At 71.2% G+C, this 54,451-nt stretch carries 59 protein-coding genes (2 of these 59 only partly in view); 24 read left to right on the forward strand and 35 right to left on the reverse strand.

Features of this window, described 5'->3' with window-relative positions:
* Window positions 1-567, forward strand: partial view of a flagellar biosynthesis protein FlhA gene (locus QNO26_RS14080; RefSeq protein ID WP_306824470.1) — the 3' portion only. The gene continues 1,434 nt to the left of window position 1, outside the view; the window shows 567 of its 2,001 coding nt (coding positions 1,435-2,001); its start codon lies beyond the left edge, outside the window; its stop codon occupies window positions 565-567.
* A gap of 18 nt (window positions 568-585) precedes the next feature.
* Entirely contained in the window at window positions 586-867 is a 282-nt protein-coding gene (gene csrA, locus QNO26_RS14085) for a carbon storage regulator CsrA (RefSeq protein ID WP_257533854.1), read from the forward strand.
* Between the two features lie 16 nt (window positions 868-883).
* Here the strand turns inward: csrA and QNO26_RS14090 are convergent, their stop codons facing one another.
* The 4 genes from QNO26_RS14090 to QNO26_RS14105 all read right to left on the reverse strand — a co-directional run bounded on the left by QNO26_RS14090 (window position 884) and on the right by QNO26_RS14105 (window position 5,635).
* On the reverse strand, window positions 884-2,230 hold the full coding sequence (locus QNO26_RS14090) for a dihydrolipoamide acetyltransferase family protein (RefSeq protein ID WP_257638549.1): 1,347 nt from the start codon (window positions 2,228-2,230) through the stop codon (window positions 884-886).
* Window positions 2,231-2,260: 30 nt separating this feature from the next.
* A complete protein-coding gene (locus QNO26_RS14095; RefSeq protein WP_374679387.1) occupies window positions 2,261-3,226 on the reverse strand; it encodes an alpha-ketoacid dehydrogenase subunit beta in 966 nt (321 codons plus the stop codon).
* A 56-nt stretch (window positions 3,227-3,282) separates the two neighbouring features.
* A complete protein-coding gene (locus QNO26_RS14100; protein ID WP_257533857.1) occupies window positions 3,283-4,410 on the reverse strand; it encodes a thiamine pyrophosphate-dependent dehydrogenase E1 component subunit alpha in 1,128 nt (375 codons plus the stop codon).
* 115 nt (window positions 4,411-4,525) lie between these two features.
* Window positions 4,526-5,635, reverse strand: coding sequence for a histidinol-phosphate transaminase (locus QNO26_RS14105; protein WP_257533858.1), 1,110 nt, complete (start codon window positions 5,633-5,635; stop codon window positions 4,526-4,528).
* A gap of 86 nt (window positions 5,636-5,721) precedes the next feature.
* Between QNO26_RS14105 and QNO26_RS14110 the strand changes: the two genes are divergently transcribed.
* Window positions 5,722-6,117 carry a phage holin family protein gene (locus QNO26_RS14110; protein WP_257533859.1) on the forward strand — a complete coding sequence of 132 codons (396 nt, stop codon included), beginning with the start codon at window positions 5,722-5,724 and terminating at the stop codon, window positions 6,115-6,117.
* On the opposite strand, the gene QNO26_RS14115 is transcribed toward QNO26_RS14110, so the two are convergent.
* Window positions 6,086-7,420 carry an alpha/beta hydrolase family protein gene (locus tag QNO26_RS14115; RefSeq protein WP_257638550.1) on the reverse strand — a complete coding sequence of 445 codons (1,335 nt, stop codon included), beginning with the start codon at window positions 7,418-7,420 and terminating at the stop codon, window positions 6,086-6,088. The genes QNO26_RS14110 and QNO26_RS14115 overlap by 32 nt on opposite strands.
* Complete coding sequence (locus QNO26_RS14120) at window positions 7,417-7,689, reverse strand: hypothetical protein (RefSeq protein WP_257533861.1); 273 nt, start codon at window positions 7,687-7,689, stop codon at window positions 7,417-7,419. Before QNO26_RS14120 ends, QNO26_RS14115 begins: the two co-directional genes overlap by 4 nt.
* A gap of 114 nt (window positions 7,690-7,803) precedes the next feature.
* Between QNO26_RS14120 and QNO26_RS14125 the strand changes: the two genes are divergently transcribed.
* Both QNO26_RS14125 and purB read left to right on the forward strand, forming a co-directional pair.
* Entirely contained in the window at window positions 7,804-8,310 is a 507-nt protein-coding gene (locus QNO26_RS14125) for a low molecular weight protein-tyrosine-phosphatase (protein ID WP_257533862.1), read from the forward strand.
* Window positions 8,311-8,345: 35 nt separating this feature from the next.
* Window positions 8,346-9,737: an adenylosuccinate lyase gene (gene purB / locus QNO26_RS14130; RefSeq protein ID WP_257638551.1), complete on the forward strand. Its 1,392-nt coding sequence runs from the start codon at window positions 8,346-8,348 to the stop codon at window positions 9,735-9,737.
* A 67-nt stretch (window positions 9,738-9,804) separates the two neighbouring features.
* On the opposite strand, the gene QNO26_RS14135 is transcribed toward purB, so the two are convergent.
* Window positions 9,805-10,140 carry an amino acid transporter gene (locus QNO26_RS14135; RefSeq protein WP_257533864.1) on the reverse strand — a complete coding sequence of 112 codons (336 nt, stop codon included), beginning with the start codon at window positions 10,138-10,140 and terminating at the stop codon, window positions 9,805-9,807.
* Window positions 10,137-10,808, reverse strand: coding sequence for an acyl-CoA synthetase (locus QNO26_RS14140; protein WP_257533865.1), 672 nt, complete (start codon window positions 10,806-10,808; stop codon window positions 10,137-10,139). Before QNO26_RS14140 ends, QNO26_RS14135 begins: the two co-directional genes overlap by 4 nt.
* 196 nt (window positions 10,809-11,004) lie before the next feature.
* On the opposite strand from QNO26_RS14140, the gene QNO26_RS14145 reads away from it, so the two are divergent.
* The 6 genes from QNO26_RS14145 (at window position 11,005) to QNO26_RS14170 (ending at window position 16,392) form a co-directional block, all read left to right on the forward strand.
* Complete coding sequence (locus tag QNO26_RS14145; RefSeq protein WP_257533866.1) at window positions 11,005-11,670, forward strand: IclR family transcriptional regulator; 666 nt, start codon at window positions 11,005-11,007, stop codon at window positions 11,668-11,670.
* Window positions 11,671-11,751: 81 nt separating this feature from the next.
* Window positions 11,752-12,738 (forward strand): ABC transporter substrate-binding protein, encoded by a 987-nt coding sequence (locus tag QNO26_RS14150; protein ID WP_257533867.1) that lies wholly within the window; start codon window positions 11,752-11,754, stop codon window positions 12,736-12,738.
* The gene (locus tag QNO26_RS14155) at window positions 12,738-13,601 is read left to right on the forward strand and encodes an ABC transporter permease (RefSeq protein ID WP_257533868.1); all 864 of its coding nucleotides are present in this window, start codon (window positions 12,738-12,740) and stop codon (window positions 13,599-13,601) included. The genes QNO26_RS14150 and QNO26_RS14155 overlap by 1 nt, the downstream gene beginning before the upstream one ends.
* Entirely contained in the window at window positions 13,598-14,389 is a 792-nt protein-coding gene (locus tag QNO26_RS14160; RefSeq protein ID WP_257533869.1) for an ABC transporter permease, read from the forward strand. The genes QNO26_RS14155 and QNO26_RS14160 overlap by 4 nt, the downstream gene beginning before the upstream one ends.
* Window positions 14,390-14,408: 19 nt before the next feature.
* Entirely contained in the window at window positions 14,409-15,191 is a 783-nt protein-coding gene (locus tag QNO26_RS14165) for an ABC transporter ATP-binding protein (RefSeq protein ID WP_257533870.1), read from the forward strand.
* A gap of 46 nt (window positions 15,192-15,237) precedes the next feature.
* Window positions 15,238-16,392 (forward strand): PQQ-dependent sugar dehydrogenase, encoded by a 1,155-nt coding sequence (locus QNO26_RS14170; protein ID WP_257533871.1) that lies wholly within the window; start codon window positions 15,238-15,240, stop codon window positions 16,390-16,392.
* Between the two features lie 42 nt (window positions 16,393-16,434).
* Here the strand turns inward: QNO26_RS14170 and QNO26_RS14175 are convergent, their stop codons facing one another.
* The 3 genes from QNO26_RS14175 to QNO26_RS14185 all read right to left on the reverse strand — a co-directional run bounded on the left by QNO26_RS14175 (window position 16,435) and on the right by QNO26_RS14185 (window position 19,567).
* Entirely contained in the window at window positions 16,435-17,331 is an 897-nt protein-coding gene (locus tag QNO26_RS14175; protein ID WP_257638552.1) for a VOC family protein, read from the reverse strand.
* Between the two features lie 103 nt (window positions 17,332-17,434).
* On the reverse strand, window positions 17,435-17,887 hold the full coding sequence (locus QNO26_RS14180) for an iron chaperone (RefSeq protein WP_257533873.1): 453 nt from the start codon (window positions 17,885-17,887) through the stop codon (window positions 17,435-17,437).
* 159 nt (window positions 17,888-18,046) lie between these two features.
* The gene (locus QNO26_RS14185; protein WP_257638553.1) at window positions 18,047-19,567 is read right to left on the reverse strand and encodes an MATE family efflux transporter; all 1,521 of its coding nucleotides are present in this window, start codon (window positions 19,565-19,567) and stop codon (window positions 18,047-18,049) included.
* Between the two features lie 209 nt (window positions 19,568-19,776).
* On the opposite strand from QNO26_RS14185, the gene QNO26_RS14190 reads away from it, so the two are divergent.
* The 3 genes from QNO26_RS14190 to QNO26_RS14200 all read left to right on the forward strand — a co-directional run bounded on the left by QNO26_RS14190 (window position 19,777) and on the right by QNO26_RS14200 (window position 22,588).
* Window positions 19,777-20,802 (forward strand): zinc-dependent alcohol dehydrogenase family protein, encoded by a 1,026-nt coding sequence (locus QNO26_RS14190; protein WP_257638554.1) that lies wholly within the window; start codon window positions 19,777-19,779, stop codon window positions 20,800-20,802.
* 93 nt (window positions 20,803-20,895) lie between these two features.
* A complete protein-coding gene (locus tag QNO26_RS14195; protein WP_257533876.1) occupies window positions 20,896-21,678 on the forward strand; it encodes an SDR family oxidoreductase in 783 nt (260 codons plus the stop codon).
* A gap of 58 nt (window positions 21,679-21,736) precedes the next feature.
* Window positions 21,737-22,588, forward strand: a complete 852-nt coding sequence (locus QNO26_RS14200) for an SDR family NAD(P)-dependent oxidoreductase (RefSeq protein WP_257638555.1) — start codon at window positions 21,737-21,739, stop codon at window positions 22,586-22,588.
* 142 nt (window positions 22,589-22,730) lie between these two features.
* Here the strand turns inward: QNO26_RS14200 and QNO26_RS14205 are convergent, their stop codons facing one another.
* Window positions 22,731-23,696, reverse strand: coding sequence for a capsular polysaccharide synthesis protein (locus QNO26_RS14205; protein WP_257533878.1), 966 nt, complete (start codon window positions 23,694-23,696; stop codon window positions 22,731-22,733).
* A 199-nt stretch (window positions 23,697-23,895) separates the two neighbouring features.
* On the opposite strand from QNO26_RS14205, the gene QNO26_RS14210 reads away from it, so the two are divergent.
* Entirely contained in the window at window positions 23,896-25,611 is a 1,716-nt protein-coding gene (locus QNO26_RS14210) for a long-chain-fatty-acid--CoA ligase (protein ID WP_257638556.1), read from the forward strand.
* Window positions 25,612-25,833: 222 nt separating this feature from the next.
* Here the strand turns inward: QNO26_RS14210 and QNO26_RS14215 are convergent, their stop codons facing one another.
* Window positions 25,834-26,106, reverse strand: a complete 273-nt coding sequence (locus QNO26_RS14215) for a DUF2255 family protein (RefSeq protein ID WP_257638557.1) — start codon at window positions 26,104-26,106, stop codon at window positions 25,834-25,836.
* 258 nt (window positions 26,107-26,364) lie between these two features.
* On the opposite strand from QNO26_RS14215, the gene QNO26_RS14220 reads away from it, so the two are divergent.
* From QNO26_RS14220 to QNO26_RS14230, 3 genes are all read left to right on the forward strand, one after another.
* Complete coding sequence (locus tag QNO26_RS14220; RefSeq protein WP_257533881.1) at window positions 26,365-26,703, forward strand: TfoX/Sxy family protein; 339 nt, start codon at window positions 26,365-26,367, stop codon at window positions 26,701-26,703.
* Window positions 26,704-26,818: 115 nt separating this feature from the next.
* On the forward strand, window positions 26,819-27,658 hold the full coding sequence (locus QNO26_RS14225; protein ID WP_257533882.1) for a DMT family transporter: 840 nt from the start codon (window positions 26,819-26,821) through the stop codon (window positions 27,656-27,658).
* A gap of 83 nt (window positions 27,659-27,741) precedes the next feature.
* Window positions 27,742-28,566, forward strand: coding sequence for an MBL fold metallo-hydrolase (locus tag QNO26_RS14230; RefSeq protein WP_257533883.1), 825 nt, complete (start codon window positions 27,742-27,744; stop codon window positions 28,564-28,566).
* A 20-nt stretch (window positions 28,567-28,586) separates the two neighbouring features.
* Here the strand turns inward: QNO26_RS14230 and QNO26_RS14235 are convergent, their stop codons facing one another.
* From QNO26_RS14235 to QNO26_RS14250, 4 genes are all read right to left on the reverse strand, one after another.
* On the reverse strand, window positions 28,587-29,081 hold the full coding sequence (locus QNO26_RS14235; RefSeq protein ID WP_257533884.1) for an aromatic ring-opening dioxygenase LigA: 495 nt from the start codon (window positions 29,079-29,081) through the stop codon (window positions 28,587-28,589).
* Window positions 29,082-29,181: 100 nt separating this feature from the next.
* A complete protein-coding gene (locus QNO26_RS14240; protein ID WP_257533885.1) occupies window positions 29,182-30,054 on the reverse strand; it encodes a class II glutamine amidotransferase in 873 nt (290 codons plus the stop codon).
* Between the two features lie 53 nt (window positions 30,055-30,107).
* Entirely contained in the window at window positions 30,108-30,446 is a 339-nt protein-coding gene (locus QNO26_RS14245) for an SOUL family heme-binding protein (protein ID WP_306816797.1), read from the reverse strand.
* A 129-nt stretch (window positions 30,447-30,575) separates the two neighbouring features.
* Entirely contained in the window at window positions 30,576-31,526 is a 951-nt protein-coding gene (locus QNO26_RS14250) for a manganese catalase family protein (protein WP_257533886.1), read from the reverse strand.
* A gap of 158 nt (window positions 31,527-31,684) precedes the next feature.
* On the opposite strand from QNO26_RS14250, the gene QNO26_RS14255 reads away from it, so the two are divergent.
* A complete protein-coding gene (locus tag QNO26_RS14255; RefSeq protein WP_257533887.1) occupies window positions 31,685-33,547 on the forward strand; it encodes an FUSC family protein in 1,863 nt (620 codons plus the stop codon).
* Window positions 33,548-33,560: 13 nt separating this feature from the next.
* Here QNO26_RS14255 and QNO26_RS14260 read toward each other — a convergent pair whose 3' ends face one another.
* Both QNO26_RS14260 and QNO26_RS14265 read right to left on the reverse strand, forming a co-directional pair.
* A complete protein-coding gene (locus QNO26_RS14260; protein WP_257533888.1) occupies window positions 33,561-34,124 on the reverse strand; it encodes a dihydrofolate reductase family protein in 564 nt (187 codons plus the stop codon).
* Window positions 34,125-34,269: 145 nt separating this feature from the next.
* Window positions 34,270-34,926 (reverse strand): hypothetical protein, encoded by a 657-nt coding sequence (locus QNO26_RS14265; RefSeq protein WP_257533889.1) that lies wholly within the window; start codon window positions 34,924-34,926, stop codon window positions 34,270-34,272.
* A gap of 126 nt (window positions 34,927-35,052) precedes the next feature.
* On the opposite strand from QNO26_RS14265, the gene QNO26_RS14270 reads away from it, so the two are divergent.
* Complete coding sequence (locus tag QNO26_RS14270) at window positions 35,053-35,943, forward strand: aldo/keto reductase (RefSeq protein WP_257533890.1); 891 nt, start codon at window positions 35,053-35,055, stop codon at window positions 35,941-35,943.
* A gap of 37 nt (window positions 35,944-35,980) precedes the next feature.
* On the opposite strand, the gene QNO26_RS14275 is transcribed toward QNO26_RS14270, so the two are convergent.
* The 3 genes from QNO26_RS14275 to QNO26_RS14285 are packed head-to-tail and all read right to left on the reverse strand — an operon-like array spanning window position 35,981 to window position 37,166.
* Window positions 35,981-36,475, reverse strand: coding sequence for a GNAT family N-acetyltransferase (locus tag QNO26_RS14275; RefSeq protein ID WP_257638558.1), 495 nt, complete (start codon window positions 36,473-36,475; stop codon window positions 35,981-35,983).
* Window positions 36,476-36,524: 49 nt separating this feature from the next.
* Window positions 36,525-36,926, reverse strand: a complete 402-nt coding sequence (locus QNO26_RS14280; protein WP_257638559.1) for a DUF5684 domain-containing protein — start codon at window positions 36,924-36,926, stop codon at window positions 36,525-36,527.
* 54 nt (window positions 36,927-36,980) lie between these two features.
* On the reverse strand, window positions 36,981-37,166 hold the full coding sequence (locus QNO26_RS14285) for a hypothetical protein (protein WP_257638560.1): 186 nt from the start codon (window positions 37,164-37,166) through the stop codon (window positions 36,981-36,983).
* Window positions 37,167-37,267: 101 nt separating this feature from the next.
* Here QNO26_RS14285 and QNO26_RS14290 point away from each other — a divergent pair, with 101 nt between their 5' ends.
* On the forward strand, window positions 37,268-37,684 hold the full coding sequence (locus tag QNO26_RS14290; protein ID WP_257638561.1) for a hypothetical protein: 417 nt from the start codon (window positions 37,268-37,270) through the stop codon (window positions 37,682-37,684).
* 190 nt (window positions 37,685-37,874) lie between these two features.
* Here QNO26_RS14290 and QNO26_RS14295 read toward each other — a convergent pair whose 3' ends face one another.
* From QNO26_RS14295 to rpsF, 8 genes are all read right to left on the reverse strand, one after another.
* Window positions 37,875-38,978 (reverse strand): IS110 family RNA-guided transposase, encoded by a 1,104-nt coding sequence (locus tag QNO26_RS14295; RefSeq protein WP_135062884.1) that lies wholly within the window; start codon window positions 38,976-38,978, stop codon window positions 37,875-37,877.
* A gap of 129 nt (window positions 38,979-39,107) precedes the next feature.
* On the reverse strand, window positions 39,108-39,737 hold the full coding sequence (locus QNO26_RS14300) for a putative immunity protein (protein ID WP_306824460.1): 630 nt from the start codon (window positions 39,735-39,737) through the stop codon (window positions 39,108-39,110).
* 33 nt (window positions 39,738-39,770) lie between these two features.
* Window positions 39,771-40,574 (reverse strand): tyrosine-protein phosphatase, encoded by an 804-nt coding sequence (locus QNO26_RS14305; RefSeq protein ID WP_257638562.1) that lies wholly within the window; start codon window positions 40,572-40,574, stop codon window positions 39,771-39,773.
* A gap of 114 nt (window positions 40,575-40,688) precedes the next feature.
* The gene (gene dnaB, locus QNO26_RS14310) at window positions 40,689-42,050 is read right to left on the reverse strand and encodes a replicative DNA helicase (RefSeq protein WP_257532420.1); all 1,362 of its coding nucleotides are present in this window, start codon (window positions 42,048-42,050) and stop codon (window positions 40,689-40,691) included.
* Between the two features lie 380 nt (window positions 42,051-42,430).
* The gene (gene rplI, locus QNO26_RS14315; RefSeq protein ID WP_257532422.1) at window positions 42,431-42,883 is read right to left on the reverse strand and encodes a 50S ribosomal protein L9; all 453 of its coding nucleotides are present in this window, start codon (window positions 42,881-42,883) and stop codon (window positions 42,431-42,433) included.
* Between the two features lie 11 nt (window positions 42,884-42,894).
* Window positions 42,895-43,149, reverse strand: a complete 255-nt coding sequence (gene rpsR / locus QNO26_RS14320; protein ID WP_133541417.1) for a 30S ribosomal protein S18 — start codon at window positions 43,147-43,149, stop codon at window positions 42,895-42,897.
* 36 nt (window positions 43,150-43,185) lie between these two features.
* Complete coding sequence (locus tag QNO26_RS14325; RefSeq protein ID WP_257532423.1) at window positions 43,186-43,698, reverse strand: single-stranded DNA-binding protein; 513 nt, start codon at window positions 43,696-43,698, stop codon at window positions 43,186-43,188.
* A 5-nt stretch (window positions 43,699-43,703) separates the two neighbouring features.
* Window positions 43,704-44,087, reverse strand: a complete 384-nt coding sequence (gene rpsF, locus QNO26_RS14330; protein ID WP_257532426.1) for a 30S ribosomal protein S6 — start codon at window positions 44,085-44,087, stop codon at window positions 43,704-43,706.
* A gap of 211 nt (window positions 44,088-44,298) precedes the next feature.
* Between rpsF and QNO26_RS14335 the strand changes: the two genes are divergently transcribed.
* Both QNO26_RS14335 and QNO26_RS14340 read left to right on the forward strand, forming a co-directional pair.
* Window positions 44,299-45,477, forward strand: a complete 1,179-nt coding sequence (locus tag QNO26_RS14335) for a hypothetical protein (RefSeq protein ID WP_257532428.1) — start codon at window positions 44,299-44,301, stop codon at window positions 45,475-45,477.
* Between the two features lie 16 nt (window positions 45,478-45,493).
* The gene (locus QNO26_RS14340; protein WP_257638563.1) at window positions 45,494-46,621 is read left to right on the forward strand and encodes a hypothetical protein; all 1,128 of its coding nucleotides are present in this window, start codon (window positions 45,494-45,496) and stop codon (window positions 46,619-46,621) included.
* A gap of 134 nt (window positions 46,622-46,755) precedes the next feature.
* On the opposite strand, the gene QNO26_RS14345 is transcribed toward QNO26_RS14340, so the two are convergent.
* From QNO26_RS14345 to QNO26_RS14365, 5 genes are all read right to left on the reverse strand, one after another.
* Entirely contained in the window at window positions 46,756-47,145 is a 390-nt protein-coding gene (locus QNO26_RS14345; protein ID WP_257532432.1) for a DUF779 domain-containing protein, read from the reverse strand.
* 1 nt (window position 47,146) lies between these two features.
* On the reverse strand, window positions 47,147-48,697 hold the full coding sequence (exaC, locus tag QNO26_RS14350; RefSeq protein WP_257638564.1) for an acetaldehyde dehydrogenase ExaC: 1,551 nt from the start codon (window positions 48,695-48,697) through the stop codon (window positions 47,147-47,149).
* A 105-nt stretch (window positions 48,698-48,802) separates the two neighbouring features.
* On the reverse strand, window positions 48,803-50,113 hold the full coding sequence (locus QNO26_RS14355; protein WP_257532436.1) for a helix-turn-helix domain-containing protein: 1,311 nt from the start codon (window positions 50,111-50,113) through the stop codon (window positions 48,803-48,805).
* 257 nt (window positions 50,114-50,370) lie between these two features.
* A complete protein-coding gene (locus QNO26_RS14360; RefSeq protein ID WP_257532438.1) occupies window positions 50,371-51,798 on the reverse strand; it encodes a CCA tRNA nucleotidyltransferase in 1,428 nt (475 codons plus the stop codon).
* 47 nt (window positions 51,799-51,845) lie between these two features.
* On the reverse strand, window positions 51,846-53,363 hold the full coding sequence (locus tag QNO26_RS14365; protein WP_257638565.1) for a DUF7059 domain-containing protein: 1,518 nt from the start codon (window positions 53,361-53,363) through the stop codon (window positions 51,846-51,848).
* 117 nt (window positions 53,364-53,480) lie between these two features.
* On the opposite strand from QNO26_RS14365, the gene QNO26_RS14370 reads away from it, so the two are divergent.
* Window positions 53,481-54,451 carry the 5' end (the start) of a DUF6049 family protein gene (locus QNO26_RS14370; protein WP_257638566.1) on the forward strand. 1,351 nt of this gene lie beyond the right edge of the window, so the window shows 971 of its 2,322 coding nt (coding positions 1-971); its start codon is at window positions 53,481-53,483; its stop codon lies beyond the right edge, outside the window.

Here is a 54,451-nt window from a genome sequence, read left to right on the forward strand (position 1 = left end):
ATCAGCCCCGCCGCGGTGGAAGAGCTCACCCCTGCGCTGCTCTCCCTCGCCGAGGTGCAGCGCGTGCTGCAGGGGCTGCTGTCGGAACGGGTGGCCATCAACGACCTCGCACGCATCTACGAGGCGCTGGCGCTGCGCGCCAAGACCTCCACCGAGCCGGAGGGCCTCATCGAGGCCGCCCGCGCCGCACTGGGGCCGGCGGTGGCCGCCCGCTTCGCGGAGAACGGCCGGCTGCGCATCATCATGATCAATCCGCTGCTGGAGCAGGCGATGCTCGAGGCCCTGCGCCCGGGCGAGGACGGCCCGCAGATCGCGTTCGACCCGCAGCGCCTGGAGGCGGTCATCGAATCCACCCGTGCCGCAGCGGCGGCGGCCGGCCCGGGGGGCGAGCCGGTGCTGGTGTGCGCGCCGTCACTGCGCTCGGCCGTGCGGCGGCTCATCTCCGCGCAGGCCGACGGCCTGCCGGTGCTGTCGTACACCGAGGCCACTTCGGGCGGCCTCACGATCGACACGGTGGGGGTCGTCCGCGACACCGCGAACCACGCCCAGGCCATCGAACCGGCGTGACGGAAGTAGGGTGAACGAATGCTGGTGTTGACGAGGCGGATCGGTGAGCGGGTGATCATCGGCGACGACATCGAGGTGACGGTGCTCGACGTCAAGGGCGACAGCGTGCGCATCGGCATCCAGGCGCCGCGGGAGACCCGCATTCAGCGGGCCGAGATCGTGGCCGCCGTCGCCTCCGAGAACGCCGCGGCCGCAGCCGCGACTGCAGACCCTGCGGCCCTGCTCGGCGCGCTGGCCCGCCGCCGTGACCCCGCGGCCGAGACGTCTCCCGCCGTGGCATCCACCGACCCCGTCGCCTGAGCGGCGCCGCCGGGGGTCAGTCCAGCAGCAGCGCGGGCTCCTCGAGCACGGATGCCACGTCGGCGATGAACCGGCTCATCGCGTCGCCGTCGATCACGCGATGGTCGAACGAGCCCGAGACGGTGGTGACCCACCGGGGGCGCACCTCGCCGTCGACGACCCACGGCTTCTGACGGATCGCGCCCATCGCGACGATGCCCGACTCCCCCGGGTTGATCGTGGGAGTGCCGGCATCCATGCCGAAGACGCCGATGTTGGTGATCGTGATCGTGCCGCCCTGCTGGTCGGCCGGGGCGGTGCGCCCCTCGCGCGCCGTCACCGTGAGACGCTCCAGCGCCCGCGCGAGCTCGCGCATGCTCAGGTCCTGCGCGTCCTTGATGTTCGGCACGAGCAGGCCCCGCGGGGTGGCCGCCGCGATGCCGAGGTTCACGTAGTTGCGCACCCGGATCTCCGCGCCGTCGTCGGTGTCGATCCAGGCGGCGTTGATCATCGGCGTCCGCCGCACCGCCCAGATGACGGCGCGGGCCATGATCAGCAGCGGAGACACCTTGATGTCGGCGAAGTCGGGCGACGTCTTCAGCCGCTTGACCAGCTCCATCGTGCGGCTGGCGTCGACGTCGGTCCAGACCGACACGTGCGGCGCGGTGTAGGCCGAGCGCACCATCGCCGAAGCGGTGGCCTTGCGCACGCCCTTCACCGGGATCGTCTCCTCGCGGCCGTCGTCCGCGGCGGGCGCGGGCGATGCGGCGGGCGCGGCGACCGGGATGGTCTGCTCCCGCTCCTCGGGCCGGTCGGGGGTCTGCAGGTTGCGGAAGACGCTGGCCTGCGACGCCTGCGCGAGCACGTCCTCCCGCGTCACCGCCCCCGCCGGGCCGGTCGGGGTCACCGTGGAGAGCTCGACACCCAGGTCTCGCGCGAGCTTGCGGATCGGCGGCTTCGCGATCACGCCGGCCGAGGCGCGCACCTGCTGCTGCGGGCTGTGACTGCGCGCCGGGCGGCGCCGTGACGCGACGGCGCCGGGAGTGCCGTATCCCACCAGCACCGAGCCGCCGCCCTCGTCGGATGCCGCCGGCTCGCCGTGCTCGGAATGCCCGACCACCGCGGGCTCCGCGACCTGGGCCGCGGCGGCGGCGATCGTGATGATCGGGGCGCCCACGGCGACCGTGGCGCCCTCTGCGGCCAGCAGCTCGCCCACCGTGCCGGCGAACGGCGACGGCAGCTCGACGAGGGACTTGGCCGTCTCGATCTCGACGATGACGTCGTTCACGGCGACGGCATCGCCGGGCGCCACGCGCCACTGCACGATCTCGGCCTCGGTCAGTCCCTCACCGACGTCGGGCAGGACGAAGGTCTGCGTGCTCATGCGTGGTCCTTTCGCAGCGGCCCTGCGGCCTCAATGGGCGAGAACGCGATCGACGGCCTCGAGGATGCGATCGGCATCCGGAAGGTAGACGCCCTCCAGCTTCGCGGGCGGGAACGGCACATCGAAGCCCGACACCCGCAGCACCGGGGCCTCGAGGGCGTAGAAGGCGCGCTCCATGACGGTGGCGGCCACCTCCGACCCCACCGACGTGAAGCCGGGCGCCTCCTGCGCGTAGACCATGCGGCCGGTGCGACGCACCGAGTCGAGGATCGGGGCGTAGTCGACGGGCGACAGCGAGCGCAGGTCGATCACCTCGCACGAGGTGCCCTCGCCTTCGGCGAGCGCGGCGGCCTGCAGCAGGGTGGTGACCATGGCGCCGTGACCGACCAGGGTGACATCCGTGCCGCGGCGCACGACGCGGGAGGCGTGCAACGGCACGGCACGCGCCGTGGTGTCGACCTCGCCCTTGGCCCAGTACCTGGCCTTCGGCTCGAGGAAGATCACCGGGTCGGGCGAGGCGATGGCATCCTGGATCATCCAGTAGGCGTCGTTCGCGGTCGACGGCGACACGACCCGCAGGCCCGCGGTGTGCGTGAAGTACGCCTCCGGGCTCTCCTGGTGGTGCTCGACGGCGCCGATGTGCCCGCCGTAGGGGATGCGGATGACGACCGGCATCTGCAGCCGGCCCTCGGAGCGGTTGGTGAGCTTGGCCAGCTGGGTGGTGATCTGGTCGAACCCGGGAAAGACGAAGCCGTCGAACTGGATCTCGACGACCGGGCGGAACCCCGCCATGGCCAGCCCGATCGCGGTGCCGATGATGCCCGATTCCGCGAGCGGGGTGTCGAGCACGCGCTGCTCGCCGAACTCGGCCTGCAGCCCTTCGGTCACGCGGAACACGCCGCCCAGGCGGCCGATGTCCTCGCCCATCAGCAGCACGTGGTCGTCGGCGGCCATGGCCGCGCGGAGCCCGGCGTTCAGCGCGCGGCCCAGCGGCATGCTGGTCACCGCGGCGGTGGTCGCCGCCGTCGTCGCGGCCGTCGTCGTCGGAGCGGTCATGATGCCTCCTCCGTGAACGCCGCCTCATAGTCGGCCAGCCACTGTCGCTGCTCGTCGATGAGCGGATGCGCCTCGCTGTAGACATGGGCGAACATCGACTCGGCGGGGATCGTCCCGAGCGCGTTGGTGCGGGTGCGCACGTCGTCGGCGAGCGCCTGCGCCTCGGCGTCGACGTCGGCGAAGAACTCGTCCGCCGCGCCGCGCCCCTGCAGGAAGGTGCGCATGCGCACCAGCGGGTCGCGCTGCGTCCAGGACTGCTCCTCGTCGGAGGTGCGGTACTTCGTGGGGTCGTCGCTGGTCGTGTGCGCGCCCATGCGGTAGGTCATCGCCTCGATGGCGCGCGGCCCGTCGCCGGCGCGCGCCTCGTCGAGGGCGCGTCTGGTGACGGCGTAGCTGGCGAGCACGTCGTTGCCGTCGACGAGGATCGAGGGCATGTAGCCCGCGGCCCGCAGGTGCAGCGGGGTGCGCGACTGCGTTGCCACCGGCACCGAGATCGCCCACTGGTTGTTCTGCAGGAAGAACACCTGGGGCACGCGGTAGCTCGCCGCGAACACCATGGCCTCGTGCACATCGCCCTGGCTGGACGCTCCGTCGCCGTAGTAGACCACGACCGCCTCGTCGCGCTCGGGGTCGCCGGTGGCGGTGCGGCCGTCGAAGACCAGGCCCATGCCGTACCCGGTGGCGTGCAGCGTGTGCGCACCGAGCACGAGCGTGTACGGGCGGGTGTTGCCGTTGCCCGGGTCCGCCGGGTCCCAGCCGCCGTGGGTGAGTCCGCGCATGAGACGGATGATGTCGACCGGATCGACGCCGCGGATGGTGCACACGACGTGCTCGCGGTACGACGGGAAGATGTGGTCCTGTGCACGCGCGGCGCGGGCCGAGCCGACCTGCGCGGCCTCCTGCCCGAACGACGGCGGCCACAGCGCCAGCTGGCCCTGTCGCTGCAGGTTCGTCGCCTGCCGGTCGAACGCGCGGCTGATGACCATGTCGCGGTAGAACCGCTCGAGGTCGGCGTCGTCGATCGCCTCGACGAGGTCGAGGTACGGCTCGGCGGCGGGGGTCGGCGCGAACGATCCGTCGGCCGCGAGGACGCGCACGAGGGCGGGATCTTCGGGCTGGATCATGGTCCTACGCTAATGCCCCCCGCGGTGCCCGCCGTGCTGGACATCCCACAACGGATGCCGCGATCCGCAGTGTCCGATCCACAGTCCGGTCGCCGGATCGCGGTGTTCCGGGGCGTCAGCGCCGGCGTGCCGGGTGGTCAGCGGGCAGCAGTGAGAGCGCCGACGCGGCGGCCTCGGCGATGTCGGGGAGCGACTCCTCTTCGCCGACCGAGATGCGCACGCCGTCCCCGGCGAAGGGACGCACGACCAGCCCGGCATCCTCGAAGCGCGGGGCGACCTCGAGGGTGTACTCCGCGGCGGGCAGCCACACGAAGTTGCCCTGCGCCTCGGGAACGTTCCAGCCGATCTCCCGCAGGATCGACGCGAGGCGGTCGCGACGGTCGGTGATCACGGCGACGCGGGCGATGAGCTCGTCCTCGGCATCGAGGCTGGCCAGCGCCGCACCTTCGGCCTGAGCCGTGACCGACAGCGGGATGCCGGTCGTGCGCGCCGCGTCGAGGACGCGCGGGTTTCCCACGCCGTAGCCGATCCGCAGCCCGGCGAGCCCGTAGGCCTTGGAGAAGGTGCGCAGCACGACGACGTTCGGGTGCCCCGCCGCCAGCACCCGGCCGCCGTCGACGGCGGCGGGGTCGGTGACGAACTCGGCGTACGCCTCGTCGAGCACGACGAGCAGGTCGCGGGGAAGACGGTCGAGGAAGGCCTCGAAGTCCCGCTGCGTGACGATGGGTCCGGTGGGGTTGTTCGGGCTGCACACGAGCACCATGCGGGTGCGCTCGGTCACCGCGTCGGCCATCGCGTCGAGATCATGCGCGCCGTCGGCGGTGAGGGGCACGGCGATCGCCGTCGCGCCGGCCACCGCGGCCAGCCCCGGGTAGGCCTCGAACGAGCGCCAGGCGTACATCAGCTCGTCGCCCGGCCCGCAGGTCGCGAGCGCGAGCTGCTGCAGGATCGACACGCTGCCGGCGGCGACGTGCACGCTGTCGGCGCCCACACCGAACCGGGCGGCCAGCCGGGCGCGCAGCCGCGACGCCGATGCGTCGGGGTAGCGATTGACCGAGGTCACGGTGCGCAGCGCCTCGACGACGCTGGGCAGCGGCTCGAACGGGTTCTCATTGCTCGACAGCTTGAACGCGTCGGCGCCGGCCTGGCGTCCCTGCTTGTAGGCAGGAAGGGCCGCGATCTCGGGACGGATGCGCACGGGCGGGGGCGTAGGGGCCTCAGTCACGATTGTGAGCCTACAAGCGCCCGCAGCCCGCGCATGTCACGCGCGTCTGTCGGGCCCGCGCAAGGGCTCATGCCACACTGCAGAGCATGCGATTCATCATCCGTGTGGTCATCAACGCGTTCGCCATCTGGATCGCCACCCTGATTCCGGTGCTGCAGGTCACGGTCATCGCCTTCCCCCCGGGCGAGACGCTCCAGCTGGTGCTGACCCTGCTCGCGGTGGCCGCGATCTTCGCGATCGTGAACACCGTCATCGGCACGGTGGTGAAGATCGTCGCCTTCCCGCTGTACATCCTCACCCTCGGTCTCATCTCGCTGATCATCAACGGCTTCCTGCTGTGGCTGACGGCGTGGATCACCTCGTTCTGGCAATGGGGCCTGCGCGTGGAGGACTTCTGGTGGGGCGTCGTCGCGGCGATCGTCATCTCCCTCATCAACTGGATCTTCGGCATCATCCTGCGCCCGCAGCGCCGCCGCGTCTGACCGGGTCGCCCGGCCGCACCGCACCCCAGACCGCCGTCTCGACCGCGACCGCGGCGCCGAGATCCGCCCAGACCGCCCGTACGGCGCCCATGCGCGGATCGGCGCTGACGTCGAGCTGTTCGGCGCTGTCGACGTAGGCGGTCATGTGGTGGCTCGGCGCGAGCAGGTCCCCGACATCCGGGCGCGGGTCGGCAAGCCGCTCGGCGACGAAGCTGCCGGGTGCCCCGGCAGCTTCAGGCAGGCCGCCGTCGGTGAGCGCGACGACGGGGTCGTCGGCATGGCGCACCGTGACGCTCAGCAGGGTCTGCGTGCCGACGGCGGCCACGACCGGCGAGCCGAAGGTGACCACGGTGCGGGTGTCGAATGCGCCCTCTGCGGCCAGACGCGCGGCGATCATGCCGCCCTGGGAGTGACCGAAGGCGTGCACGGCGTCGCCCTCGCCCGCGCCCGCCGCCTGCAGTGCCGCGACGACCGCGGTGTACGACGCGGACAGCCCGCCGCCGTAGAGCTCCAGGTTCGACTGCATGTCGAACGGGTCGGTCCCCCCGGCGGTGGGTGTCTGCGTGCCGGCGATGTAGACGGCGAACTGGGCGGAGCCGTCGGGCATGGTGTACTTCTCCACCCGTATGCGAGCCTGACCCTCCCCCGGCACGCGGGATGCCGCCTCGGCCAGCGACGCCGGCGGGCCGCCGCGGGCGGTGCGTCGCAGCGGCAGCAGGTCCGCGGGCGGCGCCGGCGCCGGCGGTGCGGATGCCGCATGGATCGTGCCGCCACCGCGGGCGCGGATCACCTGCCGGAGCACGGGCAGGCCCACCGACAGTGCACCGACGGCGAAGGGGCCGGCATGAAGGGCCAATGCCAGCGCCTGACCGCCCAGCGCCGCACCGGTGTCGGCGCGCCAGGCCGCCACTGCGGCATCCGCCGCCCGCGCGGCGTCGGGGTCATCCAGACGCGCGAGGGCGAGCGCCATCCGAGCCCGCACGATCATCGCACCGTCGCCGCGCGCCTGCGCCGCCGCCAGCGCCGCGCGGAGCTCGACGATCGCGTACACCTCGGAGGCCTGGCGCAGCCGCGCGGCCAGGTCGCGGGCCGCGGCGGCGAGCGCGGCGATGTCGTCGGCGAGCGCATCCAGCCCGTCTTGATCGGCGAACATCACCCCGATCACCTCGGCCGCTGCGGCGCGCGCACCCGCACCCGCGTCGTCGAGGTCGGCCGCGACGAGCTCGAATCCGGCGGCGGCGGCATCCAGCGACGCCGTGTCGACGGCCACGGCCCCGCCGCCGCGGATCTCCAGCGCGCTCATGACGACGGCGGCGACAGGCTCTCGAGCATGGCCCGCGTGCGCCGGAGCCCCTGCTGCAGCCGCTCCAGCGGCCAGTCGAGCAGCCAGATCGCCGTCGACCAGTCGGCCACCGAGGCGCGGAAGGCCTCGGCGGCGCTGGACTGCCAGTCGGTCTGCGCGGCCAGAGCGCCGGCTCGCGCGCGCAGCCCGGCCAGATCGGCGGCGACCGCGGCGATGCGGCGAGAGGCGGCATCCACCCGCTCGATCTCTGCGCGGCCGGCGTTCTGCATGCCCTCGACTCTCGCGGTGCGCGCGCACGCGCGGGGCGGCCGTGAGCGATCCGTGGACATCTCGCGCCGAATCGGGGCCTGTGCAGACGGCCGCGGAGTCGCCATGATGGGTGGATGACCGCCGCCGTGGACCCGTTCCGCGTCGTCTTCGTCTGCACCGGGAACATCTGCCGCTCACCCATGGCCGATGTCGTGTTCCGTTCGCTCTCGCAGCGGGCGGGGCTCGATCATCGCGTCTCGTCGTGGAGCGCAGGCACCGGCGACTGGCACGTGGGCGAACGCGCCGACTCCCGCACCCTCGAGGCGCTGGCACGACGCGGCTACGACGGCGAACGCCATCGGGCGCGGCAGTTCATGCAGGAGGACTTCCACGCCTCCGATCTCGTCGTCGCCCTCGACCGCAGCCACGAGCGGATCCTCCTGCAGTGGGCGCGCACGCCCACCGACGCGGACAAGGTGTCCCTGCTGCGCACGTTCGACGCCGCCGCCGGCGAGCAGCTCGACGTGCCCGACCCGTACTACGCGGGCGCGGAGATGTTCGATGAGGTGCTCGGTATGATCGAGAACGCGTGCCGGGCGCTCTTCCGGCAACTCGAACCCGCGGTCCGCCAGCTCCGCTGAGCGCGCCGAGCCGCGCCCCAGCCATCGGAGACCGCGTGTCCACGTCCCTCCCCCCGCAGCCGCTCAGCCCCCTCGACGGTCGCTACCGCGCGGCCGTGTCCGGTCTGGCCGACTATCTCTCCGAGGCCGGCCTCAACCGCGCCCGGGTCGAGGTCGAGGTCGAGTGGATCATCGCCCTCACCGATCGGTCGCTGTTCGGCACCGCCCCGCTGTCCGAGGCCGACAAGACCGCCCTGCGGCGCCTGTACCGCGAGTTCGGTCAGAGCGAGATCGACTGGCTGGCCGAGAAGGAGGCGGTGACCCGCCACGACGTGAAGGCCGTCGAGTACCTCGTGCGCGACCGGCTGTCGACGCTGGGACTGCACGGCATCGCCGAGCTCGCGCACTTCGCCTGCACGAGCGAGGACATCAACTCCGCTTCGTACGCCCTGACCGTGCAGCGCGCCGTCGAGCGGGTGTGGCTGCCGAAGCTGCATTCGGTCATCGAGAAGCTGCGCGCGCTGGCCGTCGAGCACAAGGATGCCGCGATGCTCTCACGCACCCACGGGCAGCCGGCGACCCCCTCGACGATGGGCAAGGAGCTCGGCGTGTTCGTCTGGCGGCTCGAGCGCGTCGCCGCGCAGATCGCGGGCGGCGAGTACCTCGCGAAGTTCTCCGGCGCCACCGGCACCTGGTCGGCCCACGTGGCCGCCGAGCCCGATGTGGACTGGCCCGCGCTGTCGCGCGGCTTCATCGAAGGGCTGGGCATCGGCTTCAACCCGCTGACGACGCAGATCGAGTCGCACGACTGGCAGGTGGAGCTGTACGACCGCGCCCGCCACGCCGGCGGCATCCTGCACAACCTCGCCACCGATGTCTGGACGTACATCTCGATGGGCTTCTTCGCCCAGATCCCGGTCGCCGGGGCCACCGGATCGTCGACGATGCCGCACAAGATCAACCCGATCCGCTTCGAGAACGCCGAGGCGAACCTCGAGATCGCCGGCGGACTGTTCGGCACCCTCGCGCAGACCCTCGTCACGTCACGGCAGCAGCGCGACCTCACGGACTCCACGACGCAGCGCAACATCGGCGTCGCGTTCGGGCACTCGCTGCTCGCGCTGGACAACCTCGAGCGCGGTCTCGGTGAGATCTCACTGTCGCGCGAGGTGCTGCTGGGCGACCTCGACGCCAACTGGGAGGTGCTGGCCGAGGCGATCCAGACCGTCGTGCGCGCGGAGATCGTCGCCGGCCGCTCGCAGATCACCGACCCCTACGCGCTGCTGAAGGACCTCACCCGTGGCCGCCGCGTCGGCGCCGCCGAGCTCGCGGAGTTCGTGAGCGGACTGGACATCGGCGACGCGGCGAAGCAGCGTCTGCTGGCGCTCACCCCTGCCGGCTACACCGGCCTGGCCGCCGCCCTCGTCGACACCCTGCTCGCGGAGTGAGCATCCGCCCCGCGGGGTGAGCACTCCCTCCTGCGGGTGAGCCCCGCTCGGGCGGGTGAGCGCGGCGTCAGCGCTTGTCGTCGCCGTCCGGCGCCTCTCCGGCGTCGCCGGCGTCACTGCGGTCGGTGCGCATGACCGGCCCGTCGATGGTCTTGGTCACCTGCGCCGGGTCGACCACGAGGATGAGCAGCGCGACCACGACCAGCGTCGCGATGAATGACACCCCCGCCACGATGGCGGCGACGACCCATGCCCGCTGGATGTCCTCAGCAGGCCCGGCCTGCAGCGCCCCCATCGACATGAGGGTCACGAGCCCCCCGAAGGCCGCGGCGGCGAAGGCGAACCCCAGCAGCTGCACGGGCTTGAGCAGCTCGCGACGGGTGGGACGGGTGGGCTCGGTCATGACCGACCTCCGGATTCGGTGACGACCGGGGGCTGGGCCCCGGTGTCGGTGGGGCGCGGCGAGAACCCCGCGATGCCGAGGAAGACCCCGATGATCGCCGCGTAGGCGCCGAAGATGCCGACGCCGATGACGGTGCCGGTGAGGGTGAACCAGGAGCCGGCCTCGTCGACGAAGTAGTCCAGACGGTAGCCGGCGGGCACGGCCAGCATCCCGAGCCCGAGGGCGAGCGTCAGCGCACCGACGACGATGGCGTCACGGGCCTCTCCCCGCTCGACGGCCGTGGCGGGCGAGTCCTCTGCCCGCGCCCGACGGCGGGCGAGGATGCCGGAGACCAGCTCGGTGGCGCCGCTCGCCAGCGCCCAGACGATGATGAGGACGAAGAACGTGGTGGTGGTGCGCCACCCCGACACCCCGCCGACCATGCCCGCGAGCAGGGTCAGGATGCCGAGGAGCACGACCGTGCCGCGCCGGCCGGCCGGGTAGACGAGCCAGGCCGACAGCAGCAGCACGAGGGCGGTCGCCACGGCGAACCCGCTGAACACCGCCAGGCCGACCACGGCGGAGTGGTCGGGGGTGAACGTGATCATGATCCCCGCGGTCAGCGCGAACAGGGCGCGCGCGAGCTGCAGGTGGCGCACGTCGAACGTACGGGCGGAGGTGTCGGACACGGCGGAACTCGTCAGCTCGAAGCGAAGGGGAACCCTTCCAGTGTAGTTCGCCCGCGGCTGGGGTAAGGCTGGCCGCCCTGCCCGTCCGAGCGGCCTTTCCACAGAGCGGCAAACATCTGTTGCCTGCCGGAAACGTGGGCGAAAAGGCCGGTGCATCTCGCGTGGATACGTTCGACGCGACCGGAGGAGACCTGCCATGACCGAAGTCGCGACGCGTTCGGCGGAACGCACACTGTCGCTGCTCGCGATCGTGTGCGAGCGCGGTCGCGTCACCCTCTCCGCCGCGTCCCGCGCGACCGGGCTGGCCCCGAGCACAGCACTGCGACTGCTGCGCACGCTGGAGAAGACCGGATTCGTGCGCCGCGAGGAGTCCGGCGAGTTCGTCCCCGGCGGGCGGGTGCTGCAGTTCGGTCTGCGCGCACTCGGAGCGGACACCCTGGTCGACCTCGTCTGGCCGGCGATGCAGCGCATCGTCGCGCTCACCGGGGAATCGGTCTATCTCAGCATCCGCTCCCACGCCGACACCGCCTCCTACATCGCCGCCCTCGAGGGGACGCGGGCGGTGCGCCACCGGTCGTGGGTCGGTGAATCGATCCCGCTGGCCGGCACCGCTGCGGGTGCCGCCCTGGACGGCGTCGGTCTGACGCGCGGCTACGCCGTCGCGGAGGGCGAGGTCGAATCGGATGCCACCGCCGTCGCCGTGCCGCTGCGCTCGGGGGGTCGCACGCTCGCGGCCCTCAGCGTCGTCGCCCCGAGCTTCCGATGCACGCCCGCGGCGATCGAGGCCTGGGGAACGCTGCTGCGCGCCGAGGCCGAACGCCTGCTGACCCCCGTCGACGCCATCCCCGTCGACGCCGCCTGATCCGTCGCCGCTCCCTCGTCCCCCGTCCGCGCCCTCACCCGCCCGAACCCGAATCCGAACCCGAACCGAAGGAAGCCCCGCATGAAGACATCCACCCGCGCCGCGGCCGTTGCCGCCGTCGCCACCCTGGCCGCCGTGCTCACCGCCTGCAGCCCGAGCAGCCCCGCCGGGGAGAGCACTCCCGACGCAGCGGATGCCACGACGCTGGACAGCGTCACCGTCGGCATCCTCGCCATCGCCGACCTCGTGCCGATCCACATGGGCCTGGAGGCCGGGGTGTTCGAGGAGCACGGCATCGACCTCGAGCTGGAGTTCGCCCAGGGCGGCGCGGCCATCGTGCCGGCCGTCGTGTCGGGAGAGTACGACTTCGGCTACAGCAACGTCGTGTCGCTGCTGGTCGCCCACGAGAACAGCATCCCGATCCAGATCGTCTCCAACGGGTCGAGCTCGTCGGGCGTCGCCGGCGCGGATGCCACCGAGGTCGCGGCCCTCGCCGACAGCGGCATCGAGGACGCGCTGGACCTGCAGGGCAAGCGCGTCGCCATCAACGCCCTCGGCAACTTCGGCGAGATCACGATCCGCAACTCCATCGCCGCCGCCGGTGGCGACCCCGATGCCGTGACCTTCGTCGAGATCCCCTACCCCAACATGCCTGCGCAGCTGGCGGCCGGCGAAGTGGATGCCGCCTGGACCACCGAGCCCTTCCGCAGCCAGATCCTCGCGGAAGGCGGCGCCATCGTCGCGAGCCCGATGACGGACATGTCCGACAGCTTCGACTCGGCGTACTTCTTCACCTCCACCGCGCTGGCCGCCGACGACGCCGATCTGGTGTCCCGCTTCACCGCGGCCGTGCACGAGTCCTTCGCCCTGGCGATGGAGGACGAAGCGGCGACCCGCGCCGCCCTGGTCGACTTCAACGAGCTCGACGAGGCCACGGCCAAGACGATCGCGATGCCCACCTGGCACCCGGAGATCAACCGCGACGGCCTGGAGGCCTTGGCCGCCGCCGCGAAGACCTACGGCGTGCTGCGCGAGGACCCCGACTACACGAGTTTCCTCGGCGAGTGATGACCGCGGAACTGCGATCCGCAGCCGCGCCGCACGCGGAGCGGGAGGCCGTGCAGGCCTCCCGCTCCACCCGGCGGCGGGTCCTGCCGCCTCGGCTGGTGAACCCGCTGCTCGGGGCGGCCGGCCTTCTCGTCTTCGGCCTCGCCGGCGAGCTGCTGCCGGCCCTCGGGGTCGTACGGCCGCAGGACCTCCCTCCGACGAGCGCCGTGCTGTCGGCGCTGGTCGGCATGCTCGGCGACGCAACGCTCTGGCAGGCGATCTACGACACGCTCTACGTGTGGGCGCTGGGATTGACGCTGTCGTCTGCGGCGGGGATCGCCCTGGGTCTCGTGATCGGCCAGCTGCCCCCGGTGCGGCGCGCGACGGCATCCCTCATCGAGATCCTGCGCCCGATTCCGTCGGTCGCGCTCATCCCGCTCGTGGTGCTCCTGTTCGGGCCGCGTTATGAGTCGGCGCTCGTGCTCGTCGTGTACGCCGCGTTCTGGCAGGTGCTCGTGCAGACCATCTACGGCGCCGCCGACGTCGACCCCGTCGTGATGGCGACCGCCCGCTCGTACCGGCTCAGCCTGTGGCGCCGGGTGACGACGGTCATCTGGCCGAGCGCCCTGCCCTTCGTCATGACCGGCATCCGCCTGGCGGCCACCGTCGCGCTCGTGCTGACGGTGACCGCGCAGCTGCTCATCGGCACCCCGGGCATCGGCAAGGCCATCGCCCTCGCCGAGTCCGCCGGCGCGACCGACCGGCTGTACGCCCTCGTGATCGTCACGGGCCTGCTCGGCGTCGCCGTCAACACCGGCATCCGCATCGCCGAGCGCCACCTGCTGCGCTGGCACAACTCGACCCGGACGGAGCGCGGCGCATGAGACGTTCACGACTGACCGTCGTCGGCAACGCCGTCGCGCTGCCGCTTCTGCTGGCGGTGCTCTGGTGGGTGGCCAGCGCCGACTCCGAGAGCATCTACTTTCCCTCGCTGCAGAAGATCCTCGGGGCCTTCCCCGAGACCTGGCTCGACGACGGGTGGGGCTCGAGCATCATCGTCGACGGCGTCCCGTCGGTGGCACGGCTCGCCATCGGCTTCGCCTCGGCCGCCCTCATCGCCGTCGCGCTCGGCACGGCGATCGGACTGCACCCGCGCCTGCGGGCGTTCGTCGAGCCGGTCCTCGAGCTGGTGCGTGCCATTCCCGGCCCCGTGCTGGTGCCGGTCGTGTCGCTGTTCGCCGGGATCGGCGACGGCATGAAGGTCGCGGTGATCACGCTGGGGGCGCTCTGGCCGATCCTGCTCAACACGATCGACGGCGTGCGCGGGGTGGACCCGGTCATGACCGAGACGGCCCGCTCGTACCACCTCAGCCGGCCCCGTCGGCTGATCGCCCTCGTGCTCCCCGCCGCATCGCCGCAGATCTTCGCCGGAATGCGCCAGGGGCTGTCGGTCGGCATCATCCTGATGGTCATCTCCGAGATGTTCGCGGCCACCAACGGCCTCGGGTTCTCGGTCGTGCAGTTCCAACGCAACTTCGCGCTTCCCGAGATGTGGACCGGGATCATCGTGCTCGGCACCCTCGGACTGCTCGCCTCCCTCGTCCTTCAGTTCGCCGAGACGCGCGTGCTCCGCTGGTATACGGGGCTGCGGGCGGCGGACCACGAATCCTGAACCGAAAAGAGTGCGCACCATGCTCAGCGTCACCCACCTCCAGAAGATCTACGGCAGCGGTCCGACCGCCTTCGAGGCGCTCCGCGACGTGGACTTCTCCGTCCGCCAGGGCGAGTTCGTCTGCCTGGTCGGCCCGTCCGGCAGCGGCAAGACCACGCTGCTGAAGAACATGGCCGGGCTCATGACCCCCACCGCCGGCGAGGTGGTCGTCGACGGGCGCCGGGTCGCTGGTCCGCCCAAGGGCCTGGCGCTCGTCTTCCAGGAGTACGGCCGCAGCCTGTTCCCGTGGCTCAAGGTCGGCCAGAACGTCGAGCTGCCGCTGAAGGAGCTGCGTCTGTCGGCCGCCGAACGCCGGCAACGGGTGCGGGACGCCCTCGAGCACGTCGGTCTCGGCGCGAACGCCGACTCCTACCCCTGGCAGATGTCGGGCGGGATGCAGCAGCGCGCGGCCATCGCGCGGGCGATCGCCTACCAGCCCAAGGTGCTCCTCATGGACGAGCCGTTCGCCGCCGTCGACGCGCAGACCCGCGCCGACCTCGAAGACCTCATCCGCCGGATCTGGGACGAGCTCGGCATCACGACCCTGTTCGTCACACACGACATCGACGAGGCGGTGTATCTCGCGGAGCGCGTCATCGTGCTGTCGTCGTCGCCGACCTTCGTGCAGCGGGAGATGATCGTCGACCTGCCGAGGGAGCGCGACCAGCTGACCACCCGCTCGCTGCCGAGGTTCGCCGAGCTGCGGCACGACCTGTATGCCGAGATCCAGCGGGCGAAGGTCACGACGGCGCCGGCCGTGTGAGCCGGGACGGCGCTTGGTAGCCTGACCTCCCCACCCCGGGAGGACCATGACCTCGACGCTCCGCCGAGCCCCGCGCAGGCTCGCCCTCGCGGCGGCGGTCGCGGTCGCGGTCGCCGCCCCGCTGGCCGCCTGTGCTGCGGCACCGCCCGCCGCGCCCACCGCCGTTCCGGCTCCGGCAGTGACGGATGCCCCGGGGGCCACCGCGACGCCGCGCCCGTCGCCTGGGACCGCAGCGTCCGGCCCGCCGTTCGACGTGGTGACCGGCCTCACGTCGCCGTGGTCGGTCGTGACGATGGGACGGGACGCGGCGCTGATCGGCGAGCGCGACACCGCACGCGTCTTCGAGTGGACCGCCGGCGGCGGGTTGCGCGACGTCGCCGTGATCGAGGGGGTGGCGCACGGTGGCGAAGGCGGGCTGCTGGGCCTCGCCCTCCACGACGGCGAGCTGTACGCCTACGCCACGACGCCCACGGGCAACCGGGTGCAGGCGTACCCGATCGAGGGCGATGCGGGATCCACGACCCTCGGCTCGCCCCGCACCGTCATCGACGGCCTGCCGGCATCCGGTACGCACAATGCCGGGCGCATCGCGTTCGGCCCCGACGGGATGCTGTACGTGCCCGTGGGTGACGCCGGCGATCCCGACGCGGCTCAGGACCCGGATGCCCGAAACGGGAAGATCCTGCGCGTCACGCCCGACGGCGACGTGCCGGCGGACAACCCCCGCCCGGGCTCGCCGGTGTACAGCCTGGGCCACCGCAACGTGCAGGGCCTGGCATGGGCCGACGACGGGCGCCTGTTCGCCAGCGAGTTCGGCCAGAACACCTGGGACGAGCTGAATGTGATCGAGCCCGGCGCGAACTACGGCTGGCCCACCGTCGAGGGCGCCGCCGGGGCTGCCGGTTTCACCGACCCGGTCGCCCAGTGGCCGACCGCCGCTGCCAGCCCGAGCGGCATCGCGATCGTCGATGACACCGTGCTGATCGCGAATCTGCGCGGTGAGGTGCTGCGGGCCGTGCCGGTGGACGACCCGACGGCCGCGACCGAGCACCTCGCGGGGCGATACGGACGCCTGCGCGACGTGCTCACCGCTCCGGACGGGCGCGTGTGGATCGTCACCAACAACACCGACGGCCGTGGCGACCCCCGCACCGGGGACGACCGCATCGTCTCGATCGACCCCGCCGATCTGACCGGCTGACGGGCCGGCGCCCTGGCGCTCCCCGCTGCGCGGGAGACCGGCTCAGAGGTCGGCGATGACGATCTTGTGCATGTCCAGCATGCGGGCGTACGCGCCCGGATGGGCCATGAGCTCCGCCATGTTCTCGGGCAGGATCTGCCAGCTGAGGCCGAACCGGTCGACGAGCCAGCCGCACTGCTCCGCCTCGGGCACCGCGGACAGCGCCTCCCACAGCCGATCGATCTCCGCCTGGTCGCGGCAGCGCACCACGAGCGACACCCCCGGGCTGAAGGGCTCGTCCATGTCGACGCCGGAGTCCGCCGCCGTGAACCACTGCCCCTCGAGCTGGAAGTCGGCGTACATCAGCCCGCCGGCCACGGCGGGCCCGGTCGGCTCGGGGTATTCGGCCACGGTGCCGACCCCGGAGCGATCGAAGAGGTCGATGTAGAAGTCCACCGCCTCGCGCGCCCGGTTCTGCGCCGGACCGTTGAACAGCAGCGACGGCATGAGGAAGGGGCGCGGCTCGCCTTCGCCCAGGATCAGCTGCCAGTTGACCCCGTAGCGGTCGCGCAGCCAGCCGTAGCGGGGACTGAACGGGTACTCGTCCAGCTCCATCAGCGTCGCGCCGCCGTCGATGAGCTTCTCCCACAACGCGTCGAGAGCGCCGCGAGCGGTGGCGGCATCGCCGGAGAACAGCAACGAGTCGAAGTTCACCATGAAGGACACCGAGGCGTTGGGGCGGAACTCCGGCCCCGCGTTGATGAGCATCAGGCGGTACCCGTCGAACTCCACCTCGATCCCCAGCTCCGCGCCGGCGAACTCGCTCTGGAACCCCGGCAGCCCCTCCGCCGGGTAGCGGGCGGTGACGTCGGCCGTCGCGCCGGGAAACGCGTCGGTGTAGAAGCGGGCGGCCTCGGCCGCGTTGTGGTCGAACCAGATGTTGGGAACGATCTTCTGCACGGCAGACCTCCTTGTCGAATCCGTCGCGCCCAGCATCCAACCGGTCACCGGCACGCGCAAGGCCGGGGCCGACACCGGCGCGCACCCCGGCGGGAGGCCTGGATCAGCCCACGGCCTTGGCCACGAGGGTCCGCACGGTGCGGTCGACCGCGTCGGTGTACTCGACGATCGCGAACGCGGTGGGCCACAGCGCACCGTCGTCGAGCGCGGCCTCCTCGTTGAAGCCGATCGTGGAGTAGCGGGTGTCGAACTTGGATGCCGGCTGGAAGAAGGTCAGCACCTTGCCGTCCCGCGCGTACGAGGGGAAGCCGTACCAGGTCTTCGGGTCGAGATCCGGCGCCGTCTCGGTGACCGCCGTGTGGAACCGCTCGGCGAGGAAGCGGTCGGGCTCGGGAAGCGCGGCGATCGCGTCGAGGCACGCCTGCGCCTCGCGCTCCTTCTTCGCTCCCCCCTTGCCGCCTGCGGCCTGGGCCTTGAGTTCGGCCGCGCGCTGCTTCATGGCCGCGCGCTCGTCAGCGCTGAACGATCCGTCGTCGCCGTCGCGGGTATCGGGCATCATCGTCCTCCCTGTCCGGCCGGAGGCGGGTCCCCCAGCGGACGCCGGAATGATCCCACAGCCGACGACCGTCCACCAGACTCCGTGGGCGGCGTTCCTGCGGGCGGCGACCCGGGCGGGCGCAACCTGCGCCGGTCGCGGCCTCGTCCCAGCGCGACTTCAGCGGCCGCTGCGGTCGCGATCGCGGCGGGCGCCGCGCACGCGCTGCATCCGCTGGCGCAGCCGACGCGCACCGCCGGGGTCGACGACCGGCACCGGCTGCGTCACGACGGCGTCGACGGCCATCGACCCGTCGACGGGTCCGATCACCGGGATGGGCGTGGTCGGGGTGAGGGTGGCGGGGAGCACCGGCATGGTGGCGAGACGCCGGTGCTCGCGGATGTACGCCGGCACGAGCAGCACGACGGCACCGAGCCATGCGAGCGGGTTGCTCCAGGCGACGCCGGCGAACCCGATCAGTCCCCCCAGCACGACGGCGGCGACCACGCGCATCACGAGCTCGATCGCACCGGTGACGGTGGGGATGAGGGTGTGCCCGAGGCCCTGCAGGGCCCCGCGGACGACGAAGAGCACACCCAGCAGGCTGTAACTCACGCCGTTGATCACGAGCATGAGGGCGGCCATGGCGACGACGGCATCCGACCCCTCGCCGACGAACAGGCGCACGACACCGCTGCCGAACAGCACGAGCAGGGCGCCGACGACGACGGATGCCGCGATCGCCATCCACACCGACTGCACGACGCCGCGGCGGATGCGGTCGGGGCGTCGCGCGCCGAAGTTCTGCGCGACGTACATCGACACGGCAAGGCCCAGCGACTGCAGCAGCGCGACGGCGAGCGAGTCGACGCGCGAGGCCGTGGTGTAGGCGGCCACCGCGTCGGCGCCCAGCTCGTTCAGGCGCACCTGCACGGCGAGGGTGCCGATGGCGATGATGGAGGCCTGGAAGCCCATGGGCAGGCCGAGCCGAAGGTGGTCGGCGAGGTCCTCCCATGACACCCGCCAGTCGCTGCGGCGCATCTGCAGCGCCGGCACGCGGCGGCGCACGAAGTCGACGCACAGCACGACGGACAGCCCCTGGGCGACGACGGTCGCCAGCGCCGCACCCCCGATGCCCCACTGCAGGGGGCCGACCATCAGCACCACGAGCCCCACATTGATGACGCACGCGACGGTGAGGAAGATCAGCGGCGTGCGCGAGTCCCCGATGGCGCGGATGATCGCCGACAGGTAGTTGAAGAACAGCATCGCCCCGGAGCCCAGGAAGCTCACCTGCGCGAAGACCGTGGCCTGCGGCATGAGCTCCGCCGGCGTGCGCAGCAGCAGCAGCATCGGCTCCGACAGCAGCGGCCCGGCGATGGTCAGCAGCACCGTCGCGATGGCGGTGAGCAGCGTGCCGGCGGCCACGGACCGGCGCACGCCCGCCGCGTCGCGGGCGCCGAACGCCTGCGCCGTGGGGATGGCGAACCCGGTCGTCAGGCCCCAGACGAACCCGAGCAGAAAGAAGAAGAGGCTGCCGGTAGCGCCGACCGCCGCCAGGGCTTCGACCCCCAGCCACCTCCCGACGACCACGGCGTCGGCGAACTGGTACATCTGCTGCACCACGTTGCCCAGCAGCAGCGGAACCGAGAACAGCAGGATGACGCGCCAGGGGCTGCCGGTGGTCAGGGACGTGGACATGCGGGAGCCTTCACGCTTCGGGTCGGTGGGCGTCGCGGGACGCCGATGAGACATCCTATCGAATCGATTCGGCACCCGATGACGGTGGGCGCGAGCGCCCTCCGGGCCTGCAGACGCAGCCCCCGCAACCTCTGCCCTCGCGTGGGGACAAGGGCTATCGTGAACGCGCCGGACGCCCCGCCCGGCCCGAAGACGACGGAGGTACAGCGATGCGCGGAGTGATCCTGGAGGCACCCGGCCAGGTGCAGGTCGGAGAGCGCGACGACCCGACGATCATCGAGCCGACGGATGCCGTCATCAAGCTGGCCGCGACGTGCATCTGCGGCTCCGACCTCTGGCCTTACCGGGGTGCGGACACCGTGCGCGGCCCCATGCCCATGGGGCACGAGTACGCCGGCGTCGTCACCGCGGTCGGCGACGAGGTGCGCACCGTGAAGGGGGGCGACTTCGTCGTGGGCTCGTTCTTCGCCTCCGACGGCACCTGCGAGATCTGTCGCGATGGGTACGAATCGCGCTGCGTGCACGCCGTGCCCATGGGGCGCATCGGCACTCAGGCGGAGTTCGCCCGCATCCCGTTGGCCGACGGCACCCTCGTCGCGACCCCCGGCACGCCCGATGCCGACCTGATCCCGTCGCTGCTCGCGGCATCCGACGTGCTCGGCACGGGCTGGTTCGCGGCGACAGCCGCCGGCGTCGGCCCCGGCAAGACCGTGGTCGTCGTCGGCGACGGCGCGGTCGGACTCATGGGCGTGCTCGCCGCGCAGCGGCTGGGAGCCGAGCGCATCATCGCGATGAGCCGCCACGCCGACCGGCAGGCGCTGGCCCGCGAGTTCGGCGCGACCGACATCGTCGAGGAACGCGGCGACGCCGGCGTCGCCCGCATCAAAGAGCTCACCGGCGGGCTGGGCGCGCACTCCGTCATCGAGGCGGTCGGCACCCACGAGTCGATGCTGCAGGCCCTGCGCGCCACACGTCCCGGCGGCCACATCGGGTTCGTCGGCGTGTCGCACGACGTGGAGCTTCCCGGCCGGGAGCTCTTCTTCTCCCTCGTGCACCTGCACGGCGGCCCGGCCCCGGTGCGGCGATTCCTGCCCGAGCTGATCCGTCTCATCTGGGATCGCGAGATCGACCCAGGCAAGGTCTTCGACCTGTCGCTGCCCCTCGAAGAGGCTGCGGAAGGCTACAAGGCGATGGACGAGCGCCGGGCGATCAAGGTGATGCTGACGATGGACTGACGGCCCGGGCGATCACGGCTCCGCGCCCCTCTTCCCTTTGGTCAGACCACATGCAATCATGGCCATAGGAACCCCAGAGAAAGGGCACAGACCATGACCCGCACAGCCGTCATCACCGGTTCTGCCAGCGGAATCGGACGGGCCGCCGCCGAGCTCCTCGCCGAACGCGGCTACCGCGTGATCGGCGTCGACATCGCCGGGGCCGACGTGAACGTCGACCTCACGACCACCGAGGGCCGCGAGGCCCTGGTCGCCGAGGTCACCGACCTCTCGGACGGCGTCGTCGACGTCGTCATCGCCAACGCGGGACTGTCGTCGCCGACCGTCGCCACCGCCGCGGTCAACTTCTTCGGCGCCGTCGCCACCCTCACCGGGCTGCGGCCGCTGCTGGCCGCCTCGCCCGCCCCGCGCGCCGTGGCCACCACCTCGATGGCGGCGCTGTTCCCGCCCGACGAGGCGCTGCTGCAGGCCTTCCTCGCCGAGGACGAGCCGACCGCACTGGCCAGGGCGACCGAGCTGGCCGCCGGAGGCCCGGAGGTGGCGAACCTCATCTACGGCACGTCGAAGCAGGGCCTCGCCCGCTGGCTGCGGCGCGTCGCCCCCACGGCCGAGTGGGCCGGGGCGGGCATCGCCCTCAACGCGGTGGCCCCCGGGGTCGTCGCCACCCCCATGACCTTCGACCTCACCGGCACCGAGGAGGCCAAGGCGGCCCTGCTGGAGCGGGTGCCCATGCCCCTCAACGGCATCTTCGAGCCGGGCGACGTCGCCAGCCTCATGGCCTGGCTCGTCAGCGAGGAGAACGCGCACCTCTGCGGTCAGGTGATCTACATCGACGGCGGGTCGGATGCCGTCATCCGCGGCGACTCCACCTGGTGAACCGAGCGGCCATGCGGGCCCCGGATACGCTGTCGGAAGACGACGGAAAGGGTCCCGCATGACCGCCCAGCCCAGCACTCCCGATCCCATCCGCGGCGCCACGGTGCTGATCACCGGCGGCGCGCGCGGGATGGGCGAGCTGTTCGCCCGTCGCGCCGTCGCCGGCGGCGCGCGGGCCATCGCCCTCTGGGACGTGGACGAGCAGACGGCGAGCGCCCTGGCGGCGCGCCTCAGCGCCTCGGGTGTGGATGTGCGCGCCTACCGCGTGGACATCTCCCGCCAGGAGGAGATCGTCGCGGGCCTGGCGCGCATGCGCGAGGAGCTCGGCGAGCCCGATGTGCTCGTCAACAACGCCGGCATCGTGCGCGGCGGGGTGTTCTGGGACAACGACCCCGAGCGCGACATCGAACTGACCATGCGCGTGAACACGCTCGCGGCCATGTGGCTGACCCGCGAGGTTCTGCCGGCGATGATCTCCGACACCTCCCGCCCCAAGCGCATCCTCAACATCGCCTCGGCCGCCGGCACGCTGGCGAACCCGAACATGGCGGTCTACGCGGCATCCAAGTGGGCGATGATCGGCTGGAGCGACTCGGTGCGGCTGGAACTGCGGGCGCGCGGCCACCGCCACATCGGCGTGACGACCTTCTGCCCCAGCTACATCTCCACCGGCATGTTCGCCGGAGCGCGCGGCCCGCTGCTGACCCCCATCATGACGCCGCAGCAGGCCACCCGCGCCGCGTGGCGTGGCCTTGTGCGCGGCACGCCGATGGTGCTGCGCCCGTGGACGGTCAAGCTCGCTCTGGCGCTGCGCGGCGTGCTTCCCACCCGCGTCTGGGACGTCGTGGCCGACAAGGTCTTCCACGTGTACTCCTCGATGGACCACTTCACCGGCCGCTCCGGCTCCTGACGCGCGGCGGTCGCCAGCGGGCAGCCGCGGCCGGCGCGCACAACGTCGCCATGCCGCGCCCGAGACCGGGTTGCGCGCGCGCCCGCGCGGTTTCGTCGCCGGATCAGCGCTGTTGTGCACACGAGGCCGGGGACGCCGGTCGTCACAGCGGCTGCTGCAGCAGCAGACGGTGCAGGATCGAGCCCTCCGGGACGGTCTCGGGGTCGTACTTGTAGCTGAGCTTCTGCACGATCGACAGGCGCGCCATGATCTCGGCGACCCCGGGGAACCACGGTTGCATCATGCTCAGCTGCAGCAGGTGGCTCGCGGTGCTCGACAGCGGCGGCACGCGTGACCACTGCCCGCGGAACTCGGGGATCAGCGCATAGAGGGTCTCGAAGATCCGGTGGTACAGGAAGTAGTCCGGCACGTCGGAGCGCTCCTGCCACCACATGTCCAGCGCGAGCCGCTGCAGCGTGATGATGAGCGAGCCCGGAACCGACGCGATGAACCAGTTGCCGATCTCCCGGTGGGTCCAGCGGGGGTAGACCACGCCCGCATCGAGGTAGGTGAGGATCACGTCCTGCAACGGCCCGGGCAGCCAGCAGGTGGCATCCACCCAGATGCCGCCGTGCTGTTCGAGCAGAGCCACCCGCAGGTAGTCGGCGTAGTGGGCCTTGTGGTCTTGCGCCAGCACCGCCGTCACGCGCTCGGGCACGGCGATGAGCTCGTGGATGCCGGCGGCATCGAGGAAGCGGGCATCGGGGTGCACCTCGCGCAGTCGCTCCATGCACGCGCGGACGAGGTCCGGGGCGCCGTCGATGCCGGTGTCCCAGTAGACGTACACGGGGAGCTCCTGCGTCCCCACGCGGCTGCCGTCCTCGGCCGCCAGGCGCCGGCCGTGCGCGACGCGCCCGCGTCCGGCGGGGAGCCCGGCGGCTGCGCGCAGCTCCGCGACCCGGGGGGTCAGGAACTCCGTCACGATACGCCGGCCCTCGCGGGCGGCGGCGGGATCGACGGTGTCCTTGAACCGCTCGACGCGGGAGAACTGCGATTCGAGCCCCTCGAGGAAGGCCGTCACCGGGCCGGGGCTCGGCGCCCCCGCCGACGCGCCATCCACCGCGCTCATCGTGCCCATCCGTCGCGGCGACCACCGAAGGCTGGCGTCATCGCCCCATCATGTCGCGCCGGAGGCCCCGCGACCACCCTCCCCGTGGTCGGCGTCCTCCGCTCCCTGCGCCGAGTCGTCGACGGCCGCGTGCCGCGTGTCGCGACGGCGCGGCCGTTCTGACCCCGGCGACGCCGCGACGTAATCTTGTCCAGTGCAGATGAACGAGACCCGCGCCTGGAACCGCTTCTACGCCGAGGGGACCCCGGTGGACATCGAGGTGGCGACCGGGTCACTCGTGGACCTGCTCGACGAGCGGGTCGCGCAGTATGCCGATCTCCCCGCCGTGACGTTCTTCGGCGCCTCGATGACGTACCGCGAGCTGGCCGACCGTGTCGCCCGTGTCGCGGGCGGCCTCGCCGAGCTGGGCGTGAAGGCCGGCGACCGCGTCGCCCTGGTCCTGCCCAACGCCCCGCAGCACCTGGTCGCCTTCTACGCCGTGCTACGCCTGGGGGCGATCGTCGTCGAGCACAACCCGCTGTACACCCGCGACGAGCTCGAGGTGCAGTTCCGCGACCACGGCGCGCGGCACGTCATCACGTGGGACAAGATGGCCCCGGTCATCCAGGCGATGCCCGCCGACCTCGGCATCACCACGGTCATCTCCGTCGACATCACCCGCGCCATGCCGCTGGCGACCCGGCTCGCGCTGCGCCTGCCCATCGAGAAGGCGCGCGCCTCACGCGACAAGCTCACCGCGCCGGCCCCCGGCACCATCCCGTTCTCGCAGCTGGAGAAGTCGGCGCCGCTGCCGGCATCCACCCCCCGCCCCCGCGCGGGCGACCTCGCCTGCCTGCAGTACACCTCGGGCACCACCGGCGTGCCCAAGGGCGCCATGATCACGCACGCGAACCTCTGGTCCAACGCCCGCCAGGGAGCGGCCTGGATGCCGCGCTTCGCGCACGGCGAGGGCCGCATCTACGGCCTGCTGCCGATGTTCCACTCGTTCGGCGTGCTGCTGTCGGTGATCTACGCCGTCGAGACGGGCTCGAACGCCGTGCTGTTCCCGACCTTCGACCCCGAGCTGGTGTCGCAGGCGGCGAAGAAGTACCCGCCGACGTTCATCCCCGCCGTGCCGCCGATGTTCGACCGGCTCGCCCGCGTCGCGCGTGACGGCAAGCTCGACCTGTCGGGCGTCGTCTACGCCATCTCGGGTGCGATGACCCTCACCCCGACGATCGTGAAGCGCTGGGAGGAGCAGGCCGGCAGCATGCTCAACGAGGGCTACGGGCTCACCGAGACCAGCCCGGTGGCGCTCGCGAACCCGTTCAACGATTCCCGCAAGATCGGCGCCATCGGCATCCCGTTCCCCTCCACCGACATCCGCGTGGTCGATCCGAACGAACCGACCCGCGAGGTCGAGCTGGGTGAGGTCGGGGAGCTTCTCATCAAGGGCCCGCAGGTGTTCCAGGGCTACTGGAACCGCCCGGAGGAGACCGCGCAGGCGCTGCTCGAGGGCGGCTGGCTGCGCACCGGCGACCTGGTCGTGCAGGACGACGACGGCTTCGTGACCGTCGTCGACCGCAAGAAGGAGATCATCATCACCGGCGGCTTCAACGTCGCCCCCACCGAGGTCGAGAAGGTGCTCAACGAGGTGCCGGGCATCGCAGCATCCGCTGTCGTCGGCATCCCCCGCGGCGGTGGAGCCGAGGTCGTGACCGCCGTCGTCGTGCTCGAGCCGGGAGCGACGTTCGACGAGGATGCCGCCCGGGCGGCGGCCCGCGAGCAGCTCGCCGAGTACAAGCGGCCGAGCGCCTACCGCGTGTGGGAGGAGCTTCCCACCTCTCTCATCGGCAAGGTGCTGCGCCGTCGGGTGCGCGACACGCTCATCGCCGACCGCAACGCGGTGCGCGCGGCGCCCGCCGACGAGGACTGAGCCTCCTCCGCCGCGTCGCGCGGTCGTGCGGCGTTCGGTGCCACGCGGGCACCGGTCGCCGCGCCGGTCGCGCCGGTCGCGCCGGTCGCGCCGGTGCCCGGTCGCCTCTCCCCGGATGCGGTGATCCGCCGGAATGCGGATGCCTGCGGGGAGATCGTCCGCATCCGGGCGGATCTCCGCATTCCGGCGCACCCCGGAGCGGTCCCGCACCCTGGCGCGCGCTCAGCGCGGGTCGATGCGCAACGTCGTCTCGTGGGAAGCCGGTCCCGTGACGGTGCCGACGATCTGCGGCCCGTAGCGGTCGTACTTGGCGTGGTAGGCGGCATCCACCGCCTGCTGCGTCGCGGCGTCGGCGGCGTCGATCGCGGTGAACGTCACGGCACGGTCCGCGCCGCCCGCACGCACCCGTCCCACGCCGGCGTGCCGGGCCCGCCGGTACCAGGGGTTGTCCGGACCGTACGCCGACCGGATGTAGAGGGCGTCGCCGGAGCGCACCGTCCAGATGGGACGAAGGGGCGGTCCGTGCCGTCGCGGCGGGTCGAGGAGACCTGCAGCTCCTCGGCACCGCCGATCCTGGTGAGGTCATCGGCATCCCAGCTCATCGTCTCCCCCTCCGCCGGCGCCGGCACCGGAGGCCGGACGGCTGGCTCCGACGGTACGACGCCGCCGACGGCCGCGCCAGGGTCCCCCTCGACGGCGGCGGCGCTGCGCTCTACGCTGACCGGCATCCGGACGACGCTGCGAGGTGAGGACATGACCGTGATGGTGGGTGCGGCCCGGCGCGATCTGCTCGACCGCGTGCTGCGGCGCCTCCCGGCGGGAGTGGTGCGCGAAGTGCCGATGTTCGGCACGATCGCCGTGATGTTCGACGGGGCGATGCTGGTCGCGGCCCGGAAGGACCTGGGGCTGCTCGTGCACGTCAGCGCCGACGAAGACGCCGATCTCGTGACGCGGCCCGAAGCCGTGCGCGCCGAGATGGGCCCCGGCCGTTCGATGGGGCCGGGGTGGATCCACATCCACGCCGATGCGGCGCAGGATGAGGGGACGCTGGACTTCTGGGTCGCGCAGGCGCTGCGACGCCAGGCCGGCTGACCCGCCGGCGGCGCCGGGGGCGGGTTGCGGCTGACCGTTCGACGCGGGTGCCCCGAGCAGCCTGCGCGCAGGAACGGCCTTCCGCCTCCTCTCCCGAGGTCTCAGGCTGGATGCCGTGAACCTCGGCATCCTGCTGGCGCTCGCGTCGGCCGTCGCCTACGGCACGTCGGACTTCATCGGGGGCGTCGGTGCCCGGCGCTGCTCGCCGTGGCTGATCCTGCTGGTCGGCCAGATCGCGGGGACGATCGCCCTCCTGGCCGCGGGGCTCCTCCGCGGCGGCGCCCCGACGGCGGCGGACTTCGGGTGGGCAGTGCTCGCCGGTGTCGGTTCGGCGGCCGGCGGACTGTTCCTGTACCGAGGGCTGGCGCGCGGTCGCATGGGGCTGGTGGCACCGCTGTCGGCCGTCGGGGCGGCCGCCCTGCCCGTGATCGCAGGCGTCGTGCTCGGCGAGCGCCCCGGCCTGCTGGTGTGGGCGGGCATCGCCATCGCCCTCCCGGGAATCTGGCTGGTCTCGCGCGAGACCGGCCCGGGCCGGCCGCCGCGGTCGTGGGGGGCGCTCAGCGACGGGGCCCTCGCCGGTGCGGGTTTCGGGCTGCTGTTCGTCTGCCTGGCCCAGATCGGGCCCGACGCCGGACTGCTGCCGCTCGCGGCCAATCAAGCGACCGGCGCACTGCTCGCCGGCATCGGCGTCGCAGCCGCACGCCCCCGCGGGCATCGCCTGCGCACGGCCGTCGGCTGGGGCACCGCGGCGGGACTGACAGGCGCGGCGGGCACCGTCGCCTTCGTGCTGTCCAGCGGAACGACCTCACTGGCCGTGGCGGCCGTGCTCACCTCGCTCTACCCTGCGGTCACCGTGCTGCTGGCCGCCGGCGTGCTGCGCGAGCGACTCAGCGCGCCGCAGGGTGCCGGCATCGGCATCTGCACACTCGCGATCATCGCGCTCTCGCTGGACTGAGCGCCGCAACACGGAGGAATCTCGATGGAACTGCTCGCATCACCGGTCACCTCGCGCCGCCCGCACACCGTAGGGCCACGGTCATGCTGACCCCCGTCGCCCCCGGGGTGTTCGCCCACCAGAGTCCGCTGCTGCGCAACAACAGCGTCGCCGTGCAGGGCGAGGAGGGCGTCCTGCTGGTGGACCCCGGCATCACCGCGGCCGAGATGCGGTGCCTCGCCGACGACCTGCTCGTGCTCGGGATGCCGGTGGTCGCGGGCTTCGCCACGCACCCCGACTGGGATCACGCGCTGTGGCATCCGGCATTCGGCGACGCCCCGCGCTGGGGCACGCCGGCGTGCGCGGCGTTCCTGGGCGACCTGCGGGCGCAGAGCGACTGGCAGCAGCGGTTCGCCGACGCCCTGCCCCCCGAGATCGTCTCGGACGTGCCGATCGACCCGTTCGGGCTGATCGCGGCGCTACCCGGCGACGGCGGGCGCATCCCTTGGAGCGGACCCGAGGTGCGGGTCGTCGCGCATCCGGGCCACGCGATCGGGCACGCGGCGCTCCTGGTGGAGGGACGCCGCGTGCTCGTCGCCGGCGACATGCTCTCGGACGTCTTCGTCCCCATGCCCGACCTCGAGGGCGCCGACGACCCGCTGGGCGACTACCTCGCGGGACTGGACACGCTGGCGTCCATCGCCGACCGCGTGGACGCATTCGTCCCCGGACACGGCTCGGTCGGTGACGCCGCGCAGCTGCGGCAGCGGCTGGCGCTGGACCGGCGGTACATCGAGACGCTGCGCGATGGCGGGGTGTTCGACGACCCGCGCATCGATGCGCCCGAACTCGGTTGGGAGTGGGTGGGCGATCTGCATGCCGGGCAGGTCGAGAGCGCCGCGCGGCGGGGCGGCGGCGGCCACGGGTGAGGTGGCGAGCGCGCCGCGCGTCAGCCGCGGGAGAACAGCGGGCGCGTCACCACGACCGTGGTGGGCGTCGCTGCGCGGCGCAGCCCCCAGCCGAAGACGACGGACAGGGCGCCGACGCCCATGGCGAACGCGGCGACACCGAACGACACCACCGACGTGAACAGGGAGGCCCGCAGGAACGACGCGTCCATCAGCGTCACCCGCACCGGGTCATCGCGGTCGAGCTCGGCGTAGGTCTTGCCGCCCGACAATCCCAGCGCGTGATGCTGGATGATGGCGGCCTGCGCGAAGGCGGTGAGCGGCCCCGCCACGGTCTTGCCCTGGAAGGCCATCGCGTCGTCGGGCACCGTGATCTTCTCCTCCCGCAGCTGCAGCGACACCGTGATCCACGCCGCCAGCCCCAGGACGATCAGCCCGATCCCGGCCAGGATGCCGAGGGTTCCGGCCGCTCGTGCGGGCGGCGCCGCGGCGTACTCGGTGCCGGGCTGCGCATCGGCGGCGTGCGTCCGGTTCATGGCGTCCTCCTCGCGATCGGGGTGCGTGCGCGTTCACGGTAGCCCCGCCCGGTGCCGACGGAAAGGGGGGCAGGCGCGGCACATGCTGCGGCCGCGGCCGTCAGCCGAGGGCGGTGAGGACGGGCTCGGCATCGCGGGCGAAGACGCCGACGGTGCCGACGGGGATCTCCTGCCAGTGCCGCCGCGACCAGTGCAGCTCGAGCGGCTCCGACACCACGAGCTGGGCGCCGTGGGGCAGCCGCTCGGTGCGCCCCTCGCCCACATGCAGGGTCTCGGGCCCGGCACTGCGGAAGAGCGAGGGCGCCGGAAGCTCGCCGGCATCGGCGCTCAGCCACCGCGCCACAACCAGCCGCGCCCCGTCTGAGGCGCAGAACGCGCCGCGGAACGGGTCGGTGACCCCGTGAGCGGCACGGGCGGCTTCGACCCGCTCGATCATCCGGGTGAGGGCGTTCACGGGATCGGTGGCCAGTCCGAACGTGAGCGCGAGGAAGAAGCACACCTCACTGTCCGTGGTGCCCCGGATGTACGGGTACAGCTCGGGGGCGACGTCCATGGTCAGTTCGCGTTTGAGTTCGGTGAACCCGCCGATCTCGCCGTTGTGCTGGAACATCCACCCGTCGTGGACGAAGGGATGGGCGTTCTGCTCGGCGATCGTGCCCCCGGGGGCGGCACGCACATGGGCGAGGAAGCAGGGGGACTCGATCTGGGCGGCGAGGTGGCGCAGGTTGTCGCTGTCCCAGGCCGGTGTGGTCTGGCGGAACTGGCCGAGCACACCCCCGCGTCCCGACCAGGCCAGGCCGAACCCGTCCCCGTTCGTGGGGAACGCGTGCTGCCGGAACTGGGACGCCATCGTCGTGCCCGGCAGGTACAGCCGGCGGGCGACCAGGCTCTGGTCGATCAGTGAATGGTCAGGGCGGACGAGAACGTCCTCGACGGGAAGCGACGCTCCCAGATATGCGATCCACCGGCACATGGCGGCTCTCCCCTCGGCAGTGTTCCGGTCACGATGCAGCTCCCGTATCGCCGTCAGGATGCCGCTGCGTGGGCGGCTCCACATCGAGCATCACTTCGTTGTGCCGCAGGAAGGCGGGCCACCGTGCGGCCCGCGGCCGCCCGCTGGATCACCGGGGCCGTCATGGCGATGGTCGACCCGCCTCCGCCCTGGATCACCGGCGCCGTCATCGCCACCTTCGCGGCCGGCTCGTTCTCGCCACTGATGTAGGAGAACAGGTACCGGAAGGCACGGTTTCCGGCGTCCTCGAATCTGCCGTCGACCATCACCTCTGCCACCGCATGCTGCGGGTAGCGCCGGAGCTCGAACCCGTCGAAGGCACGCACCACGTCGTACGGCTGCTGTTCGGTCATCTCTGCCGTTCTCCCGCCACGCGTCTGCGGCACGCACGTGAGGGGGCGCGCTGCGGCTTCACGGTAACCCCGCGTCGTCGCGGGAGGAAGACCGGTCGGCCCAGCGCGCCCTCACCACGCGGCGTGGACCTACTTCATCTCCCCGAACGTGCGCTCGATGTCGGCCATCTCCATGGCCGCCGTCGCCTCGATGAGGGCCCGCAGGTCGGCGTCGGCGCCCGGGGAGAACTCCTCGGGCCGCTCCGGTGCGATCGTCATCGGTGAGCCCGCCGGCGCCTGCTCGCTGGCATCGAGCTGCGTCCCGTCGTTCGACGGAGACAGGCCCTGGAAGATCTTTCCCGCTTCGGAGAGGTTCGTCAGATCGAAGGAGTACTGCTTGCTCTGCAGTCCCAGCTCGGTCAGGCGGGCCACCTCCGGGAACTTCTCCGCATTGGTCTTGGGGATCGGCAGCGCCGTGCGCCAATTCACGCCCAGGGTCTCGAGCGCCTTGGCGAATGCGTTCTCGTGGGCCTGGTCGCGCACAATCAGGTACGAGATGGTGCTGCGGGCCGTCTTGTTCGACGTCATCTCGTACAGGCGGCACTTCTGCAGGCGTCCCGTGGACTCGAGCATGAGGTTGTAGAGCAGGTCGAGCACGAGGTTTCCCGAGTTGTACACGTAGCTGCCCAGCCACGGGTTGCCGGCGGCATCCACCGGCATGGCCCCCTGCGCACCCACGAGGTAATGGTGGATGTTGCTCTCGGACGTGGCGATCTTCAGCGGTGTCGCCCCGCCCGCACCCGGGGCGTCGACCGGGTCGGTCGGCTTGCCCTTGTAACCGGGCGAGCCGTCGAGCAGACGGGAGATGGTGGTGCCGATGAGCTCGACGTGGCTGATCTCCTCGGTGCCGATGCCCTGGATCAGGTCCTTGTAGGGCTTGGCCGACGGTCCGCGGAAGTTGATGCTCTGGAACAGGTACTGCATCATCGTGCGCATCTCGCCGAACTGCCCGCCCAGCCCCTCCTGCAGTGCGTTGGCGGCATCGGGGTCGGGCTGATCCTGGTCGATCTCGTTGATCAGCTGCTGAACATGAAAGTACATGTCTCCTCCAAGGGTCGGTCCGCTCAGACTCGCGGTCGGGGGCTCCCCCGCCGACCCCCTCGCCAGCCGGACGCCCGGGGCGTATCCTCCCTCCCCGGGCCGCCAGCGCACGAGCGCGGCCCCTGGCGCCTCCCGCGCTCGCGCCCTACCGTCTAGCCATGGACGAGCCACGCAAGCTCCGCCGTCGCCACGCCGAGAGCGGGGCTGCAGCCCACAAGCATCCCAAGGGCACCCCCCTGCTCATCCTGCTGATGATCATCGTGGTCCTCCCTTCCGTGCTTCTCGCCGACGCGTGGGGCGCCGGTGCGGCGGGCATCATCGGCGGGCTCACGGGCATGTTCTCCCTCGTGGCGTTCATCGGCGGGCCGTTGCGGGCCGATCTGCGCATCACCGCCGTCATGGGTCCACTGCTGATCATCGCCGCAGCCGTCCCGCGCCTCGTCGCGGAGGCCTCGCGGCCCGCGGCGATCGCGCTGGTGGTCGTGCTCACGTTCGTCGCGGCGCTGCTGCCGCTGCTCGGCCCCCGCTTCGGCACCGCCGGCATGGGGCTCGGCATGACGACGATGTTCGGCTACGGGTACGCCCCCACCGGCGGGGCGGACCATCAGCAGGTGATCGCGGCCGCCGTGGCCGGCGTGGTCGTCGCGCTCGTCCTGCGCGTCCTCATGGGCATCAGCGACCCCTCGAAGCCGACGCGGCAGCAGGTGGCCGCCGTGCTCGACGCCGACGACCCGAGCGCCGCCACCGCCACCGCCTTCCGCACGTGGCTGAGCGACGGCCGGCAGCGCTGGCTCGCGGACGCGCTCGAGGCGGCATCCGCGTATCGGGTGGCGCTGCGCACCGCAGAACTGTCGAACCCGACGGATGCCGACGCCACCGCCGCACTGCGCGAACGCGCCCAGAAGCTGTCGGACCAGCTGAAGGCGAAGCCCGCCCGCGGAGGTGCTTCCCCCGAGACTCCGCCGCCCGCGGCATCCACCGACACGGGCGCCCTCGGCGACGCGGCCCGCGCGCTCGACACGGTGGAGCGCGCACTGACGACCCGTGACACCGCACCGGTCCGCCTCGAGCGCGACCGGCGGCGCGGGCTGCGGGACGCCGTGCTGCACCCGTCGGCACGACTGCAGTCCATCCAGATGCGTCACGCGGTGCGCACGGCGCTGGCGGTGTTCCTCATGCTGCTGATCACCTCCGGGCTCGAGCGCGGCGACCCGCTGGTGTCCACGGCGCTGCTCGCCACCTTCAGCATCATGCAGGCCACGTGGAGCGACACCGCGACGAAGACGCGCAACAAGATCATCGGGGTGGTCGCCGGCTCACTCACGGTCGCCGTCGTGCTGCTGGTCGTTCCGCAGCAGTACCTCGTGGCGGTCGCTGCGGTCTCGCTCTGCCTTGGGCTCTGGTACATCGTCACGCGCCCGGCGCTCGGCAGCGCCTTCATGGTGGTCGTCAGCGTCGGCTTCAACGCCGTCACGCGGGACCTGAACCCGGTGAACCTGCTGACGCAGTACGTGGCGCTCACGGCGTGCGCGGTGCTGCTGGGCGTGGTGTTCGGCTTCATCGTGATCCCGGGTCTGCGGCCGCCGCCCCTGCGCAGCCGGATCCAGACGGCCGTCGACGCGACGGCGACAGCGCTTCGTGCCGCCGGTGGCGCGGGTCCTCAGCGGGTCGAGGACCTCGCCCTCTTCCGGGATGCCGCCCGTGCGCAGGCCGACCTCGTGCCCGACCACGATCGCCTCGATGACACGCAGCTCGCCGACCTCGCGTCACTGCAGACAGGGCTGCGCGACCTGACGGCCCTGGCTCCGTCGGGTGAGCTGACCCCGGGCGACATCGAGCGGGTGCTGCAGGTGCTCGATCCCGAGCCATCGCCCGCCGGGAGCGACGATCAGCCGGAGCACGCCGCCGTCTCCGGTGGCGCGTCGTCGGTGCTGTGGGACGTCGCCCAGCAGACGGGCTCGGCGGAACGGTCGCTGCTGCGAACGCTGCCCGCGGCTGCCGCGGCATCCGCCCGGCGCTGACCGTGGGGCGGGCTCACCCGCGAGCGGGGAGGTAGCGCAGCGCGACCGACCCCGGCCGGAAGTCGCGACGCTCCACGAGTTCGAGGGCGAGGCGCTCGCGCAGCCCGGCGAGCAGCGTCGGCCCGTGGCCCGCGACCACCGGCTGCACCACGAACTCGTACTCGTCGATCAATCCCAGGTCGGCCAGTGCGAGGGGAAGGGTCACCCCGCCCACCCAGAGGCCGTTGCCGGGTTGCTGCTTGAGTCGCCACACCGCGTCTGCCAGGTCACCGCGCACCAGTTCGCCGTTCCAGTCGGCGGAGGACAGTGTGCTCGACACGACATATTTCTTGGCCGCGTCGATGGCCTCGGCGAACGGGATCTCCCACGCCCGCATCCCCTCGGGCCAGGTTCCTGAGGTGGGCCGCCGCCACGCCCCGGCCATCATCTCGTAGGTCACCCGGCCGAACAGCAGGGCGTCGGCTCGTTGCATCTGGGCGGCCCAGTAGTCCATCGACTCCTCATCCGGGCCCAGCCCCGCCTCATGGTGGACGCAGCCGTCGATCGTGATGTTGATCGAGTAGCGCAGTGGTCTCATCGCGTTCTCCCCGGTGCGCAGTGGTCCGCTCCCCTGCGGCGGGACCACATCCCCTCGGGTCACGCCGTCGCGGTTCACCCTAATGACGTGCCGGCCGAAGGCAACCCCTGCGCCCACCGCACGGGGTGTCAATCACGCGGTCTCGTCAGTCGTACAGCACCGCGTCGGCGACCATCGCGGGGTCCTGCAGAATTCCGAGGTGGCCCAGTTCGAGCGCGCGCACGGGCCACCCCGCACCTGTGGCGACGCCCACCTCGTCGGCGTAGGTGTGTCCGAATGCCACGTAGCTGCAACGGAGGCCCGCCGTCCAATTCCGCGGCGCGGAGACGCGTGACGACAGGTAGGCGGCTGGGATGGAGGGTGCGCCGGCATCCACCAGCGCGAAAGTGGCGTCGTCGGGAAACAGCGGACGCACGCTCTCCTCCGGCCACCACCGCGTCCACGGTGGCAGGATGCCGTCCCTCGCGGTGACCGGCAGCGTGCGGCGCGCCCGCGCGGGCATGACAGGCCAGGTGCCACCGCGAAGGGGCGGGATCACCGCATCGAGGAACACGATGCGGTTGACCGCAGAACCCGCCGCCACCGCGGGGACGAAGTTTCCGGCGTTCGAGTGCGCGATCGCCGCGGTCGCACCGAGCTCCGCCGCCGCGGCCGCGTACGCCTCGCCGATCGCCTGCGGTGTCCCGAGCGGTGTCGGCACGACCCGCTCGGCTTCGAGTCCTCTCGCTCGCAACGCGCGGACCAGCGGATCCATCACGAAGCCGGGAAGGAAGACGCTTCCCATGACGATCACGCGGTCCACGGCGACATCCTAGAAACATCCGTCGTTCGGCGTCGCGGGCTACTACGGTGCGCCACCGGATGTCCAGCCCCATCCCCGCGCGGCTGCGCCTGGCACAGTGTGGAAACGACGCGACGAGGAGAAGCAATGAAGCAGCGCACTCTGGCAGGACGACAGGTCTCGGCGATCGGCCTGGGCGCCATGCCGCTGTCGATGAACAACGACAAGCGATACCCGTCGTTCGAGGATGCCGTGGCAACCGTGCACGCCGCCCTCGACGCGGGCGTGACGCTCATCGACACGGCTGACATCTATGCCCCGGATGGCGAACAGATGGGACACAACGAGCGCATCGTCGCCGAGGCGCTGCGGACATGGGACGGGGATTCCTCGCGCATCTTCGTCGCGACCAAGGGCGGCATCACGCTCGGCGAAGACGGAGCCAAGGGACGCGACGGGTCGGCGGCCTACCTGCGCTCGGCCGCGGAGAAGTCACTCGAGATCCTCGGCGTCGACCAGCTCGACCTGTACCAGTACCACCGTCCCGACCGCACCCGTGTCTACGCCGACATCATGCGGGGACTGAAGTCGTTGCACGACGACGGCCTCGTTCGCGCGATCGGCATCTCGAACGCGAGTGTCGAAGAGATCCAGATCGCTTTGGACGTGCTCGGCGAAGGCAACCTCGCCAGCGTCCAGAACGAGTTCTCGCCGAAGCACCCGGGAAGCATCGACGAATTGCGCTTCTGCGCCGCTCACGACATCGCCTTCCTGCCGTGGAGTCCTCTCGGCGGCACCGGCGGCGGTGCCAGCAGCGTCGGCGACCGGTTCTCGGCCTTCCGCGACGTCGGCGATGCACACGGCGTCAGCCCGCAGCAAGTCGTGCTGGCGTGGGAGCTCGCCCTCGACCCGCACGTCATCCCGATCCCGGGTGCGCGGCGCGCGGCATCCATCACGGATTCCGCGAAAGCCGCCGACCTCGAACTCACCCCTGAAGAAGTGACTCGACTGTCGGAATCGGTCGCGATCTTCGACTGACGCGACGGGCACCCCGGTTCAGGCGCTCTCCCTCGGGCTAGCGCACCATCCGCGCTGCGGTGATCAACGGAGCATGCGGATCGATTCGCTCGACGCCATCGAAGCGGAAACCGTTGCGCACGTAGAACGCGGTCGCACGAGGGTTCTCCTTCGCGACCCAGAGCATCGCCGGCCCCGCGCCGAGCGCTTCATCGAGAAGCGTCTGACCCACTCCCCCGCCGTAGTGCCCTGCGGCGACATAGATCGCATACAACTCGCGATCACACGGCGGCTCTGCACCCTCCGTGCCGGGCGGCGGACCCGCCCACGCGAACCCGATGATTGCTCCGTCGCTTTCCGCGACTCTGACGACCACATCGTCGCTCGGGTTCGCGAGCACGTGCTTCCACATCCGATGCCGTCGATCGATGTACTCCGCCGAGAAGTGGTCTTCGGGCAGCAGGTGGGCATAGGCCTCGCGCCACGTCGAAACGTGGAGTTCGGCGATCTCATCGGCGTCGCTGGGCACCGGCATCCGGGTCGTGAACGTCATGCGCACATCGTGACAGAGAGATCGTCGCCGACCGACGGTGGAGGCAGGCTCAGATGCGCCGGGGGTCGTAGGTGTCACTGGAGTAGCTGATGACGAAATAGCCGATCAGGGACAGCAGCCAGAGCAGGAACACCGAGAAGACCGCGCCGTGCCCGAACCCGCGCCCGAGCCGCAGGGCGACGATGATCGAGAGGACGACGTTGGCGATGGGGACGAGATACAGCAGCGTCCACCATGCCGACAGCCCGGCGGCCCGCACGATGAAGAACGCGGCGACGACCGGGATCAGCGCCGTCCACCCGGGCTGGCCTGCCTTGTTCAGGAAGGGCCACACGGCGGCGACGAACAGCACGTAGCCGACGAAACCCCCGATCCCGCCGAAGACGACCCCGGACTCATCGCGCGAGGAAGCCTCAGCGAACACAGGCAGGAGCTGCATGAGGCTGTTCATGCCCGCGAGTCTAGGACGACGGCGGGCGAGGCCGTGGCACAAATCGAAGACACCTCAGCTGGCATCGACCCGCGCGAACGTCGCATCGTCCGGAAACAGCGGGCGCATGTTCTCTTCCGGCCACCACCGCCTCCAAGGGGGCAGGGTGCGTGTCTCGCGGTCGCTGGCCGGATCACTCATGCGCGCGAGCTGCCAGCGGATCTCCTCCGCGGCAGCGGCCGCGTCGTCCGGCTCTGACACCTGTCGGGCCTTCGATGCTTCTATGTTTGTCAAGGTCCCTCGGATGTGGGAACCGGAGTGGGCGCGATGGGCGCTGCCGAGTCGCTGTTAGATTCACTGGCATGCGAACGCCCAAGGTTGCTGTCGCCGCCGGGATTCTCACAAGTGCGCTGGCTCTCAGCGCATGCGTTCCCCCGGGCGTCGCCTGCCCGGCCATCGGGTTCGTCCTCTCAGATCCGGTTGTCATCGAGATAGATCCGGACCTGGTCGGCGGCGGATCGGTGGCGGCGTGTCTGGGCGACGATTGCGAGCCCGCTCTCGTCGCATCCGTGGACCCCGGGAAATGGGAGGTTCCGCAGGAGCCGCCGTATGCGCCGCAAGACACTATCGGGCTTTATCTTGGGGCTGGCATCCGGGTTGCGATCGTCGACGCCGCCGGTGCGACCATCCGCGACGAATGGTTCGAGATTCCATTCACCAGCAGCTCCGATGGCGTCTGCCCGGGGCCGGTCGAAGTTCAGCCGGTCGTGGTGACCTGACTCGTCTCCTCCGAAGCGTCTTGCGTCCCAGTGACGAAGGCGTAAGTGCCCCCTCCGACGGCGAGAGTGTAGCGGGGAGGAATGACTCCGTTCCCGTCGTTCGCTCTTTGCAGACTCCGCTCTCCGCTGCGCTCCGAGCTCCGCTTAGCAACCGCTCACTCGGGCACTACGTCGTCCCCTCCCCGCTTGGTCAGCCGATTGTCGGAGCGAGGGTGGAGTTCGAGGCGGGCGCAGGAGCGGCGTCGTAGAGCGCGTTGAGGGTTCGGTAGAGGTGTCGGGCGAGGTAGCGCTTGATGCAGCGTCGGATCTCGCGGCGGGTGCGTCCTTCGGCCAGGCGCTTGTCGAGGTAGGCCTTCGTGCCGGGGTCGCGACTCATTCGTGTGATCGCGATGAAGTGGAGCGCTTTGTTCAAGCGCCGATCCCCACCCCGGTTCAAGCGGTGGCGGGTCGTGTTGCCGCTGGACGCGGGCAGCGGGTTCACGCCGGCGAGCGAGGCGAACGCGGCGTCGTTTCGGACTCTGCCGGGGTGGGACCATGCCGTGATGACGACGGCTGCGGTGTAAGCGCCGACGCCGGTCTCCTGCAGCAGGGGCGCCGCGGGGCTCGCGGTGATGAGTTCGGTCATGCGGGCGTGGTTCTCGGTCAACGCGTCCTGCAGGTCAACGATTCGTCGGGCCAGCCGGACGGCCTCGCCTCGCGCGGTGGCGATGGCGATGGGCTCGTGGCGCTTCTGCCAGCGTGATGCCTGTCCGATCTGGGCCGCGCTGAGGGGCTTGCGGGCGTCGATGCCGAGTTCGTTGGTGCGCAGAAGCGCGGTGAGCGCGTTCACGTTCACCGTCTTCTCCGTCGACATCTGGTCGCGTGCGGCGACCAGCACGCGGAGCGCTTGACGCGTCCCGTCGTCGGCGCGGGGACGACGCAACTGGTTCTCTTCCAGCGGCAGCACGGCGGCTGCGATCGCGTGAGCGTCCAACGGGTCGGACTTGCCAAGGCCGCGGCGGGTTCTGGCGCTGATGCGGGGTGCTTCGACCACCTCGTATCCGCTCTCGGTGGCCGCGCGGGCCAGTCGCGCGCCGTAGGTGGCGACACCCTCGATCGACCACAACGTATCGGCCTCACCCCCGGTCAGGCGGCCGGCCCAGCCGATCGCGCGGGCGATGCCCGGCGGGCTGGTCGGGAACTGTTGGCAGCCCAACAGCTGCCCAGACCCCGTCTCGATGACGGCATACGTGTGTGTCTTGGCGTGGGTGTCCACGCCGATGACGAACGGATGGGAGTGCGCGACGATAGTCATTGCGGATCGGTCCTTCCTTCGATGGAACACGGGCACGGCCGCGCGGCGGCCGGCGCCGGCCCGGGAGGAAATCACTTCGCGGCATCACTGTGACGGGCCACGACCCAAGGAGGTCGGGCAGGCTTCTAATCAGGCCATCGAGGTGGGCCGGGTGGCGTCGGCCGCCCTCGCCCGGGACGGGCAGATCGAAAGAAAGGCCCACACGGGGCCAGCGGCATATCGAGCCACGACCGGACGAAGACGACCAACATCAACCCTGCCAGCCAGTCCCAGACCAGCCATCTCAAGACTCACAGCGGCGTATGCGGCAGCGCCGAGCGCGTGTGCTCCCATATGCGCGACCCCGGCAGCTTGACCGGCGGCCCACGCGGCGGCCTTCGCCGCCGGCGACGTCACGGCCTGAGATGCCCGACCCGCGACGAAGCGTCGGCGTATCTCACCTGAGGCATCGAGCGTGCCTGCGGCGAACGCACGCGCCCGAGCGATGCCGTCGCGTGGACGGTCGTCATCGGGCGCCTCGGACTCGAAGAGGAAGAGCACTCGCTCGGCACAGTCCGCCGCCCACGCCGCCACCAGTCGGCGGTCGGACTCGCTCAGTGCCTGCGCGGATGCCATTCCGACACCCTTGCACGATCCTCTGACGCCGCTCTCACGAACCGCGAAGCCGCTACTCGACGCCCGCGTCAACGTGCGCTCGTGACCGCGCAGCATCCGGTGGGTCACCTGACCGATCTGCGCGAAGGCTCCGATGGACAACATGTCTCAGTTCTCTCGCCTTCCACAGTGTCAGGGTCAAGTATCCCCTCTGGTCTGCGCCGGGAGCGGTCGCGATCCCCCACTGCACGCTTGCGTTCTCGGCTCGAGCGATCTCTGGGCTCCATGCGGGCTCGCGTCGACGTGTCCGCGCCAGGTGACGATCGAGCGGGCTGCGCCCTCGTCGATTCCTGCGTGACGGAACCAACCGTCCACATCGAGCTGCCGATACATCTCGCGAAACGCCGACTCCGGCGTATGACCGAACGCCGCGAGCACCCCGAGACGCTCCTCGACATCGAAGGACCGACGATGAAGCGCGGTCATCGCGTCAGCGTTCGCGAACGAGAGAAGGTAGTCGGCGACCGCGGCATCCTCGCTGACGCCGGTCGCCTTGAGCAGGAAGGCGGCGACGAGCCCTGTTCGGTCCCAGCCGGCTCCGCAGTGAAACAGGACCGCTCCCGCGGGGGCTGACGCGATGGCCTGTACGACCTGCGCAAGCCGATGCGGCAGCTGTTGCAGGTGAGCGGCGTAGTACAGCGGCGTTCCCCACCGCCCGTCCGCCTCGAATGGCTCCCAGAAGTCGCGTTCATCACCGTCGAGATCGACGCGCACCAGGAGCATGTCGTCGGGTACGGCGCCGGTGGCCTCTTCCGGCCGCCGCAGGTCGATGACGGTACGCACCCCGTGACCTCGCAGGACAGCCCACCCGGATTCGCCCAGACGGTCCAGCATCTCGGCGCGAACGAACACGCCCGTCGGAGTCAGCGAACCATCGCTGCGCTCCATGCCACCGAGGTCGCGTGCGTTGGCAAGCCCGTCCACTGAGAGAGCCGTAGGCATGCGGCCAGCCTCTCACGCATGAGAGCGCCGACCGGGAAGGTCTCCCTCCACACCACGCGGTCATGGCGTCGGGCGAGACCCGGGAGGCTGAGAGGCACGGGCAAGCGCCGTCCGCTACACCGGCGCCATGTCGGTGAAGCGGGAAAAGTGACCCTGGAAGGCGATCTCGATCGTCGCGGTCGGGCCGTTACGGTGCTTCGCGACGATGAGGTCGGCCTCGCCGGGGCGGGTGTCCTTGTCGTACACCGAATCGCGGTGCAGCAGCATGACCATGTCGGCGTCCTGCTCGATCGAGCCGGACTCGCGCAGGTCGCTGACCTGCGGGCGCTTGTCGGTGCGCTGCTCCGAACCACGGTTCAGCTGCGACAGCGCGATCACGGGCACCTGCAGCTCCTTGGCGAGCAGCTTGAGCGCACGCGAGAACTCGCTGACCTCCTGCTGGCGCGACTCGACCTTCTTGCCGCTGGTCATCAGCTGCAGGTAGTCGATGATCACCATGCGCAGGCCGACGCGCTGCTTGAGGCGACGGCACTTGGCGCGGATCTCGACCAGCGTCATGTTGGGGCTGTCGTCGATGTAGAGCGGCGCGTCGTTGATGCGGCCGCGGGTGGCGGCGATGGTGGTCCAGTCACGGGAATCCAAGGTGCCCTTGCGCATGTTCTGCAGCGGCACGGCCCCCTCGGCGCTCATGAGACGCATGGCGATCTCGCTGCGCCCCATTTCGAGCGAGAAGAAGATCGTGGGCATGTTGTGCTTGATCGCCGCGGAGCGGGCGAAGTCGAGCGCGAGCGTGGACTTTCCCATGGCGGGACGGGCGGCGACGACGATCATCTGGCCACCGTGCAGACCGTTGGTGAGCTCGTCGAGCTGCGCAAACCCCGTGGGGATGCCGGTCATCGACCCGTCGCGACCTCGCGCGGCCTCGATCTCATCGATGGCCGAGGTGACGGCCGTCTCGAGAGGCACGTAGTCCTCGGCGGCTTCGGCACCGGTGACCGCGTAGATCTCGGCCTGCGCGTTGTTGACCAGCTCGACGGCCTCGCCCTGGCCGGAGTAGCCCATCTGCACGATGCGGGTGCCGGCTTCGACGAGTCGGCGCAGCAGCGCCCGCTCGGAGACGATCGAGGCGTAGTAGCCGGCGTTGGCGGCCGTCGGCACGATCGAGGTCAGAGAGTGCAGGTAGTCGGCACCGCCGGCGCGCTGGAGCTCGCCGGTCTTGATCAGCTCGTCGGTGACCGCCACGACATCGGTGGGCTCACCGTGGGAATACAGGCTGAGGATCGCCTCGAAGATGAGCTCGTGCTTGGGCACGTAGAAGTCGGCGCCGCGGAGGGTCTCGATGACGTCGGCGACGGCATCCTTCGACAGCAGCATGCCCCCCAGCGCGCTCTGCTCCGCGAGGATGTCGTGCGGCGGGGTGCGCTCGTTGTCACGGCGGCCGCCGAGCCGTTCGTCGGAGATGTCAGCGATCGACACGCGTGCGTACCTCCGTCGATTCGGGTCTGTCGGGGTGGGACGATCTCACGCTAGACACGGCCACCGACACCTGCAACCAAGCCTGTGGATAACTCTGTGGAGAGTCTGCGCGAAACGCCGCCCACCCTGTGCACAACCCCTGTGGAAAACGCCCGGGATCCGCAAAAAGCACAGATGCGTTTTCCGGGACGACCAGGGAATAATTCCTCCACAGCCTGTGGATGGGATTGTGGTTGAAGTGGATGTTGAAGGTTGGGGACGGAGCCGTACGTTATGCACAGTTCGGAGGATCCCGCCACCCGGTGAAACGACGGATGCCGCGGACCTGAGGTCCACGGCATCCGTGTCGTTCACACGCCCCAGGGGGCGCTTCACCGCCCTTACTTGGCGGCGACCACCTGCAGGGTGATCACGGCGGTGAGGTCGTCACGCAGGCGGATCGTCGCCTCGTGCTCGCCCACAGCCTTGATCGGCGAGGTGATGTGGATCTTGCGCTTGTCCAGGTCGCCCAGACCGGCGGCCTTGACCGCGTCCGCGACGTCACCGGTCTTGACCGAACCGAAGAGGCGACCCTCGTTGCCGGCCTTGACGGCCAGACGAACCTTGGTCGACTCGAGCGAGTTCTTCAGGGCCACGGCCTCTTCGTGGTCGTGGATCGCGCGCGACTCGCGGGCGGCGCGGATGGACGCCACCTGCTTCTCGCCACCGCGGGTCCACGCCACTGCGAAGCCCTGGGGGATGAGGTAGTTGCGGGCGAACCCGTTCTTGACCTCGATCACGTCGCCGGCGCTTCCGAGCCCGGCGACCTCATTCGTGAGAATCAGCTTTGCCATGTCGGGACCCCTTAACGGCCAGCGCCGGCGTAAGGCAGGAGCGCCATTTCACGGGCGTTCTTGATCGCCTTGGCGATCAGACGCTGCTCCTGCACCGAGACACCGGTGATACGGCGGGCGCGGATCTTCCCACGCTCCGAGATGAACTTGCGAAGAGTGGCGACGTCCTTGTAATCAATGACGCCGACACGGATCGCCTTCGCGGGAGCAGCGTTCTTCGCGCCCTTCCGCGGCTTGCGGCGGTCGCCGCTCGACTTTCCAGCCATGGTTTTTCCTTAGAGAGAGTTGGTTGATCCGAGAGATCAGAACGGAGTGTCGTCGCCGTAAGCGCCGGGGGCGCTCCAGGCGTCGGGGCTCGCCGAACCCGGCGTGGCCCACGGCTCGTCGGCGACCTGGGGGCGGGACTGCTGCCCGCCACCGCCGCCGCCGGCGTTTCCGCCACCACCGCTGCTGCTGGTGCGCGTCACCTGAGCGGTGGCGTATCGCAGCGAGGGACCGATCTCGTCGACCTCGAGTTCGATGGAGACCCGGTTCTGGCCCTCACGGTCCTGGTAGGACCGCTGCTTGAGCCGGCCGGTCGCGATGACCCGCATGCCCTTGGTGAGGGAACCGGCCACGTGCTCGGCGAAATCCCGCCAGACACTCGCGCGGAGGAACAGCGCTTCGCCGTCCTTCCACTCGTTGGCCTGACGGTCGAAGGTGCGCGGCGTCGACGCGATCGTGAAGTTCGCGACGGGCAGCCCGCTCTGCGTGTAACGCAGCTCGGGGTCTGCCGTGAGGTTTCCCACAACGGTGATGATCGTCTCGCCGGCCATCGTCGTTACGCCTTCGCAGCCTTCGCGGGCGCGGCAGCCTTGCGGGCGGCCTTCGCGTCGGAACGCTCCTTCTCGGCGGCGACCATGGCCATGGCCTCTTCAGCGCGGAGGATCTTGGTGCGCATGATCTGCTCGTTCAGCTTCAGCTGACGGTCGAGCTCCTGCGCGGACTCGCTGGTCGCGGTGAAGTTGACGACGGCGTAGACGCCCTCGGTCTTCTTCTGGATCTCGTATGCGAGACGGCGGCGACCCCAGATGTCGACGTTGTCGACAGTGCCACCACCGTTGGTGATGACCTTGAGGAACTTCTCAAGGTTCGTGGCGACAAGGCGCTCGTCGATCTCGGGGTTGAGGATCACCATCAGTTCGTACTGGTGGATGTGCGTCACTGACCCACCTCCTTCGGACTAGAACGGCTCCCGGGCATTTCCCGGAAGCAGGAGGGTGTGTGCACGTGCCCGTTCTCACACGCACAGGGGCGCGACAGACGGGCAACCACGACAGTCTAGCGGACGGGGGCGCGTCCTCGACAATCCGCGGTTCCCGGTAGCGTGACGGCATGCAGCGCACCGCCGACGACGCGAACCGGAGAATCCCGCGATGAGCGCGCGATTCGATCCCCGCCCCCTCACGGATCCGGCTGACCGTGGGGCGATCGCGGCGCACAGGCGACACCTCTCGGCGACCGGTCGGATATCGGGGAGCCCGAACGTCCAGACGATCGCCGCCCTCGTCGTCGTGGGTGTGTTCGGGTTCAGCATCGTCGGCTCGATGGGCAGCATGTTCGTCGGCTTCGCCTCTGTCGGGGGCGGAGTGTTCGGGCTCCTCGCCTTCGTGCCGGTGCTGTTCATCGTGGTCGTCGCCGCCGTGGTCGCCGTGGTGGTGGTGCGCTCCCTGCGCGGGCAGGGAGAGCGCGCCTACCGCCTCGACCGCTTCGCCGCCGCCAACGGCATGACCTGGCATCCGGAGCTCAAGACCCCGCCCCTGCCCGGGATGATCTTCCACCAGGGACGCAGCCGGGTGGCGTCCGACCTGGTGCGGGGGGAGCACCCGCGCTTCGTGGAGTTCGCGAACTACCGGTACACGACCGGGTCGGGCAAGAACAGCACCACCCACCGCTGGGGCTACATCGCCATCAAGCTGTCGACCCCGCTGCCGCACATCGTGCTGGATGCCGTCGGCAACAACGGCCTGTTCGGCTCGAACCTGCCCGCCAGCTTCGACAAGGATCAGCTGCTCAGCCTGGAGGGCGACTTCGACCGCTACTTCCGGCTCTACTGCCCGCAGGGCTACGAGCGGGACGCGCTCTACCTGTTCACGCCCGACATCATGGCGCGGCTCATCGACAGCGCCGCGGAGCTCGACGTCGAGATCGTCGACGACTGGCTCTTCCTCTACGCCCGGCGTGACTTCTGCACGCTCGACCCCCGCATGTGGGCGTGGCTGTTCTCTGTCGTGGGCGCGATGCTCGACAAGCTGGCCCAGTGGGAGCGCTGGCGCGACGACCGGCTGGCGACCGCGGCGTCGCTGCCGGCCGCTGCGGCACCCACCCCGGCGGGGGCGGCGCCCGCGGCCCAGGCCGCCGTCGGCGGGGCCGAGACCCTGCCGTTCACTCCGCCGACCGAGTCCCTGCGCCCGCCGGCCGGGGTCGCGCAGCAGGGACGGCGCCTGCAACAGCGCGTGCCGTGGGGCGCCATCATCGTGGCCGGGGTGTTCCTGGTGCTGTGGCTGGGTATGCAGACCGGCATGTTCGGCCTGTTCGGCCTGCTGAGTCGCTGACCCGGTGCCCGGCCGCATGAGCGACCCGACGGCATCCACGCCCTTCGACCCGGGAGCCTTGACCGAGCGCGTGAAACGCGCTGACGTGCGTGCGTTCGCGAGAGAGCTGCGCGCGTCGGGCCGCGCCGAGAACGCGGTGGTGTCGAGCATCGTCGCCGTCGTGCTGGTCGTGGTGTTCTCCGCGGGCATGATGGTGATCGGGACGCTGTCCGATGCGCGATCGCTCGCCTCGGGCCTCTCTGCCCTGTCCGAACTCGGCCCCTTCGTCATGGTGCTCCTGGCCGGAGGCCTGGCCTACCTGGTCTCGGTGCTCATCTCGCAGTCGCGTGCGGCCACGCGTCGGTACCGGCTCGACCGCTTCGCCCGTGCGAACGGGATGCGCTACCTGCCGCAGGTGCGCAGCACGGCGCTGCCGGGGATGATCTTCGGGGTCGGCTCCTACCGCGAGAGCTTCGACGTGGTGCGCGCCGAGAGGCCGCGCCGTGTCGAGTTCGCGAACTACGTCTACACGACCGGCTCCGGCAAGCATCGCCGGACCCACCGCTGGGGGTACGTCGCGGTGAAGATCGACAACCGGCTCCCCCACATCGTGCTGGATGCGACCGGCAACAACAGCCTGTTCGGCTCCAACCTGCCCACGTTGTACAAGAAGGAGCAGCGGCTCAGCCTCGAGGGCGACTTCGACCGCTACTTCGCGCTCTACTGCCCCGAGGGGTACGAGCGGGACGCCCTGTACCTGTTCACCCCCGACGTCATGGCGAGGTTCATCGACAACGCGGCAGAACTCGACGTCGAGATCGTGGATGACTGGCTGCTCATGTACACCAAGCGCAAGGTGAGCACGACCGACCCGGCCACCTGGGAGTGGCTCTTCGGGGCGGTCGACGCCGTGCTCGACAAGCTCGGGCAGTGGGAGCGTTGGCGTGATGAGCGGCTGGTCGTCGGCGGCGGGCGCGCGGCATACGCCGGCGCGCGCGGCGACAGGACCGCGGCATCCCGGCCCGTGACCTCACCCCCGGGGCTGCGGCGCCCCCCTCGCGGGGTGGCCCCGGAGGGCCGCCGCCTCGCGACGCGCTTCCCGTGGCTGATCTCCGGGCTGGTCCTCGCGGCGCTGGCGCTCACGTGGCTGCTGGACCTCCCGTAGCCGTTCGCGCTCCGCGCCCGCTGCCCGATCGCTGAGACCGCATCCGGCGGGTGAGACCGTGGGTGACAACCGCTGTCTCAGTCGCCAGATGCAGTCTCACGGCGTCGGCACCGGCGTCGGCACCGGCTGACGGACTACGCCGGGGCGAGGCCGAAGTGGGCGAGCTCGGGGCCGGTGAGCATGCGGGAGCGCACGATGAACCGCATCCCTGTCGGGGATTCGACCGAGAACCCCGCGCCCCGACCCGGCACCACGTCGATGGTCAGGTGGGTGTACTTCCAGTACTCGAACTGCGCCTCGGAGATGAACACCTCGATCGGGTCGTCCCGTCCGACCTCGAGCGAGGCGAGGTGCACATCGCTCGGCCCGGTGAGGAACATCCCGACCGGAAAGCACATCGGCGCGCTGCCGTCGCAGCATCCGCCCGACTGATGGAACATCAGCGGCCCGTGCTGCGCCGTCAGGTCGCGCAGCAGGGCGGCCGCGGCATCCGTCACGGCCACCCTGCTGAACGTGGTCTCCATCTCAGAAGAAGCCCATCGGGCCTTCGGCGTAGGACACCAGCAGGTTCTTGGTCTGCTGGTAGTGGTCCAGCATCTTCAGGTGGTTCTCCCGCCCGATGCCCGACTGCTTGTACCCGCCGAATGCGGCGTGCGCCGGGTACTGGTGGTAGGTGTTGGTCCACACCCGGCCGGCCTCGATGGCCCGCCCCGCCCGGTAGGCGATGTCGCCCGTGCGGCTCCACACCCCGGCCCCCAGACCGTAGAGGGAGTCGTTGGCGATCGAGATGCCGTCGTCGAAGTCGTCGAAGCTCGTCACCGAGAGCACCGGCCCGAAGATCTCCTCCTGGAAGATGCGCATGTCGTTGCTGCCCTCGAACACGGTCGGCGCGACGTAGTAGCCGCCCGTGAGGTCGCCGCCGAGGTCGACGCGCTCCCCGCCGGTGAGCAGCTTCGCTCCGCCCTGCGTGCCGATGTCGATGTACGACAGGATCTTCTCGAGCTGGTCGTTCGAGGCCTGCGCGCCGATCATCGTCTCGGGGTCGAGGGGGTTCCCCTGCCGCACCTTCGCGACGCGCTCGAGGCCGTCAGCGAGGAACGAGTCGTAGATCGACCGCTGGATGAGCGCGCGTGACGGGCAGGTGCAGACCTCGCCCTGGTTCAGCGCGAACATCGTGAAACCCTCGAGTGCCTTGTCGTAGTACGGGTCGTCGGTCACGCGCGCGACATCCTCGAAGAAGATGTTCGGGCTCTTGCCACCGAGCTCGAGCGTCACGGGGATGAGGTTCTGCGACGCGTACTGCATGATGAGCCGGCCGGTCGTGGTCTCTCCGGTGAACGCGATCTTGCGGATGCGCTTGTGCGACGCCAGCGGCGCACCGGCCTCGATGCCGAACCCGTTGACGATGTTCACGACGCCCGCCGGCAGCAGGTCGCCGATGATCTCGAAGAGGAACAGGATGGATGCCGGCGTCTGCTCGGCCGGCTTCAGCACCACGCAATTGCCCGCGGCCAGGGCGGGGGCAAGCTTCCACGTGGCCATGAGGATGGGGAAGTTCCACGGGATGATCTGCCCGACCACGCCCAGGGGCTCCTGGAAGTGGTACGCCACGGTGTTCTCGTCGAGCTGGCTGAGCGAGCCCTCCTGCGCGCGCAGCACCCCGGCGAAGTAGCGGAAGTGATCCACGGCGAGCGGGATGTCGGCGGCGAGCGTCTCGCGGATCGGCTTGCCGTTCTCCCACGTCTCGGCGACCGCGATCTTCTCGAGGTTCTCCTCGATGCGGTCGGCGATCTTGTTGAGGATGATCGCCCGCTCGGCGGGGCTGGTGCGACGCCAGTCGGCGAACGCCTTCCAGGCGACGTCGACGGCACGGTCGATGTCCTCGACGGTGCCGCGGGCGACCTCGGTGAAGGGCTTCCCCGTCACCGGGGTGATGTCCTCGAAGTACTCCCCCTTGATCGGGTCGACCCACTCGCCCCCGATGTAGTGCCCGTAGCGGGAGCGGTACTCGGCCAGCGAGCCGTGCTCACCGGGGGCGGCGTAGACGCTCGAGACGCCCTCTTCGACGATCGTCATGTCTGTCTCCTTCGACTGTCCATGGGTGGTGTGCTGCGCGGGCGCGACGACCCTGCTGCTGCCGGGCACGCTACGCCCCGCGAGGTTGCATCGGGTTGCGCGCGCTCACGCCTCGAGAACGGCGAGGCGGGCGACGACAGCCGAGCGGCGCGGCGAGCGCGGCGGCAGCATCGCGAGGCACAGCCGCAGCAGCTCGACGTCGTGCTCCCCCTCGGCCGTGTCGGCGAAGGCCAGCAGCACATCCACGCTCGCCTCGCCCACCAGCGACTCGCGCAGCGTGGCACGCAGCGAGTCACGGAGCGCCTCGACGCCCGGGGCGACCGAGTCGGGCAGGACGGGACCCGGATACGCCGACAGCGCGACGCGGTGCGCTCCGCGGTCGAGCAGCGACACCACGTGCTGCACGTCCGTCTCCAGCGGCGCGGGCAGACGATAGGGGCGGGATGCCGGGACGAGGTGCGGCGCGATGCGCTCGAGCACCCGGCGCAGGCGCACCATCTCGGGTCGCAGCGTCTCCGTCGACGGCATTCCGTAGACGAGCTCGCTGAGGGCCTCCGCCGTGAGCCCTTCGCGATGGCTGGCGAGCATGAGCAGGATCTCGGCGTGGCGGGCGCTCAGCTCGACGACGGTCTGGGTGCCGTCGGCGCCCGCTTCCAGCAGCGCACGGTCTCGACCGAGCACCCGCAGGGTGGCGCGGGTCGTCGCACGCGGTCGTGGAGGGCGCCGCCGGGGAGCCTCGGCGCGGGCCCGCAGGCGGGCGACCATCAGCTCCCCCTCGATCGCGCGAGCCGTCGCATCGACCAGCAGCTGTGCCTGGGGCGTCGCGGCCTCGGCGCGGCCGGTCACGTCGATCACGCCCAGCAGACGGCGCGTCTCGGGGTCGTGCACGGGCGCGGCAGTGCACGACCAGGGCTGCACGAACCGGTTGAAGTGCTCCGCCTCGCGGATCTGCACGTGCGCGTCGAGGGCCAGGGCGGTGCCCGGCGCCGAGGTGCCGACGGCATCCTCCGACCAGTTGGCGCCGGCGATGAAGCCCATGTCGCCGGTGAGCGTGCGCACGCCGCGGTCGCCTTCGACCCAGAGCAGGCGGCCGGCCGCGTCGCCGACGGCGACGACGACGCCCGCCTCGTCGGGCGAGCCGGGGAGCAGGAGCGAGCGCACCATCTGCATCACGCCGGCGAGAGGATGCCCACGACGGTATACGTCCAGTTCGGCGTCGGAGAGATCGAGGCGGGGCAGCTGCTCGGCTCCCACCGCGGATGCCAGCGAGCGACGCCAGGACTCTCGCACGAGAGGGCGCACATCGGCGAGACGCGGGTCGGAGAGGTTCCCGGCGAGCAGCTCCTCGTGCGCGCGTTCGACGATGAGGCGGGAGGTCGCGGGTGAGACCTCGCGGCGCGTAGACCACGACGACATGCGCGCTCCGATCATCGGTGAGGGAGCTGGTGCCGATCAGTGTAGGTGCGCCGTGACGGCCGGTCGAGGGCTGTGTCGTGCGCCCCGCGTGAGCCGCCGCCGGCGGCCCGCCCGTTCGCTGAGACCGCATCTGCCGACTGAGACTGTGGGTGACGACCGCGGTCTCACCCGCCAGGTGCAGTCTCACGGTTCTGGGCCGGCGGCGGACCGGCGCGCGGGCCGGCGGCGGGCCGCCGGGCGGGCGCCGGGAGCGCGGGTCAGCCGCGGGCGGCCCACCAGGCGCGCAGGCGCTGCTCGGCCTCGGCCTCGTCGACGACGCCCTCGTCGAGGCGCACGTCCAGCAGGAACCGGTACGCCTCGCCGACGACGGGCCCGGGCGGGATGCCGAGGATCTCCTGGATCCGGTTGCCGTCGAGCGCCGGGCGCATCGACTGCAGCTGCTCCTGCTCGGCGAGCTCGGCGATGCGACGCTCGATGTCGTCGTACGCCGAGCGCAGCCGCGCGGCCTTGCGCTTGTTGCGGGTGGTGACGTCGGCGCGGGTGAGGATGTGCAGCCGGTCGAGCTCGTCGCCGGCATCCCGCACGTACCGCCGCACCGCGGAGTCGGTCCACGCGCCCTCGGAGTAGCCGAAGAACCGCAGGTGCAGCTCGATCAGCCGCGTCACGGCGCCGATGGTGTCGGAGTCGAAGCGCAGCGCCTGCAGCCGCTTGCGGGCCAGACGCGCGCCCTTGATGTCGTGGTGGTGGAAGGTCACCCCGCCGCCGGGTTCGAGGCGCCGCGTGGCGGGCTTGCCGATGTCGTGCAGCAAGGCGGCCACGCGCAGCGGCACGTCGGGTGCGGCATCCGGCGTGCGCTCGCCCTCGAGCTCGATGGCCTGGCGCAGCACGGTGAGTGAGTGCTCGTAGACGTCCTTGTGGTGATGGTGCTCGTCCACCTCGAGCCGCAGCGCGGGCACCTCGGGGAGGAACTTCTCCATCAGCCCGGTCTCGACGAGCAGGCGGATGCCGCGCACCGGGTCGTCGGCCTGCAGGAGCTTCACGAACTCGCCCTGGATGCGCTCGGGGCTCACGATCGACAGCGTGTCGGCGCGCTCGGTCATCGCCGCCACGGTCGCCGGCTCGACGTCGAACCCGAGCTGGGCGCTGAAGCGCGCGGCGCGCAGCATGCGCAGCGGGTCGTCGCCGAAGCTCACCGCGGGGTCGATGGGGGTGCGCAGGATGCCGGTGACGAGATCTTCCACGCCCCCCGACGGGTCGACGAGGGTCGGCCCGGGAAGGCGCAGCGCCATCGCGTTGACGGTGAAGTCGCGCCGCGACAGGTCGCCTTCGAGGTCGTCCCCGAACGCGACGACGGGCTTGCGCGTGGTGCCGTCGTACTCGTCGGCACGGTACGTGGTGATCTCCACCTGCTCACCGCGCACGCGCGCGCCGATGGTGCCGAACTCCCGGCCGATGTCCCACTGCGCCGTCGAGACGGGCGTGACGATGCGCAGGATGTCGTCGGGGCGGGCGTTCGTGGTGAAGTCGAGGTCGTTGGTCGACCGTCCCAGCAGCGCGTCGCGCACCGGCCCGCCCACCAGCGCCAGCTCGAAACCAGCAGCGGCGAAGGCCCGCGCGAGGGTGTCGACGACCGGCGACGCGGCGAGCGCGCCGATGCGGGCGAGGCCCTCGGCCATGTTGAGCATGGGTTCGAGCCTACCGAGCGGTCCTGCGCGCACGTCTCGACAACCGCTCAGGCGAACTGCAGGAACTGTGTGAACAGCAACTCACGCACGCGAGGGAGAAGGTCGGCGCGCAATTCGGCGGCATCCACCTCGAGCAGCTGCGCGATCGCGTCGACGAGCACTCCGACCGGCAGGTCGCCGTCGCAGGCGCCCACGAGACCGGCCAGCGCCGGGTCGACCTCGAGCACGCGCGCGAAGGCGCCACCCTGACGCAGCTCGATGACGCTGGGGTCCTCCGCACCGGGCAGGTGGTGCCGTGCCTCCGTGACGTCGGGGGCGACCTGCAGCACACACGCCGCCAGCGCGGCGTCGTCCAGCCCGGCCAGGCGGTCGTGGACGGCCAGCGCCGCCGTGAGGTGCGGGCCCAGCGCCCCGCCGACCGGCTGCGTCACGCGCTCATAGCGCGCGAGCGTGGGTGCCGAGCCCCCCGCCCGCCGCAGCAGGACGTACCCGAAGCCCACCGCCGTGACGCCCCGCTCGGCGAAGTCGTCGAGCCACGCCCCCAGCAGGCGCTGCGCGTCGGGCGAGCCGGGAGGCGTGCCGCCGTCGCGGGTCCACAGCTCCGCGTAGGCGAGCGGGTCGAGCACCTCGCGCTCGAGAACCCAGGCATCCAGCGGCACGGCGGATGCCGCGACCCACTGCCGCACCCGGTCCAGCCCGTCTTCTCCGTCGCGGTACTCCCAGTTGCCCAGCAGCTGGGCGACCCCACCGGGCGCGAGGTGCGCACCCACGCCACTGACGACCTCGGCCACGAGGGCGTCGCCGACGAGCCCGCCGTCGCGGTACTCGTATGCGGGCACCCCCTCGCTGCGCGGCGTGATGACGAACGGCGGATTGGACACGACCCGGTCGAACTGCTCGCCCGCAACCGGTTCGAACAGGCTCCCCCGCCGCTCCTCGATGCCGTCGAACCCGTTCACCAGGGAGTTCAGGCGGGTGAAGTGCAGCGCCCGTTGCGACACATCCGTCGCCACGACGAGGTCGGCGTCGCGTCGCGCGCGCAGCGCCTGGATGCCGCAGCCGGTGCCGATGTCGAGCACGCGGCCGACGTGGCCGGGCAGCTGCAGGCCAGCGAGCGTCAGCGACGCCCCGCCCACTCCCAGCACGTGGTCCTCAGGGAGCGGTCCGCCCAGTGCCGCCTCGTCGAGATCGCTCGCGATCCACCAGTGGGCATCGCCGGCGTCGTCGCCGAACTCCTGCGGCCTGATCACCGCGCGGGGCACGACGTCACCGGCATCCGTCATCGCCAGTTCGAGAGCGACCAGGCCGGCTGCGCCCGTCTGCGGCAGCGCCGCGTCGACGACCGCCACCGGCTGACGCAGCCCGAGGACGAGCAGCCGGGCCAGCACCGCGAGCGCGTCGGACCGGCCCGCGAGCGCCCGTTCGGCCGGCAGCCGCAACCCACGGGCGATGGCCCCGTCGGCGGCCTCGCCCCAGGCGTCGCGCAGTGCGTCGGCGGTGAACCCCGCGGTGGCGAGGTCGGTGCCGAGAGCGCGGCAGAGGGCGGGATCCGGAGTGCAGGGCATCCCTTCATTCAACCCTGCTTCGGGCGGATCGCCCCGCCGTTCGGGAAGCTCGGAGGGCTCCCGGCCTAGAATCGGCTGATCGTGCGGTCATGAATCGCACCCGAACCGAAACCCGCCATGACCGACATCTCCGCATCGCGCCGCCCGTGGCATGCCGCACTGCTGACCGCGCTGCTGGTCGTGCTGACGCTGGCGCCCGGGCTCACCGCCGGCGCGACGACGGAGGATTCGGATGAGACGCGCGGCACCGCTGCGCTGCACCTGACCCTGTCACCGGTGGGCAACGGGGTCGTGCGGCCCGGTGACGCGCTCTCGGTGTCGGTGACCATCTCGAACGAGAGCCCCCTCGACACCCCGCCCGCCGACATCGGCCTGGAGCTCGGCGCGACGCCGCTGGCGGACCGTGCGGCGCTGGCGTCGTGGCTGGGCGGCGACGGCAGCGGCTACGACCTGACCGCCGTCGGCTCGGCCGTCTCCGATCCGGTGGATGCCGGCGGCCGCGGCACCACCGGCATCCTCGTCGCCGCCGACGATCCGCAACTGGCCGGCCGGGCCCCCGGCGTGTACCCGCTGCGGGCCACCGCGACGAACGCGACGGGAACCCTGGTGTCCACGAGCGTCATGGTCGTGCCCGACGACGCCGCCGGCGGCGCCGGTGTGGGCGTGGTGGTGCCCATCACCGCGCCGGCGACCGAAAGCGGGCTGCTCACGGCCGATGACCTGCTCGCCCTCACCGCACCCGACGGCGAACTGACCGCTCAGCTCGAGGCGGTCGCCGGCAGCAGCGCCATCCTCGCGATCGACCCCGCCGTGCCCGCCGCGGTGCGTGCCCTCGGTTCCAGCGCTCCCCCCGCGGTGACGCGGTGGCTGCAGCGGCTCGAGGAGCTGCCCAACGACCGGTTCGCCCTGCAGTTCGGCGACGCGGACATCGCCGCCCAACTCGACGCCGGCCTGCCCGCGCCCCTGCAGCCCACCACACTGCAGCCCTACCTGGCCGCGGCGGACTTCGTGCCGGCTGCCACTCCTGGCCAGACGCCGACACCGACTCCCACGCCCACCCCCACCGAGGCGGTGGTCCCCGCGCCCGC

It is taken from the genome of Microbacterium sp. zg-Y1090 (assembly GCF_030246945.1).
GTDB lineage: Bacteria > Actinomycetota > Actinomycetes > Actinomycetales > Microbacteriaceae > Microbacterium > Microbacterium wangruii.

Excerpts from the sequence above, each read along its gene's own strand:
- csrA (WP_257533854.1), top strand. The coding sequence starts at position 586 with ATGCTGGTGTTGACGAGGCGGATCGGTGAGCGGGTGATCATCGGCGAC.
- QNO26_RS14090 (WP_257638549.1), bottom strand. The coding sequence starts at position 2,230 with ATGAGCACGCAGACCTTCGTCCTGCCCGACGTCGGTGAGGGACTGACC.
- QNO26_RS14095 (WP_374679387.1), bottom strand. The coding sequence starts at position 3,226 with ATGCCGCTGGGCCGCGCGCTGAACGCCGGGCTCCGCGCGGCCATGGCC.
- QNO26_RS14100 (WP_257533857.1), bottom strand. The coding sequence starts at position 4,410 with ATGATCCAGCCCGAAGATCCCGCCCTCGTGCGCGTCCTCGCGGCCGAC.
- QNO26_RS14110 (WP_257533859.1), top strand. The coding sequence starts at position 5,722 with ATGCGATTCATCATCCGTGTGGTCATCAACGCGTTCGCCATCTGGATC.
- QNO26_RS14115 (WP_257638550.1), bottom strand. The coding sequence starts at position 7,420 with ATGAGCGCGCTGGAGATCCGCGGCGGCGGGGCCGTGGCCGTCGACACG.
- QNO26_RS14120 (WP_257533861.1), bottom strand. The coding sequence starts at position 7,689 with ATGCAGAACGCCGGCCGCGCAGAGATCGAGCGGGTGGATGCCGCCTCT.
- QNO26_RS14125 (WP_257533862.1), top strand. The coding sequence starts at position 7,804 with ATGACCGCCGCCGTGGACCCGTTCCGCGTCGTCTTCGTCTGCACCGGG.
- QNO26_RS14135 (WP_257533864.1), bottom strand. The coding sequence starts at position 10,140 with ATGACCGAGCCCACCCGTCCCACCCGTCGCGAGCTGCTCAAGCCCGTG.
- QNO26_RS14145 (WP_257533866.1), top strand. The coding sequence starts at position 11,005 with ATGACCGAAGTCGCGACGCGTTCGGCGGAACGCACACTGTCGCTGCTC.
- QNO26_RS14150 (WP_257533867.1), top strand. The coding sequence starts at position 11,752 with ATGAAGACATCCACCCGCGCCGCGGCCGTTGCCGCCGTCGCCACCCTG.
- QNO26_RS14155 (WP_257533868.1), top strand. The coding sequence starts at position 12,738 with ATGACCGCGGAACTGCGATCCGCAGCCGCGCCGCACGCGGAGCGGGAG.
- QNO26_RS14160 (WP_257533869.1), top strand. The coding sequence starts at position 13,598 with ATGAGACGTTCACGACTGACCGTCGTCGGCAACGCCGTCGCGCTGCCG.
- QNO26_RS14165 (WP_257533870.1), top strand. The coding sequence starts at position 14,409 with ATGCTCAGCGTCACCCACCTCCAGAAGATCTACGGCAGCGGTCCGACC.
- QNO26_RS14170 (WP_257533871.1), top strand. The coding sequence starts at position 15,238 with ATGACCTCGACGCTCCGCCGAGCCCCGCGCAGGCTCGCCCTCGCGGCG.
- QNO26_RS14180 (WP_257533873.1), bottom strand. The coding sequence starts at position 17,887 with ATGCCCGATACCCGCGACGGCGACGACGGATCGTTCAGCGCTGACGAG.
- QNO26_RS14185 (WP_257638553.1), bottom strand. The coding sequence starts at position 19,567 with ATGTCCACGTCCCTGACCACCGGCAGCCCCTGGCGCGTCATCCTGCTG.
- QNO26_RS14190 (WP_257638554.1), top strand. The coding sequence starts at position 19,777 with ATGCGCGGAGTGATCCTGGAGGCACCCGGCCAGGTGCAGGTCGGAGAG.
- QNO26_RS14195 (WP_257533876.1), top strand. The coding sequence starts at position 20,896 with ATGACCCGCACAGCCGTCATCACCGGTTCTGCCAGCGGAATCGGACGG.
- QNO26_RS14200 (WP_257638555.1), top strand. The coding sequence starts at position 21,737 with ATGACCGCCCAGCCCAGCACTCCCGATCCCATCCGCGGCGCCACGGTG.
- QNO26_RS14205 (WP_257533878.1), bottom strand. The coding sequence starts at position 23,696 with ATGAGCGCGGTGGATGGCGCGTCGGCGGGGGCGCCGAGCCCCGGCCCG.
- QNO26_RS14210 (WP_257638556.1), top strand. The coding sequence starts at position 23,896 with ATGAACGAGACCCGCGCCTGGAACCGCTTCTACGCCGAGGGGACCCCG.
- QNO26_RS14220 (WP_257533881.1), top strand. The coding sequence starts at position 26,365 with ATGACCGTGATGGTGGGTGCGGCCCGGCGCGATCTGCTCGACCGCGTG.
- QNO26_RS14230 (WP_257533883.1), top strand. The coding sequence starts at position 27,742 with ATGCTGACCCCCGTCGCCCCCGGGGTGTTCGCCCACCAGAGTCCGCTG.
- QNO26_RS14235 (WP_257533884.1), bottom strand. The coding sequence starts at position 29,081 with ATGAACCGGACGCACGCCGCCGATGCGCAGCCCGGCACCGAGTACGCC.
- QNO26_RS14240 (WP_257533885.1), bottom strand. The coding sequence starts at position 30,054 with ATGTGCCGGTGGATCGCATATCTGGGAGCGTCGCTTCCCGTCGAGGAC.
- QNO26_RS14245 (WP_306816797.1), bottom strand. The coding sequence starts at position 30,446 with ATGACCGAACAGCAGCCGTACGACGTGGTGCGTGCCTTCGACGGGTTC.
- QNO26_RS14250 (WP_257533886.1), bottom strand. The coding sequence starts at position 31,526 with ATGTACTTTCATGTTCAGCAGCTGATCAACGAGATCGACCAGGATCAG.
- QNO26_RS14255 (WP_257533887.1), top strand. The coding sequence starts at position 31,685 with ATGGACGAGCCACGCAAGCTCCGCCGTCGCCACGCCGAGAGCGGGGCT.
- QNO26_RS14260 (WP_257533888.1), bottom strand. The coding sequence starts at position 34,124 with ATGAGACCACTGCGCTACTCGATCAACATCACGATCGACGGCTGCGTC.
- QNO26_RS14270 (WP_257533890.1), top strand. The coding sequence starts at position 35,053 with ATGAAGCAGCGCACTCTGGCAGGACGACAGGTCTCGGCGATCGGCCTG.
- QNO26_RS14275 (WP_257638558.1), bottom strand. The coding sequence starts at position 36,475 with ATGACGTTCACGACCCGGATGCCGGTGCCCAGCGACGCCGATGAGATC.
- QNO26_RS14280 (WP_257638559.1), bottom strand. The coding sequence starts at position 36,926 with ATGAACAGCCTCATGCAGCTCCTGCCTGTGTTCGCTGAGGCTTCCTCG.
- QNO26_RS14290 (WP_257638561.1), top strand. The coding sequence starts at position 37,268 with ATGCGAACGCCCAAGGTTGCTGTCGCCGCCGGGATTCTCACAAGTGCG.
- QNO26_RS14295 (WP_135062884.1), bottom strand. The coding sequence starts at position 38,978 with ATGACTATCGTCGCGCACTCCCATCCGTTCGTCATCGGCGTGGACACC.
- QNO26_RS14300 (WP_306824460.1), bottom strand. The coding sequence starts at position 39,737 with ATGTTGTCCATCGGAGCCTTCGCGCAGATCGGTCAGGTGACCCACCGG.
- QNO26_RS14305 (WP_257638562.1), bottom strand. The coding sequence starts at position 40,574 with ATGCCTACGGCTCTCTCAGTGGACGGGCTTGCCAACGCACGCGACCTC.
- rplI (WP_257532422.1), bottom strand. The coding sequence starts at position 42,883 with ATGGCAAAGCTGATTCTCACGAATGAGGTCGCCGGGCTCGGAAGCGCC.
- rpsR (WP_133541417.1), bottom strand. The coding sequence starts at position 43,149 with ATGGCTGGAAAGTCGAGCGGCGACCGCCGCAAGCCGCGGAAGGGCGCG.
- QNO26_RS14325 (WP_257532423.1), bottom strand. The coding sequence starts at position 43,698 with ATGGCCGGCGAGACGATCATCACCGTTGTGGGAAACCTCACGGCAGAC.
- QNO26_RS14335 (WP_257532428.1), top strand. The coding sequence starts at position 44,299 with ATGAGCGCGCGATTCGATCCCCGCCCCCTCACGGATCCGGCTGACCGT.
- QNO26_RS14340 (WP_257638563.1), top strand. The coding sequence starts at position 45,494 with ATGAGCGACCCGACGGCATCCACGCCCTTCGACCCGGGAGCCTTGACC.
- QNO26_RS14345 (WP_257532432.1), bottom strand. The coding sequence starts at position 47,145 with ATGGAGACCACGTTCAGCAGGGTGGCCGTGACGGATGCCGCGGCCGCC.
- exaC (WP_257638564.1), bottom strand. The coding sequence starts at position 48,697 with ATGACGATCGTCGAAGAGGGCGTCTCGAGCGTCTACGCCGCCCCCGGT.
- QNO26_RS14355 (WP_257532436.1), bottom strand. The coding sequence starts at position 50,113 with ATGTCGTCGTGGTCTACGCGCCGCGAGGTCTCACCCGCGACCTCCCGC.
- QNO26_RS14360 (WP_257532438.1), bottom strand. The coding sequence starts at position 51,798 with ATGCTCAACATGGCCGAGGGCCTCGCCCGCATCGGCGCGCTCGCCGCG.
- QNO26_RS14365 (WP_257638565.1), bottom strand. The coding sequence starts at position 53,363 with ATGCCCTGCACTCCGGATCCCGCCCTCTGCCGCGCTCTCGGCACCGAC.